Consider the following 54,019-nt stretch of genomic DNA (forward strand, 5'->3'; position numbering starts at 1 on the left):
GTCCATTTCTTCGACGTGGCTGAGATCGCGGCCTATCCCGCTTTCAACCGCCTGCCATCGCCTGAGCAGGTGATGGAGACAGTCCGGAATCTCGACCCGGTTCTTACCATGTCACGCGATGCAAACGAGATGGCGCTCTCAACGGAAGGTTCCCGGATCGAGTGAAGTCGCGGGCCATTGCGAACCTGCTCGCCGTCACGACAGGGGCTGGGCGACGAGCTTCTGGTAGGCGGGGCGGGTGAGGAGCTGGTCGTACCAGCGGGCGAGGTTCGGCAGATCCGGCCGCTCGATGGGCAGGGTGAACCAGGCGTGGATGAGAACGCCAAGGGGAATGTCTCCCATGCCGAGCGATGCGCCAGAGAGATAGGGCTGGCGGGCCAGCTGATCGTCCGCGATCGTGAGAAGGCGGGCGGCGCGGGCAACGGCGGCGTCAATGGCCTCCATGTCCCGCTGGGCGGGCGGCGTGCGGACGAGGCCCTGAAAGATGGTGATGAACGGCGGCAGGAAGGTCAGGCTCGCCCAGTCCATCCAGAGGTCCGCCAGTGCGCGGCGGGAGGGATCGTCAGCATAGAGCATGCCGGGCGCATAGCGGCTGGCAATGTAGCGGACAATCGCATTGCTCTCCCACAACACGAGATCGCTGTCTTCCACCACCGGAATGGTCTGGTTCGGGTTCAGGGCCGCGAACTCGGGCCGGTCCAGCCCGCCATAGGCACCGCCGACATCGATGCGCTCGTAGGCGATGCCAGCCTCAGCCGCGCACCAGAGCACCTTCTTCACGTTGTTGGAGTTGGAACGACCCCAGATCTTCAGCATGGCGTGTACCTCTTTATCGATAGTGCCGCAGAGAGCGGAAACGCCCCGCTGGTGTCAAGGGACGTGCTCCGGGGACGGAGAACGCCAGAGGAGGGGTACCACTGGAGGTTGTATTGGCCGTGGACGATGATGATCGTTGCCTGTAGCCTTGCCGGTGGGGCAGGCGAAGGGAAAAGGCAATGTCGGTGAAACTGTGGGCTGCGCTTGGCGTCGCCTGTGTTGGGGCAACCATCGCCATTTTTTGGTTTGTGGCCAGGTTATGGCCCGTTCCTGGCTGGACACATGATCCGAGCGGACTGGTTTTTCCAAACCGGGTGGCAGGGATGAAACTGAACAGCATGGGCTTCTGGCCTAGGGATGAGTCTTGGGGGCACATAGGGTACGAAACCGTTGATGGTGATGGCCGGGGCGCAACGGTCACAGTTTACATTTATCGGTCCGCGCTTCCCAAGGCCTCGATCTGGCCCGAGGATTTTCGGAAGGTGGAGATGGAGACGAGAGAATATGGGGTAGCGGGAAAAGTGATGCCGGTACAGTTCCCAGGAGAGAGCAGATATGTTGGCCTGCTGTCAGTTGGGGATGATGAAATCTGGTCTCACGAGGAAGGGGTTCGGCGGGGCAGTTTGACTGCGATGATACCAGCGGGTGAGTGGCGGCTGTTTTTCCTCATGTCAAACTATACGGAAGGTGAGGAGCCCACAAACGTTCGGGAGCCCTTCAACGCACTTATTCAGAAAATTGGCGGATTGGCGCAAAAATCCTCGGCTTTCGTGGATGAAGCGGTGCCGCTTTGCCGTGAACCCTTGGGCTTTAGGGGGTCTAAGCCGGTTGATCTTAGGATAGATAGTCATGCGTTGTTGCGTGATGTTGCTCCGAAACTCCTGACTCGAGAGAGGCCGCAGTGCCGTCAGGAAATTAAGCATCTGGAGTCCGAGGAAGGCAAATATTCAATTTATTATTGGAACGATGAGATGGGCGGGTATTCTCAACTATTTCAGTACGAGAATTATGCCGTTCATTTTGTGAAGGTTGAGCGCCGTAGGGTAGATGGTCCCTACGCAGAGATCCTTGTGACGCCAAAAGCGGTTTATTTGGTAAAGTTTCACGATCTATTGCCTAGTCGCGACGAAGTTAATTTATCTAAACTTGTGGATCGTTTGCGTTACGGCACTCAACAAAACCCGCTTGCAACCTACTTGCGACAATGAGCTATGATACTTATCGCCGACCGAGCGCGGTGATCATAAGCGGACAGAGAAAAAAGGGCGCGGGTTCGGATGAACCCACGCCCCTTGTTTGCTGTGGCTGACGCCGGAGCCGATTAACGGCTGGCGATGTCCACGTAGTCGCGCTGGCCAGCGCCGACGTACAGCTGACGCGGACGGCCGATCTTCTGCGAGGGGTCGCCGATCATCTCGTTCCACTGGGCGATCCAGCCGACGGTGCGGGCCAGAGCGAACAGCACGGTGAACATGGTGGTCGGGAAGCCGATCGCGTTCAGGATGATGCCCGAGTAGAAGTCTACGTTCGGGTAAAGCTTCTTCTCGATGAAGTAATCATCGTTCAGAGCGATGTGCTCGAGCTCGCGTGCCACGTCGAAGATCGGGTCCTGAACGTTCAGGCGGTCCAGAACTTCGTTGGCGGTCTTCTGCATCACCTTGGCGCGCGGATCGTAGTTCTTGTACACGCGGTGACCGAAGCCCATCAGACGGAACGGATCGTTCTTGTCCTTGGCGCGGGCAACGTATTCCTTGATGTTCTTGGTGGAGCCGATCTGGCGCAGCATGTTCAGCGCGGCCTCGTTCGCACCGCCGTGCGCCGGACCCCACAGGCAGGCGATGCCGGCAGCGATACAGGCGAACGGATTGGCGCCCGACGAACCGGCCAGACGGACGGTCGAGGTGGACGCGTTCTGCTCGTGATCGGCGTGCAGGATGAAGATCTTGTCCATCGCTGCTTCGATGACCGGATCAACCACATATTCCTCGGCCGGCACACCGAAGGTCATCTTCAGGAAGTTTCCGGTGTAGGACAGGTTGTTGTCCGGGTACATGAACGGCTGGCCGACCGAATACTTGTAGGCCATGGCAGCGATCGTCGGGATCTTGGCGATCATCCGGTTGCTGGCGATGCGGCGCTGTTCCGGATCGTTGATGTCGGTCGAGTCGTGGTAGAAGGCGGACAGGGCACCAACCACACCGCACATCACGGCCATCGGGTGCGCGTCGCGGCGGAAACCACGGTAGAAGTGGACCAGCTGCTCGTGCACCATCGTGTGACGGCTGATGGTGTTGACGAAGGTGTTGTACTCGTCCTTGCTCGGCAGCTCGCCGTTCAGCAGCAGGTAAGCCACTTCCATGAAGTTGGACTTCTCGGCCAGCTGCTCGATGGGGTAGCCGCGGTGCAGGAGAACACCCTGATCACCGTCGATGTAGGTGATCTTCGACTCGCAGCTCGCCGTGGAGGTGAAGCCCGGGTCATAGGTGAACATGCCGGTGGAGCCGTAAAGCTTACGGACGTCGATCACATCCGGGCCAACCGTGCCGCTCAGAATGGGAAGGTCCATGCCGCCGTTCCCGGTGTTCAACGATGCCGACTTGTTCGTCATATCCTGTCCTTACCTATCCCCGTTACGCAGTTATTGTCTGTTGTCGCTTCACTGGCCAGACGTGGCCGACGTCATCACATCCTCGATACGACCAAGGCTTTCTTCCCGACCCAGCCCGACAAGAACATCAAAGATGCCAGGCGAGGTGTTTGAACCGGTCAAAGCCGCGCGCAGGGGTTGCGCGACCTTCCCAAGCCCGAGTCCCAGACGTTCCGCCAGCGCGCGAACCGCTGCATCCAGCGCTTCGGACTTCCACTCAGGTGCGTCCGCCAGCGCCGCGTAAGCTTCCCGTAGGATATCGGGCGCTGGAGGTTGTAGCAGCTTCATTGCGCCTGCGTCGAGCGGAATTGGGCGACTGCGAAAGAAGAAAAGCGCACTTTGGGCAAGTTCAACCAAGGTTTTGGCACGAACCTTAAGCTCCTTCATGCTGCTCTGCAGCATAGCGCGTTCCGCTTCCGTCAATGCCCGCTCAAGCTGGGCTTCGATACGCGGTTTCACGAGATCGGTCAGGCGGGCATCGTCCGCCTCACGCATATAATGACCGTTGAGGTGTTCGAGTTTCTTCAAATCGAAGCGGGAAGGCGAACGGCCCACCGCATCGATGGTGAACCACTCGACGGATTGCTGGCGGGAGATGATCTCCTCATCGCCATAACCCCAGCCCAGGCGCAGGAGATAGTTCTCCACCGCCTCCGGCAGGAAACCCATCTCGCGATAGTCGGTGACGCCCAGCGCGCCGTGGCGCTTGGAGAGCTTGGCACCGTCCGCGCCGTGGATGAGCGGGATGTGGGCGTAGATCGGCTCCGGCCAGCCCATGGCGCGGATGAGCGCCAGCTGGCGGAAGGCGTTGTTCAGGTGGTCATCGCCACGGATGACGTGGGTGACGCCCATGTCATGGTCATCGACTACAACTGCCAGCATGTAGGTGGGGGTGCCGTCCGCGCGGAGGAGGACCATGTCGTCCAGCTGCTCATGGGAGACGGTGACTTCCCCCTGCACCAGATCGTTGATGGTGGTCTCGCCCGTCTGGGGCGCCTTCAGGCGAATGACCGGCTTTGCGCCTGCAGGCGCTTCGGACGGATCGCGATCGCGCCAGCGGCCGTCGTACTTCATCGGGCGGCCTTCGGCACGGGCCTTGGCGCGCATTTCCTCAAGCTCTTCGGGCGTCGCGTAGCAGTAGTACGCCTTGCCCTCGGCCAGAAGCTGGCGGGCGACTTCGGCATGACGCTCGGCGCGGGCGAACTGGTAGGTGATCTCGCCATCCCACTCCAGATCCAGCCACTTCATGCCATCGATGATGGCGTCGATGGCTGCCTGGGTGGAACGCTCCCGGTCCGTGTCCTCGATCCGCAGCAGGAACTTGCCACCGAAGTGACGGGCAAAGAGATAGTTGAACAGAGCGGTGCGGGCACCGCCGATGTGCAGGAAACCTGTCGGCGACGGCGCGAAGCGCGTGACCACCGGGGTTGGACTTGAACCCATCGTACACCTGACCGAGAGTGGTGGTTAAAAAAGAATTGGCGCGGCTCTAGCACAGCAGGACAAGTGGTTCAAACATCGCATGCCACAAGCGGGGCGGTTTTCCGCCCGCAAACTCTTGGAACACAAGGACTCGCCCGGTTCATGCGCCGGGCCGAGGCTGCGGTGCTGAGCGAGCGGGAGCAATGGCCGCTGTGGGCCCCGGTGGCGCTGGGCAGTGGAATTGCGATGTGGTTTGCCCTGCCAGCTGCGCAGTTCTGGGGTGCAGCCCTCGCCGTGGCACTGGGATCGGCACTTCTGTGCTGGCGGCTGGGGGCGCTGGGCCGCCTGATCGGCTGGGGCGGTCTGCTGGTTGCATTGGGCGTTGCACTGGCTTGGGCCCGGGCGGAGGCGGTGCGGGCCCCGGTCTTTCCACTGGATGGCGCGGCGCGGGTGGTGACGGGGATAGTCGACTCGCATGAGACTCTGGGGGACGGGCGCGAGCGAGTCATTCTGAGAATCGAGGACATTGAGCGGCTTACGCCGGGTGAGACGCCTGAGCGGGTGCGGCTGACCAGCCGGGGGGCGCTTGAGGTGCCCCTGAAGCGGGGAGCAAAGGTGCGGGTGAAGGCATGGCTGCAACCGCCGCCCGGGCCTTCCGTGCCGGGCGGTTACGATTTTGCGCGACGGGCGTGGTTCGAGGGCATAGGGGCTGTCGGCGTGCCACTGGGAGACGTCACGGTTGTGATGCCGCCGCCGCCCGCGCGCGGCATAATGGAAAGGTTGGAGACGGCGCGGGAGACGCTGAGCGCGCGGTTGCGGGAGCGGATCGGCGGGGAGGCGGGCGGCATGGCCGCCGCGCTGGTGACGGGAGATCGCTCCGGTATCAGCGACGAGGTGACCGAGGCGATGCGAAACAGCGGCCTTGCCCACCTTGTTTCCATCTCCGGTCTGCACATCGGCATGGTGACGGGGCTGGTGTTCTTGCTGACGCGGCGGGTGCTGGCGCTCTCGCCGTGGTTGGCGCTGCGCCTGCCGCTGAAGACCTATGCCGCCCTGGCGGCGGCCATTGCCGCCGTTGCCTATACGCTGATCGCGGGAAGCAGCCTTCCAACGGTACGCAGCTGCATTGCCACGCTCATTGTGCTGGCGGGCCTGCTGCTGGGCCGGGAGGCGATTAGCCTGCGGCTGGTGGCGGCGGGGGCAGGGCTCATCCTGCTGTTCCGGCCAGAGGCGGTGCTCAGCCCCAGCTTCCAGCTGTCCTTCGCGGCGGTGACCGGACTGGTGGCGCTCTATCAGTCCCGCTTTGCCGAGCGATGGCTGCGGCGGCGGGAAACGGATGGGCGGGGCCGCAGCGCGCTTCGATGGGCGGCCGGGCTGATCGTGAGCAGCCTTGTGGCCGAGGCCATGCTGTCACCCATCGCCATTGCCCACTTCAATCAGACCGGCGTGTACGGGGTGATTGCCAACTTCGTTGCGATTCCGCTGACCAGCATCCTGATCATGCCGGGGCTGATGCTGGCGGTGGCGGCCGAAAGCATCGGCGGGGTGCCATGGGTGACGGAGGTGCTGCGCTGGGCCTTAGACCTGCTCATCGGCATCGCCCGGTCGGTGGCGGCCTGGGACGGCGCGGTGATGCGCTGGCGGGCGCTGGGCGGCGGGCCCTTCAGCCTGATGATGCTGGGGCTGATCTGGCTGTGCCTGTGGCGCACGCGGCTGAGATTGCTGGGGCTCGGCCTGACAGCGGCAGGACTGGTTCTTGCCGCCATGACACCGACGCCGGATCTGTACGTGAGTGCCGATGGCGGGCTGATGGCGGTGCGGCTGGAGGACGGGCGCATGGCGTTCTCAAGCTTGCGGCGGGGCAGCTTCACGCGCGCGATGTGGCTGGAGGACAGCGGGCTGGATGCCAGAGCAGTTGCGCGGCTGGACGAGGCGGCAGGGCCAGCGCTGGTTCAGGAGTGCGACGAAGGGCTGTGCCGTGTTTCGCTGAACCGGCACGGAGACTGGCGGCGCATCGTCTGGCTGAAGGACTGGCTAGATAACCCCGTGCTGGCGCGGGTTTGCGTGGAGAGCGACGTGATCATTGCGCCGCGTGGACTGCCGAGATGGTGCCAGCCGAAGCTGCTGAAGCTGGACGAGGCGGGCCGTAAGCGGCTTGGAGCCGTGACCGTGCGGTTCGGACCCAGCGGTACGCCGGATGTGCAGGCGGCCCAAACGCAACGCGGCCGCCACCCATGGGTGACGGCCGCGCGCTGAACTTGAGCAAAAAACTATTTAGTACCGGCGCATCAGCCCGATGAGCTTGCCCTGAATGCGAACCCGCTTCGGTTCGTAAATCTGGGTCTTGTAGGTGGCGTTGGCCGGCTCGAGCCGAACCTTGCCTTCCTTGCGGCGCAGGCGCTTCAGCGTGGCTTCGCCGTCATCGACGAGAGCAACGATGATGTCTCCATCCAGCGCATGCTCGGCCTTGCGGATAATGGCGTAGTCACCGTCCAGAATGCCGGCCTCGACCATGGAGTCACCGGAGACTTCCAGCGCGAAGTGATCGCCAGGACCAAGCAGGGCGGGCGGAACAGCGAGCTGACGATCGCTTTCCATTGCCTCGATGGGAACACCGGCAGCAACGCGGCCATGCAGCGGTATCTCGACGAACGTCGCGGCAACCGGCTGAGCCTTGGGCTTGCCGAAGGGACCACGCACAACGTTGTCCGAAGCGGCGATGGCGGCATCCCGGTCGCTTGCAAGCTGCGGCTTGACAGGGCGGGTGGGGGCTGCCGCATCCGGCAGGCGCAGCACTTCCAGCGCGCGGGCCCGGTTGGGCAGGCGGCGGATGAAATTGCGCTCCACCAGAGCATTGATAAGGCGGTGAACGCCGGACTTCGATTTAAGCCCGAGCGCTTCCTTCATTTCCTCGAACGACGGCGAGATGCCGGACGTTTCGAGACGCTGATGGATGAACATCAGCAAATCGTGCTGTTTGCGAGTGAGCATTGCCCAAGTCCTTCGTGGAACAGACAATGAACGTTCTATGAAAGTTCCACGAAAAGGTCAATCGGCGTTGAGTAGTAGAAAGGCGATATTCGACCCTTTTTCTGCGGCCGGCGCATTGATGGGACGAATGGCGAGGGCGTTCGCGGCCTCAAGACGGGAGAGCATGGCGCTGTCCTGCACAGGAAAGGGTGTGACCTCCCAGCCGTCCGCACTCGCGGTGACCATGGCGCGCATGTAATCGACCCGACCGCCATTGGGACGTACGTCGACCGTAAGGCGACCCTGCAGCGGGCGCGGCAGCGGGTCAGCCGCGCCCATAAGATGACGAACCAGCGGCAAGAGATACAGCTGGGCGCAGACGTAAGCAGAAACCGGGTTGCCCGGCAGACCGATGGTGACGGACTCGCCAAGGGTGCCGAGCATCATGGGCTTTCCCGGGCGCATGGCGATCTTCCAGAAATCGATGCGGGCACCGGCATCAACGAGCGCCGCCTGCACATAGTCATGATCGCCAACGGACGCGCCGCCGACCGTGACCAGAATGTCCGCATCCGCCGCGGCCCGGGCGATGGCGTCACGGATCACGTCATGCCGGTCGGGCAGGATGCCGAGGTCCTGGACCTGCGCGCCGCAGCAGCGCAGGAGGGAGGCCAGCATGACGCCGTTGGAGTTGACGATCTGGCTGGGGCCGGGGGCCTGACCCGGCGGGACGAGTTCATCTCCGGTCGACAGAATGACGACGCGGGGACGGGCGAACACCTCGGCGGTGCCGTGGCCACTGGCAGCCATGAGGGCGATGCCGCGGACATTGATGCGCGTGCCGACCTGTAGCAGCAGGCTGCCCTCGGCAAAGTCCTGCCCCGCCTTGCGGACATGGCGGCCCGCGTGGGGCGGGCAGTCTCCGATCAGGCGGATTGCGCCGTCCTCGTAGGCGACGTCCTCCTGGAGAATGACGGTATCGGTGCCGTCCGGCATGGGTGCGCCGGTCAGCACGCGCACGGCCACGCCTTCCTCGAAGAAGCCGTCGAACGCCTTGCCCGCAATGGCCTCTCCGATCACAGGGAAGGTAATTCCGGGGGCGATGTCCTCGAAGCGGACGGCATAGCCATCCATGGCGGAGGCGTTGAACGGGGGCTGGGTAAGCCGCGCGATGACATCTTCGGCCAGATAGCGGCCGTGGGCTTCGCTCAGCGGCACCGTCTCACGGCGACGGTTGCCGCCCGCTGCCAGCACATGGGCTTGCGCTTCCGCCACGCTCAACATCTCACGCCTCCGTCATCATGGCGCTGAATAGGGTCCGGATTTGCCGCCCGTCTTTTCCAGAAGACGGACGCCCTCGATGCGCATGGCCTTGTCCAGCGCCTTGGCCATGTCATAGACGGTCAGAAGGGCAACGCTTGCCGCCGTCAATGCTTCCATCTCAACGCCTGTCTGGCCGGCGGTTTTCACCATGGCCGTGACGGTGATGGCACAGTCTGCTTCCTCCAGCGAGAAATCGACCGCAACCTTCTGGATAGGCAGGGGGTGGCACAGCGGAATGAGGTCGGAAGTGCGCTTGGCCGCCATGATGCCCGCAACGCGCGCAACGGAGAGCACATCGCCCTTGGCCACCGCATTGTCGCGAACCGCGGCGAACGCCTCGGCGGACATGAAGATACGGCCCGTCGCCACAGCGCGGCGCTCGGTGGCCGCCTTGGCCGAGATATCGACCATGTGGGCCTCGCCAGACTCGCCGATATGGGACAGGCCGTTCGCCACAGGCGCTTACTCCGCAGCCAGGCCGAGCAGGGCTCGGGTCGCGGCCCGCACGTCCTGCTGGGACATGAGGGACTCGCCAACGAGGAAGGTGGTGACGCCGCGCGCGGCCAGCAGATCAAGGTCCGCCTTGGTGCGCAGGCCGCTTTCGCCGACGATCAGGTACCCCTGCGGCAGGAGGCCCGCCAGCTCGACGGTGGTGTTGATGTCCACCTGCATCGTCTTGAGATTGCGGTTGTTGATACCCATCATGCGGGAGTTGAGACGGGTGGCCCGCTCCAGCTCCTCGGCATTGTGCACCTCGATCAGAACGTCCATGCCGAGCGCTTCGGCAGCGGCTTCCAGCTCGGCCGCCTGACCGTCTTCAAGACCGGCCATGATGAGCAGAATGCAGTCCGCTCCCATAGCGCGGGCTTCGACCACCTGATAGGTGTCGACCATGAAATCCTTGCGCAGCACGGGCAGCGGTACGGCGCGGCGGGCGGCCTTCAGGTAGGCGGGGCTGCCCTGGAAGAACGGCTCGTCCGTCAGGATGGAGAGACAAGTCGCGCCGCCGGCGAGATAATCCTGCGCGTGGGTGGCCGGATCAAAGTCGGCACGGATCAGGCCCTTGGAGGGGCTGGCCTTCTTGATCTCGGCGATAAGGCCGTAGCGGCCCTCCCGGCGGGCGCGCTCCAGCGCATTCAGGAAGCCGCGCGGACGCTCCTGCGCCCGGGCATCGGCCTCGACCACCGACAGGGGACGGGCCAGCTTGCAGCGGGCCACGTGCTGGCGGGTGGTGTCCATGATCTTCTGAAGCGTGTCACTCATCAGTCTTTACTCGTCATCTCGATCCAGCGATCCAGCAGGGCATTCGCCTTGCCGGTGTCGATGGCTGCCGTGGCCAGTGCCACACCTTCGCCCAAGGAGGCGGCCTGACCGCCGACAACCAACGCGGCCGCCGCGTTCAGCACTACCGTGTCGCGGTATGCGCATTTCTCGCCGCCCAGCATGCGGCGCAGGGCCGCCGCGTTATGATCGGAATCGCCGCCCTTGATGGCCTCGACCGGCGCGCGCTGAAGGCCCAGCTCTTCCGGCGTGACCTCGAAGCGGGTCACGGTGCCGTTGTGATACTCGGCAATGTGGGACGGGCCGACGAGGGACATCTCATCCATGCCGCCTGCGCCGTAGATGACCCAAGCGCGCTCCGCGCCCAGACGGCCGAGAGCCTCGGCCATTGGTTCGAGCCAGCGTTCGGAATAGACGCCGACCACCTGACGCTTCACGCCCGCCGGATTGGTGAGCGGGCCGACCAGATTGAAGATGGTGGGGATCTTGAGCGTGCGGCGCACGTCCGCCACCGCCTTCATGGCCGGGTGGTGGGCGTTGGCCAGAATGAAGGTGATGCCAAGCTCGCGCAGGCACCGTTCCACATGCTCCGGCTCGCGACCGATGACGACGCCCAGCGACTCCAGCACACCCGCCGAGGACGAGCGCGACGTGGCGGAGCGGTTGCCGTGCTTGGCGACCTTGGCGCCGCAGGCCGCCGCAACGATGGCGGCAGCGGTGGAGACGTTGAGGGTGGATAGGCCATCGCCGCCGGTGCCGCAGGTGTCGATGGAGTCAAGGGGAGCGCTGACCGGAATGGCGCGGCGACGCATGGCGCTGGCGGCGGCCACCAGGTCAGACGCGGTTTCACCCTGCATCTTCAGGCCCATGAAGAAGGCCGCGATGACGGCCTCGGGCACCTGTCCGCTCATGATGGCGTCGAACGCGGCGGCGGACTGGGCATCCGTCAGCCGCTGGCCAGCGGCGATGCTGTTGAGGAACGCGGGGAAGTCAGCCAGGGGTGCGCTCATGCCGCCACCTTCCGGGCCGGGATGCCGCACAGGCCGAGGAAATTGCCGAGCAGGTCATGACCGGCTTCGGTGGCAATGCTCTCCGGATGGAACTGAACGCCGTGGATGGCGAGGTCCCTGTGCTGAAGTCCCATGATGATACCGTCTTCCGTTTCCGCGGTGATTTCCAGACACGCCGGCAGGGTCTCCCGCTCGACGATCAGCGAGTGATAGCGCGTGGCCTGAAATGGGTTGGGCAGCCCGGCGAACACGCCCTTGTCAGCGTGGCGGACGGGCGAACGCTTGCCGTGCATGACCTGCGGGGCACGCACGACGCGGCCACCAAAGGCCTGCCCGATGGACTGATGGCCAAGGCAGACGCCCAGAAGCGGGACCTTGCCCGCTGCCTTCTCGATCATTTCAAGACAGATGCCGGCCTCGTTCGGTGTACATGGGCCGGGCGAGAGCAGAATGCCGGAGGGCTTCAGGGCAAGAACATCATCCGCCGAGATCTGGTCGTTACGCCACACAGAGGTTTCAGCGCCCAACTCGCCCAGGTAATGGACAAGATTGTAGGTGAAACTATCATAGTTATCGATAACGACGATCATGGCGCCTCAACCGCACTGCTGGCGTAAACATTGAACAGGCACGGACAAACCGTGTATGGCCCCAAGGGCCGTGGAAGCCTTATCGAAGATTTCCCGCCGGTTTGCCATAATTTTCGTGCCCGAAACCCTAGGGGTTAGGTTACAAAACATCATGAACGACCGCACAGACAAGGAAGCGGGCAAGGCCGGGCAGAGCCATGAGACCCGCGATCCTGCCGGTGTGGGGCCTGCCGGTGCAGGGGCAGCCGGACATGATCGAACCGGGGGCGACCCCGAAGCCGCGCCAAAAGCACTGAACAACTCAGAGGCAGGCAACGACAGAGACGCCGACGGCAATCGGGGAACAGGACCTGCAGAGGACCACCCCGACACAGAGGATGTACCCGATCCGGCGTCCGACGTCGAGGCGGCGGGCAGTCTGATGCGTCAGCCCTGGTCCCGCCGCGCCGTGTCGGGTGGCTTGGTTCTCGCTGTCGGCGGCGCGTTGTTCGGCCTGAGCCGGACCGCACCCCGGCCTGTGCGGAGCGATGGCGGCATGGTGCCGTTGCGCCAGCCTGTAGCCAGCGCGCCGCTGCCGCCCGAAGGCATTCAGCCGGAGGCAGGAGAGGGCGCTGAAACACCGCTGGAAGATACGGCGGCGGTGGCCGAACCGGCCAAGGTGCCTGCCTCGGTTCAGCGCCCGGCCGGACCGGCGCAGATCGCCATCGTACTCGATGACCTTGGTCTGAAACAGGACGAGACCCGCTGGGCAACCAACCTGCCGGGGCCGCTGACACTGGCGTTCCTGCCTTATGGCCAGTCGCTCGCCAGCCATGCGAACCGGGCGAAGGCGAACGGGCACGAAGTCATCCTCCACCTGCCGATGGACCCGGGCGGTCGGGCCGACCCCGGACCGCAGGCGCTGAGGGTGGGGCAGGACAGTGCCGAACTGGAGCGCAGGCTCGGCTGGAATCTCGCGCAGGTGCCGGGCATTGCGGGCGTGAACAACCACATGGGCAGCGCGCTGACTGAGAACGTCGCTGCCATGGAAGCCGTGCTGACCCGGCTGAAAGCGGACGGACGCTATTTCCTCGATTCCCGCACGACCGCCCGATCCGCCGCGCGTGCCATCTCCGACAGACTGGGCGTTCCCTACGCCGAGCGGGACGTGTTCCTTGATAACGATACCAGCCCGCAGGCCATCGTCCGCCAGCTTGCGGAGACGGAAGACCTCGCCCGCCGCTACGGCACGGCCATCGCTATCGGCCACCCGCACCGGCAAACCCTCAAGGCGCTGGAAACATGGGTCGGCGAAGCGCGGGAGCGGGGCTTCGACATCGTGCCGGTGAGTACGGTTATCGCAACGCGCGGTTCGGCCCTGTGGCGACTGGCGCGGGATCGGGCGGGGAGCTAGGGTTCTTCTGGGGGTTTTGTTTGCAGGTGGGTCTTAACCCTCCTGCACCTCCCGTTCATTTCAGGGCCGTGTTTCAGCCGCGTGCTGGAACGGGGTTCTAATGAGACGCGCAAAGACCTGCTGAAGCGCTGGCTGGATCAGCGCACATGCTCATTAAAATCATTCAAAGTTCGTTAAGGGCCGGTATTGGGTGCAAGGAGCTGGTTGCGAGGGAGTTCATGGGCGCGGCCCAGTCATTCCAAGTCAGCCGCCTAGGCCAAGGTCAATTCTCAAGCGGTGTATCCAGACCGCACGAAGCGCCCTCTAAAGACACGGCCCACAAACGAAATGGGGGTGCAGGGGGATCAAGATCCCCCTGCGAACAAATATTTACAATCAGAGCCTTATGGCTGGTTGCTGCTGGCTTCCCGGGCGAGGCGCACGGCCTCGCGGGCGGCAGCGAACAGGGCGCCGGCCTTGGCTTCGCATTCGCGCTGTTCGTAGGCGGGGTCGCTATCGGCGACGATGCCTGCGCCGGACTGGACGTGCATGGTGCCGTCCTTGACGATGGCGGTGCGCAGCACGATGCAGCTGTCCATGGAGCCGTCTGCGGAGAAGTAGCCGACGCCGCCGGCGTAGGCGCCGCGGGCTTCGGGTTCCAGCTCGTTGATAATCTCCATGGCGCGGATCTTGGGCGCGCCGCTGACGGTGCCCGCCGGGAAGCCGGCCATGAGGGCATCGACGGCGTCATGCCGGGCGTCGAGGCGGCCGCGCACGTTCGAGACGATGTGCATGACGTGGCTGTACATCTCGACGAAGAAGCGATCGGTTACCTTCACCGTGCCGGGGGTGGCGACGCGACCCACATCGTTGCGGCCGAGGTCCAGCAGCATCAGATGCTCGGAGAGCTCCTTCGGATCGGCCAGCAGGCTTTCGCGGTTCGCCTCGTCTTCTTCCGACGTCTTGCCGCGCGGTCGGGTGCCGGCGATGGGGCGGATCGTCACTTCGCCATCGCGCACGCGCACGAGGATTTCGGGGCTGGAGCCGATGACGGAGAAGCCCGGCAGATTAAGGAAATAGAGGAACGGCGAGGGGTTGATGCGCCGCAGCGCCCGGTACAGCTCGAACGGGGGCAGCTCAAAGGGCGAGGTGAAGCGCTGAGCCAACACCACCTGGAAGATGTCACCTGCCGCGATGTAGTCCTTCGCCTTCAGGACCATGTCCTGATACGCGCCGGGCGCAAGCTGGGGCGTAATCTCGATGTCGGCGATGTCGGTGTCCGGGCGGACGGTCGGCGGGAGCGGCTGGGCCAGCTGGGCCATGACGCCGTGCAGCCGCTCGATCGCCTGATCATAGGCGGTGCGGGCGTCGAGCTTGCCGGGATAGACGGGGGCGATGAAGAACAGGTCGTCCTTCAGGCGATCGAACACCAGCAAGACAGTCGGCCGCAGGAAGAACAGATCCGGCACGCCGAGGGCGCTTGCCTTCGGCTCCGGCAGACGCTCGACCAGCGTCGTCGTCTCGTAGCTCATGTACCCGACGAGAACCGAGAGGGCCTTGGGCAGGGCCTCCGGCACATCCATGCGGCAGGAATCGATCAGCCGGCGCAGCTCGGTGAGGGCATTGCCCGCGCAGGGCTCGAAGGAATCGGGCGCGTTCAGCGCATCCCACGCGATTTCGGATCGATTTCCCCGAGCCCGCCACAGCACGTCCGGGTGCAGGCCGATCATGGAGTAGCGACCGCGAACCGAGCCGCCTTCGACGGATTCCAGCAGGAACGACGCGCGATCGTCCAGCCCGACCTTGAGCATGGCGGAGACCGGTGTCTCCGTGTCCGCGACCCGGCGCACCCAAACGCACTGTGGGCGGCCGGCTTCGTAATTGGCGGCAAAGTCGGTAAACTCGGGGGAGAGGTCCACTTGCGCTTACTCCGCGCTACCGGAAACCAGACGGGCGCGCGCCTGCGCCAGTGCTGCTTCGTTGATCTTGACGCCGACCGAGTGACGGACGGACTGGGCAAAGGCGCTGGCCAGTTCCTCCTGGGCGGAGGTCTGGATTTCCTGCTTGGTTGCGGTCTTCAGCATTTCCGCATCCGGCCCGGGCTTGGATTCAACATTCTCGACCTTGAGGATGTAGTAGCCCTGACCGCCTTCGGCCGGGACGACCTGCACCTGGCCCTGCGCGGTGGTGAACATGGCGCGCACCGGAGCCGGAAGCTGCGCACCCTGCTGCATGGCATCGACGCGACGGACGGTGACCGGCGGGGCCAGTTCGGCACCCTGCTTGCGGGCGGCATCGGCAAAGGAAGCGCCACCCTTGACCGCGGCGGCAACGGCGTCAGCAGCGGCGCGGGCCTTCTTCAGCATCTGGTCAAAACGCCAGTTGCCGGTGACGGCGTCCTTGATCTCGGCGAGCGGGCGCGGGGCGGCCGGGGTGATGTCGGTCACCTGCGAGACGTAGTAGGTATCCTTGCCAAGTTCGGTCATGGCCAGATCTTCGTCCTGGCGCTGCTCGAACACATGGCCCAGCATCTCGCGGGCCTGCGGGGTCATGTCGACCGGGCGGCCCTCGCGGTTGAGGCCGGAGCGGGTGGTGGCGGCAACGGTGACGACCGGCAGGTTGAACTGCTTGCCGACGGCTTCCAGATCCTCACCGGAGGCCAGCGTGTCTTCCATTTCGCGGCTCAGTTCATAGATGCGGTCAAGCGCGCGCTCACGGCGCACCTCCTGCTCGATCTCGCCCTTTACCGTCGCGAACGGACGGTCTTCCGAGCGGCTGATTTTGGTGGTGCGGAACAGGTGCCAGCCGAGCTCGGACTGCACCGGGCTGGTGACGGTGCCTGCGGGCACGCCGAACGCGGCGGATGCGGCTGCCTCCGAAGTGTCTTCGGCCAGCTGCTTGCGGGTGACTTCGCCCAGGCTCAGGTCACCTTCCTCGAAACCGCCGAGCTCGGCGGCGACGGCGACGAAGTCCTGACCCTTGCTCACGCGGTCATAGGCGTCGCGGGCAGTGGCTTCATCGGCCAGCAGCAGCTGCTGGACCTCGCGCTTCTCGATGCCGGCGTAGCGGTCGAGGTGGGCGTCGTAATACTCTTTCAGGTTGGCTTCCGTGACCTGGATGTTGGCCTGAACGATCTCAGGGCTCAGCAGGATGTAACGAAAGCTGCGCATCTCGGGGACCGTGTAGGTCTCGATGTTGGCCTTGTAGAACTCCTCGAGCGCCTTTGCGTCCGGCGCGCCGACGCTGGAGGCAAACTTGCCGGCCGGAATGGCCGCAACGGACGCGGTGCGGGTTTCCTGCAGCAGGCGAACATAGGACGCCGTCAGGCGCTCCGGCACGAACGGGGAGAGCGAGGCCACCTGGACGAACTGGTCGCGGGTCAGGTCGCTGGCCATGAGCTGCTGGAAGTCTTTCCGGCTCATGTTGTTCTGGGCCAGCACCTCTTCATAGACGGTGGTGTCGAACTGACCGGCAATCTGGAAGGCAGGAGTATTGCGAATGGAATTGCTCAGGTTCCGGGCACCGGCGGCAACGCCCTGGCTTTCAGCGAAATCCTGAAAGGCGGCGGAAGTTACCAGCAGATTCAGGACCTGCTGGTCAGCCCCGGCCCGCAGCACGTCTTCGCGCGTCAGCTCGGGGCGCTGGCGCTGTTCCTGCCGGAAGATCCGGTCGAATTGCTGGACGAAATCATTCGTCGAGACCGTCTGGTCGCCAACCTTGGCAAGCCGCGCGCCGCCGCCGAGCGAGAAGGGATCCTGCACGCTGGTGAGGACGAAGGCCGCCACAAGCAGCGACAGGAGGCCGACGACGACCCAGGAGGAAAGGGCTTTGCGAATGGATGCGAGCATGAAGCGCCTGCCAAACAATGTGGTTCCGGAACGGGCGCGGAGCATAGGTGGGCGGCGGCCGGACGGCAAGCTTCCTTGAGGAGAAGGCACTGTCAGCAACGGTGCTCAAGGCTCTGCCGGAGCGAAAGAACCCGTTTGCACGATGAGCTTTGCCATTTCGGGCGCGCATCTGCTATCCAGCCGCCAATTCTGGAAACACAGGCAATGCGTTGCTGACGCATTTGCCGGATAGATGAGTGGAGACTGGATGTGGTGACGCGGCGACCGCTGATTGCAGGCAACTGGAAAATGAACGGGCTGAAGGCCTCGATTGCCGAGCTGGAGGCCATGATTGCCGGTGTTGCCGGCGCTGCGGAGCGAATCGACGCCGCCATCTGTCCGCCGTTCACGCTGGTGGCCAGCTTCGCCGATAAGGCCGAGGGCAGCCGCGTTGCCATTGGCGGCCAGGATTGCCATGCCAAGACCAGCGGCGCGCACACGGGCGACACCTCGGCCGAAATGCTGGCCGATGCGGGCGCGAAGCTTGTGATCGTCGGCCACTCCGAGCGCCGCGCCGATCACGGCGAGAGCAACGAGACCGTCAATGCCAAGGCTCAGGCAGGCTGGCGCGCCGGGCTCATTGCCATCGTGTGCGTGGGCGAGACGGAAGTAGAGCGCGACGCAGGCAAGACGCTCGACGTGGTGGGCGGGCAGATTGCCGGCTCGGTGCCGGGCGGCGCAACCGCGGCCAACACGGTAATCGCCTACGAGCCGGTGTGGGCGATTGGCACTGGCCGCACGCCGACCACGGAAGAAGTGGCCGAAGTTCATGCCGCAATCCGCCGTCAGCTGGTCGAGCGCTTCGGTGCCGAGGGCGAGGGCATGCGTATTCTCTATGGCGGCTCGGTAAAGCCGTCCAACGCCGCCGAGCTGCTGGCCGTGCCGGATGTGGACGGCGCGCTGGTGGGCGGCGCGAGCCTGAAGGCGCAGGATTTCCTCGGCATCATTGCCGGTCTGGAAGCCTGAGAACAATGACGCGGTGACGCGCCGGGTTGCAAATCCGGCGCGTACCGGCTAACAGCCGTCCAGCACGGTGGAGGCGCGATTCCTGCGCCCGGTGGAGTCTTTCCCGATGATGACCTTTTTGCTCGTCGTCCATAGTTTGATTGCGGTTGCTCTGGTGGCCGTCATTCTGCTTCAGCGTTCCGAGGGCGGTGCCCTGGGGATCGGTGGCGGCGGTGGAGGCGGTTTGGTGTCCGCACGCGGCGCCGCAAACCTGCTGACCCGGTCCACGGCGATTCTGGCGGGCCTGTTCATCCTGACCTCGATCGGCCTGGCGTTCCTTGCGCGGATCGAGAAGGGTTCCCCATCCGAAATCGACCGCCTCCTGCAGGAAAGCGCCCCGGTGACCGGCCCGGCCGTTCCCGGTGAAGCGGCACCGGCCGCTCCCGCAGTTCCGGGTGAAGCTGTTCCGGCCGATACCCTGCCGGCGCTGCCGTCCGTTCCGGTCGGCGACTAACGCTTATCCACAGGATTCGAGCGCGCCACCTGAAAGATTTGGTGGCGCGAATGGTTTTAATTTGTCTATAGTGTAGGCCCATGGCGCGGTTTATTTTCATCACCGGCGGCGTGGTATCGTCCCTTGGTAAAGGCCTGATGGCCGCATCGCTTGCAGCTCTGCTTCAGGCGCGCGGCTTTAAAGTGCGTTTGCGCAAGTTCGATCCATACCTCAACGTTGATCCGGGGACGATGAGTCCCTATCAGCACGGCGAGGTCTACGTGACCGACGACGGCGCAGAGACCGACCTCGACCTCGGCCACTACGAGCGTTTCTCCGGCGTTCCCTCGCGCCGGTCGGACAACATCACCTCGGGCCGGATCTACTCGGACATCATCGCCAAGGAGCGCCGCGGCGGCTTTCTGGGCGGTACGGTGCAGGTCATTCCGCACGTGACGGACGCGATCAAGGAATTCGCGCTGAACGACGTGGAGGACCTGGACTTCGTGCTGTGCGAGATCGGCGGAACGGTCGGCGACATCGAGAGCTTGCCGTTCATGGAGGCTATCCGCCAGCTCGGCAATGAGCTGGGTCGTGGCAACGCCATTTTTGTGCATCTGACCCTGGTGCCGTACATTGCGGCGGCAGGCGAGCTGAAGACCAAGCCGACCCAGCATTCCGTGAAGGAACTGCGCGGCATCGGCATTCAGCCGGATGTGTTGGTTTGCCGTTCCGAGCAGCCGCTTCCCGAGAGCGAACGCGCCAAAATCGCGCTGTTCTGCAACGTGCGCCCCTCTGCCGTCATTCCGGCGCTGGACGCGTCGAGCATCTATGAAGTGCCGCTTCAGTACCACGCGGCCGGGCTCGATACGGAAGTTCTGGCCGCGTTCGGCATCACCGACGCGAAGATGCCGGAGCTGACCAAGTGGCAGAACATCGTCGAGCGCATTCACTACCCCGAGGGTGAGGTCACCATCGGCATCGTCGGCAAGTACACGGGCTTCAAGGACGCCTACAAGTCGCTGTCTGAAGCGCTGGTGCATGGCGGTATTGCCAACCGGGTGAAGGTCAACATCGAGTGGATCGACGCCGAGCAGTTCGAGCAGGGCGAGGATGCCATTCTGGCGCTTGAGCCATTGCACGGCATTCTGGTTCCGGGCGGCTTCGGTCAGCGCGGTTCAGAAGGCAAGATCGCTGCAGCCAAGTTCGCACGCGAACGCAAGGTGCCGTACTTCGGCATCTGCTTCGGCATGCAGATGGCGGTGATCGAAGGCGCGCGGAACCTGGCGGGCATTTCCGGGGCGTCGTCCACGGAATTTGGTCCGTGCGAGGATCCGATTGTCGGCCTGATGACCGAATGGGTGCGTGACGGCAAGGTTGAGATCCGTGCCGAGAACGGCGACCTGGGCGGCACCATGCGTCTTGGCGCTTACCCGGCCAAGCTGGCGGAAGGCTCGAAGATTGCGGAGTGCTACGGCGCGACCGAGATCGAAGAGCGCCATCGCCACCGGTATGAGGTGAACGCCGGCTATCGCGAGCGTCTGGAGGCTGCGGGCTTGCGCTTTGCCGGCATGTCGCCGGATGGTGAGTTACCCGAGACGGTCGAATACGCGGACCATCCGTGGTTTATCGGCGTGCAGTATCACCCGGAATACAAGTCCAAGCCGTTCGATCCGCATCCGCTGTTTTCCAGCTTCATTGCGGCGGCTCTGCGTCAGAGCCGTCTGGTCTGAGACCGGACAGCAAGCCCCGTGGGGCTCGGGTCTTTGACAAGGCTTGAATAACAAAGGGGCGCCCAGTGGGCGCCCCTTCGCTTTTGGATGGCTGTGAGCCGTCTCGCTTACTTGCGGCGACGGCGCAGACCCATGCCAGCGGCCAGCAGACCGCCGCCCAGCAGTGCAATGCTGGCCGGCTCCGGAACCGGAGCCACTTCGCGAGCCGTGACGGTCACGAGGGTGCCAATGCTGCTGAGGACGCCTTCGCCGGTCCAGATGGTAGCGATGTTGTCGTTGACGTCGACCCCGACGATGTTGTTCAGGGTGGACAGGTCAAACGCGACGGTGAAGTCGTAGATGTAACCGTCGATTTCCGTGCTGAAATCCAGCGAGCGGATGTCCAGCGAGAAACGATCCGGGCACGAGGCAATATTGCCCGAGCCGCCCCAGATGTCGTAGCCGTCGCACTGCTCGATCGGCACGTCGATGCCGTTGCGATCGTTGGTGGTTTCGACGAAACCGATCTCAAAGGTGCGCGACAGCACAGCGCTGAGGCCTTCCGGCGAAACCGAGGAGATCTCGATTTCGGTGAACAGGCTGGCGCTGTTCAGCTTGGCTTCGTACTGCGAGCCACCCCACACGGTATAGTTGCCGTGATAGAAGGTCGAACCAGCCACGCCAGCGCCGTTGGTCATCAGGCCGGTCTGGGTGAAGTTGGTATCGGCAGCCAGGAAGCTGCGGTCATTGGTCGGGTTCGCAGGGGTGCCCCAGCGCACGTACGAGTAGTTGCCGGCCGGGTCCTGACCGTCGGGCAGTGCATCGACGTTGTTGCCGAATGCGTCAACCGGGGTCGTGCCAGTGGACGTCCAGGTGGTGCTGTTCGGATCAAAGCTCTGATTTACGGTAAAGGCCCACTCAGAGATCGGGGCCGCCACAGCGCCGCTGGACAGAGCGACAGTTGCGGCAAGTGCAATCGAGGAAGCAAGGGACTTCATTTTAATCATTTTACCACCCTTATTGTTTTTCCAGGCTTACGGGTGGAAGCGACAGCTTTCCAATCCGGGCCTTTCCGACAGGCATAGCTATGCAGATGGCGTGCCAACTTGATGAAAATATTTAAATTCAGCTACTTAATAGGAGGAGAGGAAATCTTTATAATAATACTTGTAAAGAATATCGACATAATGATTGCAATTAATAAGTATTTCGTTACGTAATGAGTTCTTTTGCAGAGTAAATAGTAACTCTAAAATAATTCATGGAACTTTTTTTGATTTCGTTAGTTTATATCTTCTTTTGTCTTTCTTGTTGTTACGGGATGGCTTTTGGCTTTTGCCATTCTCTGGCGGTGCCTGGGGAGTGATAGCATCTCGCTTCGGCATGGTCCTTTGGCGCCCGGTCCTGTAAAAAAGAAAAGGGAGCGGCAGGCCGCTCCCTGTCGAGTAAACTGAAAGCCGGTATTAGGCGGACTTGCGGCGCCGGATCGCTAGGCCACCCGCCAGTAGGCCCGTGCCCAGCAGGGCCAGCGGTGCCGGCTCGGGAACACGAGCCGATACCGTCACCCGGGTGCCGAGGCGGCTCAGGACTTCTTCGTTAGTCCAGATGGTTATGGTGCCGTCCGGGTTGGTGGTTATGCCGGCAACATTCTCGAAGCTGCTCGGATCGAACTCGACGGTGAACTCATAGATGTACCCGTCAATGACGCCGGTCGTGAAGGTGAGGTCAGAAACGTCAATCGTGAATTGGTCCGGGCAGGTGGGCATGCCCGGCGCGGGTCCGGCTGGCGGCCACGGATAACCGGGGCAACTCTCCAGCGGAACTTCGTTCACCGTTTCGGTGAAGGAGATGGTGTAGGAGCGCGTGATCCCGATGTTGCGACCAGCCGGGTCAACCGACTGAATGCTGATTTCCGAAACCAGCTCGGTGCCGGTCAGCCACTTCTCGCGCGTGTTGGACGGCGAGTACTGAATGTAATTGCCGTGGTAATAGTAGGAACCTGCGACGCCGGCGGCGTCGTTGGTGTACAACCCTGAGACCGTCAGATTGGTGTCTGCGCCGAGGAAGCTCTTGCTTCCGCCCGGCGTGGCCGGCGATCCCCACCTCAGATAAGTGTAATCGCCAGCCGGATCGCTGCCGTCCGGAAGGGTCGAGCCCGAGCCGAAGGGGGAAGAGGGCGCCACGCCCGCGGATGTCCAGGTTGTTGCTGCCGGATTCCACGCATTGGCGACTGTAAATGACCATTCGTTGATCAGGCTTGCGCTGGCAGCGCCGGCAGACAAGGCAATGGAAGCCATCAACGCAACCGAGGGTACGACGGATTTCAATTTCATCATAACACCACCTCTAATATGTCTCGACCGGGGTGCCTGGAAATCAATCAGGGTGGATTGAGGCAGCACGGAAACATGCTCGATCAAGCAGGTTCCATGCCAAGGTGATTTCCGGTTGTGTTTCAAACTGTTAGGTGGTGAGATACTGATATTTTAAATATAATTGTAACTGCTACCGACAATCTTTCACTTATTGTTTGAGAGACGGTTTCGTTTCGCGGATCTGCGCCCAAGGTGGGGGCAAAAAAGAAGGGCACCGGTGAGGGTACCCTTCAAGGCATTCCGTGATCAGAGCTTGGGAGACGGCCCGCCAGTTTTCTGGATCTAGCAAGCCATGCCGTGATCCGGAATCAGGTATGTCTGCGTCGCCACAGCCGGGCCAGACCCAGGAGCCCGAATCCTGCCGCGGCTAATGCAATGGAATTCGGTTCAGGGACCGGAGAGGGGCCAATCAGCGGTTGGTTGGTGATGGCCAGCCGTGTCGACAGGCGGCTGCGCGCGCCTTCGGCAGTCCAGAGGGTGGCTGTGTCATCCCCCAGGTCGGCTCGCAGAACATTCTGCGAGTTTTCCGGATCAAACAGGAACGTCAGGAAATACCGAAAGTCGTCCAGAACGAACGAGAAGCTGGCGGCTTCGGTCGTCGTGGTCAGGCTGTCCGGGCAGGCAGCGGTCTCGGCCGGCCAGCTGCCACCGGCACAGTTCGCCAGATTCGCCGTATTCCGGGTTTCCATGAAATCGATCGGAATTGAGTGATCGAAGACCTGGCTGCGGGCATCATCCCCTTCAGGGCTCAGGGTGATACGCAGATTCAGAGTTGCGCTGTCCAGCCAGCGTTCTGCCGGATTCTCTCCGGTACTGCTCGCCTGACGATAGTTGCCATGGTAAAATGATGTTCCAACGACGCCCGCTGTGTCGTTGGTTCTCAGGCCGGCAATCGATACAGTTTCATCGACACCCAGAAAGCTGCGCCCGGCATCTGTGCGGGGTGTACCCCAGCTGATGACATCGTAGCTCAGATTTCGCGGGTCAGAGCCGTCTGGCAGGGTGTCAAACACGCCAAAAGGATCTTCCGGAACGAACGAGCCAAGGCCGCTGGACGTGAATTCGGTATCCGACCAGCTGTTGGCGATTGAGACAATCCAGTTTTCAACAAGTGCAGCATTTGCAGGCGCGGCGCCGCCAATGGCTGCAAGGCTGATTGCAGTGCCCATAAGGGCAGAGCGTATCGGTTTCATTTGGCACCTCCCACACACCCTAAGGTCCGTGCCCCTCGGCTGACTAACTGCCGAGGGGCGTGGGGGCTCCAAATTAAGTTAATAAAATTAGCTTAAAAACGACGTAACAGTCAGGAGGAGCAGAAACGAGTCTGCCCCTCCGATTTTTTTTGTCCGGATCTGGGAGTTTCTTCCCGGAATGATCCCGGAGCTAGGCCGTTTGCTTTTTGCGACGACGGGCGAGACCCGCCACGGCGAGGCCTGCGCCGAGCAGAGCCAGCGGAGCCGGTTCGGAAACCTGTTCCGCAGTCACGACGATTCTCGTCACGAGCGTGCTGCGGACGCCTTCCTCGGTCCAAACCGTTGCCTGTCCGTCTTCGAAGGTAAGGCGGGCAATATTCTGGGATCCGGCCTCGTCCAGCAGGAGAAGGCTAAAGGTGTAGATATAGTCGTCAATAGTGATGGAGAATGCTGCTTCGGAAAGATCGACGGTGAACGAATCGGGGCAGGCAGTTGTGCCCGTTGGCCAGGGAGCGCCCGGGCATGATCCGACGTCCGGTGTGTCGATGGTCTCGGTAAAGTTGATGAAGAATTGCCGTTCGATCGGGTCGAGCGGCTCACCCTCCGGTGTGACAGGCGTGAGGGTGATGGTCGTCGCGGCCGTCGTTGTATCCAGCCACTGCTGACCGGACGCCAGTTGCCGGTAATTTCCGTGATAGACGGTGGTTCCGGCAACGCCATTGGGATCGTTGGTGAAAAGTCCAGCCGAGCCGTGAACATCATCGAGCGCCAGGAAACTGCGGGACGGACTGCCGCTGGCAGGGGTGCCCCAGCGGATGATGTCGAAATTGTTGCCGGCGCCATTGGGGTCGCTGCCGTCCGGCAACGTGTCGGAGACGAGGAAGTTGTTGGTCGGAGCCTGGGGACCGGGGCTGTTGAAGGTAGTGTTGACCCAGTCGTTCGTGGCATCAAAACGCCACTCAGTGATAAGGGCGGCACTGGCAGCGGTGGAGAGGCCAATGCACACTGCGGCGAGCGCCAAGCCGGAGGCCAGGGTGCGGAAGGTCTTCATGATTTCACCTTTGCGTTGGGGCTTGTAAATCCCCGGCTTTATTGAACTCTTCAGCCGGGTTTCTGGACGGGGACGCAACTTCTCGCCTCCTTACCAGCAGAAATCGTGCCAACCGGTCGCCCCTTGGCAAATCAAAGCCATACCTTGGCTTTGTTCTTTTTAATTTTATTGTTTTGTAAGAAAAGTCGACATTAAGTCTTTGTTATTAAATAATTATTATTCGTGAACTCCTCTTTGCCGGCTCGGCGACTCCAGTTCGTGTAACAACGCACGCCATGACTGGTGGTTGATAAAGGCGGCCTTGCTCTTGCTTTCCGGTTGTGCCTCGGTTATCCGGACCACGTCACTGGGGAGTAGCCGCCGTCTGACTGGACGGGCCGACGCGTCAACATGCTTGGTCGAGAGATCATGGCGCGCCGGGAGGGGGGAACCGCTCAGGCGAGACCAATGGCACCATGCTTCCGTTCATGCCGGGCGGGAGGCGAGGTGCTGTTGGCTTCAAGTCGCCCGGCTGCGGATATATCATGGAATCACTTGTAACCTCTACCGCCGTTGTGGCGCTCGCCGAGATCGGCGATAAAACCCAGCTTCTCGCAATTGTTCTGGCGACACGCTTCAAGCGCCCCTGGCCCGTGGTGGCAGGTATTCTGGTCGCCACGCTCGCCAATCATTTTCTGGCAGCGCTGGTTGGCTCGGAAGCGGCCTTTCTGCTGGACAGCGTGTGGTTCCGATATCTGATCGCGCTGTCATTCATCGGTATGGCCATCTGGACCTTGGTGCCGGACAAGCTGGATGACGTTGGCAACACCTCTGCTCGCTACGGTGCATTTCTGACAACGTTGGTCGCGTTCTTTCTCGTTGAAATGGGTGACAAGACGCAGATTGCCACCGTGGCGCTTGGCGCGCAGTTCCACGACGCTGTGATGGTTACCATCGGGACAACCGCAGGTATGATGATCGCCAACGTGCCCGCAGTGTTTCTGGGGAATGGGTTGGTGCAACGTGTTCCTGTTGATATCGTGCGCAAGATCGCAGCCCTGCTGTTCTTTATCATAGGGTTGTGGCTGCTGCTGCAGACGGCGGGTGTTGCTGGCTGATTTTTGGTCAACCCGCCGAGGCAATTTCTCCTGACGATTGTTTCACGTCAGGGTGGGGCTCAAAGCGGGGGCTTTGGCGGGTTGACCACCATTGTTGTGTTGTGAACGGGGAGTGCTGCGTGGCCAAGGATGCTGTCTGGGGAGAAGTCCCGGATGGGGCAGTTGCGACATTATCTGCAAGAGGTTGGCGCAAGCGAATCCCATACATTCTCTCTCGTGGCCGCCCGAAGGTGGTGTGGACCGGCAGTGCCGTTCTTCTCAGCGCCTTCATTGTTCTTGCCACGCTGATCAATGCCACGCTTAGCTCCGCAGAGCAGCGCAAACGCGCCGAGGCCTGGCATCTTCACAGCTTCAACGTTCTCCTGATCGTGGGCGACCTGAACGCCCACCTGAACGCAGCCCTGCGAGGAGAAAGAGGCTATCTGATCACCCAGGACGAATCGTTCTTGGAACCATATGAGCTTGCAAAGGTCGCAGTTCCAAAGGCGATGGCGCGGCTGCTTGCTCTGACGAGTGACAATCCCCGTCAGCTCGCTTTGTCTGTGCAGCTTGAAGAGCGAACAGTCGAGTTTTTCCGTCTCATGGAACTGGCGGTTGACAAGGTACGTGGCGGCGAGACCGAGGAGGCCTTCCAGCTTGTTCGCAGCGGCGTGGGCAAGGATCGGGCAGTGCTCGTCTTTGACATTCTCCGACAAATTGAAAGCGAAGAAGAAAGGCTGCTGGAAGAGCGTATGGTTCGTGAAGAGCGTGCCGTTATGCGCAGCAATATCATCCGTTTTTCCATGATCGGCTTTGGTGTTGTGCTGGTACTTCTGGCCACAGGTGTAAGTCTGATGGCGCTCGATGGGCATGTGCGCGCTCTGGATGCAAACATTGCTCTGGCTCGAATCGCGACCATTGATGCGTTGACCTCTCTGCCTAATCGCCGGAACTTCCTTGAGGAACTTGAAAAGGTGGCCGCACGATCAGGTCGCAGCGGTGCGCCCTACAGTGTCGCGATGTTCGATATCGACTGCTTTAAAAAGGTCAACGATACCCACGGGCATCCTGCCGGTGATGAAGTGCTGCGTGATGTCGCGCGGATCATGCGCGGCTCGATCCGGGAAGGGGATGTGGCAGCCCGCCTGGGCGGTGAGGAGTTTGCACTGCTGATGCCGGATACGGCGCTGGCCGATGCGGGCATCGTATGCGAACGGGTTCGCAAGGCGGTGGAGGCACATGGCTTCGTGCTGCCCTCAGGCCTGACGATTTCTGCAACGATAAGTGCCGGTGTTGCGCAGGCGGAGAGCGCGGAAGCTCCCTCGATTCTGATTTTACGAGCAGATACGGCGCTTTACGCGGCCAAACATGAGGGCCGTAACCGCGTGAACTTCGCAGGCCATGGGCAGGCGATGCTCAATCCGACTGTTTAAATATGTCGAACAATCGTTTGTAATATCTGGGGAAATGGTCGGGGAGACAGGATTCGAACCTGCGACCCTCTGCTCCCAAAGCAGATGCGCTACCAGGCTGCGCTACTCCCCGACGACCCGTGTTGTGCTGGGAACTGAGCGGCCAGTCAAGCGGAGATGAACATCTGCCGCAAGCAGGCCCAGCAAGACCTATGCCTCCAGGTCGCTCGCTTGTTGTTGAGGGCTGTTAGACAGGCTGAACTCGTCCAGCGAATTGCAGGCGGCCAGTTCGTTCAGCAGCCCGATGATGCCGGAAAGGCTGGGGCCGCCGCGTGCGCCGAGCGCCACCCGAAGGAAACAGGGAGAATCGGGAAGGTCCGGGATGATCGCTTCAAAGCGGTGTCCGCGAAAGCCAAAGCTGCCACCAACGCTGAAGGCAAGCTGTCTGGCAGCCGCCTCATGTTCCAGTATGGCTTGGAGCCGGCGGTAGTTCTCTTCCGTAGGGTTGTTCAGCGTAAGGATGCAGAACGGTGCTTCGGACCACGGGCTGGTGTCGTTGCTCAGCGCAGGATGGGAAAGGTCCGCGAACAGCCCCCCGGACGGCTGGAAGGAGAGGGCGAGCCGCCGGTTGTGGGCAAAGACAGCCTCGCAGTACTGGCTGGCATAAAGCCGGTCGAGAAACCACGGCGCTTCAAGCGATGCCATATCCTGCAGGCCGATGCTCGTGCCGGTGAGCTTGCGAATCTTGCGTAGCGTCTCCGGCAGGTCTGCCAGCGGCTGTGCAGCGTTTGCAGGCACTAGCACGGTGCAGATGCCCGCATTGGCAAGCTCCAGCCCGGCCTGGTCCAGCTTGAGGGCCGAGCGCATGCAGACGACGACTGGCGCGGCAGGGCCGCTCATCATGCCCAGCAATGTCTCCAGAGGGAATCGCGTGCCTGACAGAGTAGTGTCAAACACCACAAGCCGGGGCTTGGCGGGACTCTGGCGCCAGGCCCGCGACAGTGCGCCAATGTCCAGCAAGCGCAGCGCGCCGTCGCAGTAGGCGACCTCGGCCAGCAGAACATCGGTTTCCTTCAGCGTAGCAGGAAGTTCGTCCAGATCGCAGGCTCCGATGCGGCTGTGGGTCAGGCTGCGAGCTTCGAACAGGTCAAGAAGTTCCTGGGTTTCGAAGTATCCCCCGAGATGAAGCAGGCGCACGGCCTCGTCGCCCTCAGTCATATGCATCTGCAGGCTGGCCTGGAGAATCGCAGAGAGGGTGGCCTGGCCGCTGGAGAAGATGAGGTGGCTGGCAGTCCAGCCCGGCGGCACCTCCATGAAGTCGGCACAGCGGGACTCGAGTACTTCCGGCTCAAGCTCCCGTTCGTAGCCGAAGCTGAGGGCGGTGCCGAGGCCGGTTACAGCCGGTTGCTGATCGGCAGGAGGGCTGCGAAGGCAGCTATCGGTTGCCGCCTGCGCATAGCGAAGCCAGAGGGTGCGCAGTTCACGAGACAAGCGCTCCAGCGCCTGTTCGCTGCCGAGCGCGCCGAAGGTTGGCTGTGTGATGAGTTCCGACAGTTCGGCCTTCCAGGCGTCCAGACCGGCTACGGGGCGAATGGCGCCAGATTCGATTCTCTCGGCAAGAAAGAGAAGATCGTTGGCTTCTGACAGCAGGGCCTCTGTTTCCAGATTGGCGCGCCTTGGTGACCTGGGGGTGGAGGAAGTCCGGCGCGGCTGGATTTTGGGAGTCATTGACTGCATGGCCTCACTTACGGCGTAGGAACTCTGATCGCCATTGAACAGACGCGGGGCAAGCCCGTCCGGTTCCGTATACGGCCGGAGCTTTGCGGCTGTATGTAAGGTCGGGCGGGCGAGTTGTTCAGCAGGCAGAGATGTGCAGGCTTCTTTTAAAAGATTGCGGAGACTGCTTGACAGCCGAGAGCGAAACCCTTAGGAACCCGCTCACACCACGCGGGTGTAGCTCAGTTGGTTAGAGTGCCGGCCTGTCACGCCGGAGGTCGCGGGTTCGAGCCCCGTCACTCGCGCCACTTTCCCTCGGGGAAAGTGAATATGAAAAAGCCGCCTTCGGGCGGCTTTTTTCGTATGTGCTCATTGTGTGTTTGTTCCTGTATTTGCTTATATTCTGAGGGCGGTCTCGCCGCTTGGCTCAGTCCGCCTCTCCGGTTTTCCCGCCTACTCCATGGTCTCAGCAAAATTTGTTCGGGAAATGTAATTTCTTGCATCGAGACTGCTTGACAGGAGAGGGCGAACCCCGTAGTTACCCGCCCACACCACGCGGGTGTAGCTCAGTTGGTTAGAGTGCCGGCCTGTCACGCCGGAGGTCGCGGGTTCGAGCCCCGTCACTCGCGCCACTTTCCCTCGGGAAGGTGAACATGAAAAAGCCGCCTTTCAGGCGGCTTTTTTCATTTGAGGCCAAGCGTTTGTTCGCGATCGCTCAGCTAAAGGCTGAGCCGCGCTCAGCGCGGCTCCGATCCCCGAATCTCATCGAAACGAACGAACTCGTGGGCGATGCTGTATTCGATCAGCTGTTCGTACAGCTGTTCGACTAGATCGGTAGGCATACCAATGCGTTCGGCCTCGGCCTTGGCCTTGGCAATCACGTCCGCCTTGCGCGCTTCGTCCCGAACGGCGCTGCGGTCTGGCTTGATGCGGGCAGCGGCTTCGATGAAGTCCAGCCGCTGACGGAGTAGGCGAACAATGGTCCGATCAAGCGCGTCGATATTGGCGCGCACTTCAAGCATGGTTGTAACGGACTTTGGATCAGCGATGTTTTCAGCGGTCACGACGCACCCACCAGGAACCGGTTTCCATCCACACAAGCACGGAACGCATCGGGAAGATCCACACGATGCCGAAGAAGGTGTAGAGGACAACCTCAAGGATGATATTGAGGCGGGGCAGAACTGAGAGCAGCCCCGCGACGATGAGGCAATAAAGGGTCAGCCCGCCCACAACAAGGAAGACGCCCATCAATTTACGTTGGCTTTGGGTCATGCCTCTCTCGTACCAGCGGCGCGGGAGAATGCCAGTGCGATGATTTCGCGCGTCTTCTCCCACATGGGAAGCTGTGCGGTTTCAGCAAGGGTGAACCAGCGTGCATCCCGCGCATCGTCCCCGGCCACGGGCTCACCTTCGGCTGCCGTGCCCCAAAAATCGATGAGCGTGTAATGGCGGCGGGTATGCCCCTCATCATCGGTCTCGATGAGGTCGATGACGTCCAGGAGGCCCCTGACCTCGACGACAAGGCCGGTTTCTTCCAGAGCCTCGCGCTTGGTGGCAGCGTGCAGGGTCTCGCCCAGATGCTGCATTCCGCCGGGAATGCTCCACTGGCCTTCGCGGGGCGGCTTGCCCCGCTGAATCAGCAGTACCCTGTCCTGTCGCAACACCACGATGCCCACGCCCACGAGCGGGTTTTTGGTATAGGTGCGGGTATCGGCAGGATTTGACATGAATTATCCTTGTTATTCAGCGATATGCGGTTGAATCTTGTGCTGAATGTTCAGATGCGGCGGATTGTTCAGCCATCTGCCGCCAGCCACTGTGTCGGCGTGGCGATTGCATCGAGCCGCTGGTCGTGGGGCTCGGCGTCAATATAATCGACAAGCTGAACATCGAAGGCCAGGCCAATGGCCCTAATCGTCTTGTCACGGCGCAGGGCTTCCAGTGTCCTGTCATAATGGCCGCCGCCCTGTCCAAGGCGGATGCCGCGCCGGTCAACCGCCACCAATGGCACCAGAATCACATCCGGCACGACGATCGGAGCATCGGCAGGCGGTTCATGGATGCCGTGCAGGCCGGGCTCGATGACCGTATGGCGGTCGATGGCATGGAAGGTGAGCGGGGCGTTCGGGCGAGTGCGGGGCAGGGCGACCGTGATGCCTGCGGCCAGCAGGTGCGCCTCAATTGCGCTGGGGTCGATCTCCCAGGGCGTGGGTCGGTAACCGGCAACGACGCAGCCACCCTGAAGGTGTGGCCCAAGATGCTGAAACACCTGCGCGGCGAGGGCTTCGGCCAATCGGCGCTCGGCCGCTTCGCCTTGCGCACGCACGGACTGAACAAAGTTGCGACGCTCCTGCCGGATGGCGGCGCGCAGCTCGGCTTTGGACACTGCGGGTGCTGATCGGGGAGGGTGTGTCATGAGAGGAGGGTGGCGGGACCGCTGGGGCCGTTGGCTGGATGATCCTCTGACGCCAGTAACGTCAGGTGGGAGCCATGTAATGCAGACCAGGATCTGCTTAGGGACAGCTCCCTAGGATGTTTTTATCGCCTCAGGGATTATCTCTACGCTCGTACCTTGCAGTACCCGCCGTCAACCAATTTAGGAGGAGTGCGGCTGCGGCTCAAGGCTGAACGCCAAAGATTCTAAACGTTCTGCCAGACGGAAGAGCTTTTGCTCGGTGTCGCCCGTATCCGCTATCTGGCCGCCGCCTTCGCTGATGCGGGTTTTCAGGTCCATTAGCTCGTCGGCAATGAGCAGCGAGGCCATCAGAAGCATGCGACTTTCGCTTATCCGGCCAAGCGTTGCCGAGAGGGCTTCAACCTTCTCGTCAACATAGCTGGCCAGACGCTCGAGCTGGGGTTCCTCCCCGTCGCCGCAGACGAGGGAATATTGGCGTCCGCCAACGGCAATCGTGACCTGACCCACAGCTAACTCCTTTATAGTTTCTTACGCGTTACGCTTCTGCGGCCTCGACGGGCTCGGCATCCAGCTGGGATATGAGGCGATCGACCCGCGCCAGTGCCTCATTGGCCGCTTGTTCCAATTCGGTGTGGCGCTGCTCGAGCGCTGCATGCTGCCGCTCCAGCTCGTTATACTTCTGAAGCAGGGCGTCATGCGCCTTGGCCATCTCTTCAACTTCAAGCTGAAGCAGGGCGTTGGCCTCCTCCAGATCCGGCCTGACGGCGTTCATCGCTTCAAGCAGCTGGCCCTGAAGCGTATCACGCTCCAGCCGCAGGGCGGCGGCCTCGCTGCGAAGCGCGCGAACGCGGTTCTCGAGTCTGTCTTCAAGCAACTGTACGGCGGCGTCGAGCCGCTCGGTGGCACTCTGCAAGGTCATTCTGATCCTGATCCGCTGGAAAAATTCACCAGAAAGCATAGGGCCGTGTTGCCAAATGCGTCAACTCGCCGTGCGTCTTATGCGTAGCCGTGGTTGACCTTCGCGCGTCCATCCCTATTGTGCGCGCGATTTCCCAGCGTTCAAATCGCAGCGAGTGCCATGACTGTTTCTCACAAAGATATGGCGAATGCCATCCGTGCCCTGAGCATGGATGCGGTCGAAAAAGCCAAATCGGGTCACCCGGGCATGCCGATGGGCATGGCGGATGTCGCCACCGTCCTCTTCACCAAGGTGATGAAGTACGATCCCAGCGATTCCCACTGGGCGGACCGCGACCGCTTTATTCTCTCGGCCGGCCACGGCTCGATGCTGATCTACTCGCTGCTGTACCTGACCGGTTACGAGCGGCCAACCCTGGACGACATCAAGAACTTCCGCCAGCTGCACAGCCCGTGCGCCGGTCACCCGGAATACGGCGAACTGCCGGGTGTCGAGATGACCACCGGTCCGCTGGGCCAGGGTCTGGCGACCTCTGTCGGCTTCGCGCTGGCCGAGCGTCACCTGAATGCCCAGTATGGCGACGATCTGGTCAGCCACTACACCTACGTGATTGCCGGCGACGGCTGCCTCATGGAAGGCGTGTCTCAGGAAGCGATCTCGCTGGCCGGCCACCTCGGCCTTGGCCGCCTGATCGTCCTGTGGGATGACAACGAGATTTCCATCGACGGCCCGATCAGCCTGTCGTCGTCGGAAGACATGAACAAGCGTTTCGACGCTGCTGGCTGGCACGTTCAGTCGGTTGACGGTCATGACCCCGAAGCGGTCGAGGCTGCGATTCGCGCGGCCCAGAACGATCCGCGCCCGTCGCTGATCGGCTGCAAGACCGTGATCGGCTATGGCGCTCCGACCAAGCAGGGCACCGCTTCGACCCACGGCTCGCCGCTCGGTGCTGCCGAGATCGAGGGCACCCGCGAGGCTCTGGGCTGGCCGCACGCCGCGTTTGAAATTCCGACCGAGGTTCTGGATGCGTGGCGCGCAGCGGGCAAGCGCGGCGCTGCCGACCGCGCTGCGTGGCTGGACCGCTTCAAGGCAGCCCCGGCCGAGGTGCAGACGGAGTTCGAGCGCCGGATGCGCGGGGAACTGCCGGGCAACTTCGGCGAGGCGGTGAAGTCCTACATCGATAGCCTGATCGCCAACCCGCAGAAGGTGGCGACCCGCAAGGCTTCGGAAATGGCGCTGGAAGCCATCAACGCCGTGCTTACGGAAACCGTGGGCGGCTCGGCGGACCTGACCGGCTCCAACAACACCAAGACCAAGGGCCAGGCGATCCTGAACAAGGACAACTACGGCGGCCGTTACATCCACTACGGCATCCGTGAGTTCGGCATGGCGGCGGCCATGAACGGCCTTGCCCTGCACGGCGGCGTGATCCCCTACGGCGGTACGTTCCTGGTGTTCACCGACTACTGCCGCCCGGCAATCCGCCTGTCGGCCATCCAGCATCAGCGCGTGGTCTATGTGATGACCCACGACTCGATTGGTCTGGGTGAAGACGGCCCGACTCACCAGCCGATCGAGCATCTGGCATCGTTCCGCGCCATGCCGAACGTGAAGGTGTTCCGCCCGGCCGATGTGGTGGAAACCGCAGAATGCTGGCAGCTGGCTCTGGAGAACGCCCACGGCCCGTCGATCCTGGCGCTGACCCGTCAGAACCTGCCGCAGCTGCGCACCGATGCCGCCGAGAACCGCTCGGCTCGCGGCGCCTACCGTCTGCGGGACGCGGCAAATGCGCGCGTCACCCTGATCGCGACGGGGTCCGAGGTCCATATCGCTCTTGAGGCGGCCGATCTGCTGGCAGCCAAGGGTGTTGAGGCCGAGGTTGTCTCCATGCCGTCCTGGGAACTGTTTGACGCACAGCCGGAGGATTACCGCCGCGATGTGCTGAAGCCAAGCACGCTGAAGGTTGCCATCGAGGCGGCATCGCCGTTCGGCTGGCAGAAGTATGTGGGCGAGAAGGGGCTGGTGCTCGGCATTGACCGCTTCGGTGCAAGCGCCCCGGCCGAGGATCTCTATGATTTCTTCGGTCTGACCCCCAACAAGATTGCAGAAGCGGTAAACGCTGCGCTATAGGCGCGCCGTATTCGTGGTGCACGAAGATATTGAGGAGAAAACGGAAATGACCGTGCGGGTGGCAATTAATGGCTTCGGGCGTATTGGCCGCAATGTTCTGCGTGCGATTTTTGAATCGGGACGCACGGACGTTCAGGTCGTCGCCATTAACGATCTGGCTTCGACTGAGGACAACGCTCACCTGCTGAAGTACGACTCCGTACACGGCATCTTCCCCGGCACTGTCGAGGTGAAGGGCGACAAGATCGTCGTCAACGGTCAGGAAATCGTCGTCACCGCCGAGCGTGATCCGGCCAAGCTGCCGCACAAGGATCTGGGCGTCGACATCGCTTTCGAGTGCACCGGCTTCTTCACCAGCGCCGACAAGGCTTCGGCCCACATCACCGCTGGCGCCAAGAAGGTGCTCATCTCGGCTCCGGCCAAGGGTGAGGACATCACCGTCGTGTATGGTGTGAACCACCAGAACCTGACGGCCGAGCACAAGATCGTCTCCAATGCATCGTGCACCACCAACTGCCTTGCACCGGTTGCCAAGGTGCTGAACGACACCGTGGGCATCGAGCGTGGTTTCATGACCACCATCCACGCCTACACCAACGATCAGCGCATTCTGGACCAGGTGCACGCTGATCGCCGCCGTGCTCGCGCTGCCGCCTTGTCGATGATCCCGACCTCCACCGGTGCCGCCAAGGCTCTGGGTCTGGTTCTGCCGGAACTGAAGGGCAAGCTGGACGGCACCTCGATCCGCGTTCCGACCCCGAACGTGTCGGTCGTGGACCTGACCTTTGACGCCGGCCGTGACGTGACCGCCGAGGAGATCAACGAGGCCGTTCGCGCTGCTGCTGCTGAAGGTCCGCTGAAGGGCGTTCTGGGCTACGTGACCGAAGATCTGGTATCGATCGACTTCAACCACAGCCCGTTCTCGTCGAACTTCGACGCCACTCAGACCCAGGTCATCGACAAGCGCTTCGTGCGCATCCTGACCTGGTACGACAACGAGTGGGGCTTCTCCAACCGCATGAGCGACACCGCAGTCGCCATGGCCAAGGTCGGCTAAGCGAACCATATAAGTGCAGAAAAGACTGGACCCCCGCCTCGGCGGGGGTCCTTGCTGTTCGCAAGGGGCAATCTAATGGCAAGCTTTCGCACTATCGATGATCTGGGCGACCTGACGGGCAAGAAGGTCCTGCTGCGATCTGACCTGAACGTACCGGTGCAGGATGGCCGCGTGTCCGACAAGACCCGCCTGACCGCCACCGCACCCACCATCAAGGATCTGCTGGCCAAGGGTGCCACGGTTCTGGTTCTCAGCCACTTCGACCGCCCGAAGGGCAAGCGCGTCCCCGAGATGTCGCTGAAGCCGATCGCACCGGCGCTGGGCGAGGTGCTGGGCATGGACGTGGCATTCGTTGACGATTGCGTCGGCGCTGAGGCTGAAGCGGCCGTGGCTGCGCTGCCGGCCGGTTCTGTGGCGGTGCTGGAGAACACGCGGTTCCACGCCGGCGAAGAAAAGAACGACGCGGAACTGGCCCAGGGTATGGCCAGGCTCGGCGACATTTTCGTGAATGACGCCTTTTCGGCGGCGCACCGCGCCCATGCCTCGACCGAGGCGCTGGCTCGCGTGCTTCCGGCCTACGCCGGCCGCTCGATGGAGAAGGAACTGACCGCGCTTGAGAACGGCCTCGGCAATCCGGAACGCCCGGTGGCCGCGGTGGTAGGCGGCGCTAAGGTTTCCTCAAAGCTGGACGTGCTGACCAATCTGGTCGGTAAGGTCGATCACCTGATCATCGGCGGCGGCATGGCCAACACGTTCCTGGCCGCACGCGGCGTGAGCGTTGGCAAGAGCCTCTGCGAGCATGACCTGGCCGAGACGGCACTGTCGATCCTCGCCAAGGCGGACGAGGCGGGCTGCACGGTCCACCTGCCGTATGACGTGGTGGTGGCGAAGGAGTTCAAGGCAAACGCCGAGAACCGCGTCGTCAACGTACACGAAGTGGGCGAGGACGAGATGATCCTCGACGTTGGTCCGGCCGCTGTCGAAGCGCTGGGCGACGTGCTGAAGGTGTGCAAGACCGTGGTGTGGAACGGTCCGCTCGGCGCATTCGAAATCGCGCCGTTCGACCGGGCGACCGTGGCGCTGGCAAAGACCGCTGCTGCCCTGACGCAGGGCGGCTCGCTGACCTCCGTGGCCGGCGGCGGTGACACGGTTGCCGCGCTGAACCATGCCGGTGTTTCACAAGACTTTACCTTCATTTCGACGGCGGGCGGTGCCTTCCTCGAATGGATGGAAGGCAAGGCGCTTCCGGGCGTCGAAGCTCTCAAGAACTGAACTCCAGGCAGAAGACCGCCGCGCCGCGAAACAGGGCGAGGTGGTCCTTCGGCTTTTTGAGTTGCCAAGCCAGACCGGGGCTGACATTGAGGCCCCAAAACGACCATCAATCTTCTCGATGAGGGGTTACTTTCATGAAAGTGACGAAGCGCGTTAAGGACATCCTGTCCTGGTACGAGACCGACAATGCGGGCACCAAGGCGAACCTGGCCCGCATTCTGAGCACCGGTAAGCTGGGCGGCACGGGCAAGATGGTCATCCTGCCGGTTGACCAGGGTTTCGAGCACGGTCCGGCTCGTTCGTTCGCGCCGAACCCGGCTGCCTATGATCCGTTCTACCACCCGCAACTCGCCATCGACGCTGGCCTCAATGCCTATGCCACGCCGCTGGGCATGATGGAGGCTGTGGCTGATCGCGTTGCCGGTCAGGTGCCGCTCATCCTGAAGATGAACTCGGCCAACTCGCTCGTGGGTCTGAAGGATCAGGCCGTCACCGGCACAATCAACGACGCGCTGAAGCTGGGCTGCTCGGCCATCGGTTTCACCATCTATCCGGGCTCGGACGACTGCTACAACATGATGGAAGAGTTCCGCGAACTCTCCGAGGAAGCCAAGTCGGTGGGTCTGGCTGTCGTGCTGTGGTCCTACCCGCGCGGTGGTGAGTTGACCAAGGAAGGCGAGACCGCCATGGACGTATGCGCCTACGCCGCTCATATGGCCGCTCTGATGGGCGCTCATATCATCAAGGTGAAGCTGCCGTCCGACCACCTGGAGCAGGCCGAAGCCAAGAAGGTGTACGAGAAGTACAACATCGACCTGTCGTCGCAGGCGAAGCGCGTCGAGCACGTCATGCAGTCGGCCTTCAACGGCCGCCGTCTGGTGGTGTTCTCGGGCGGCGCGGCCAAGGGCGCTGACGCGGTTTATGACGATGCCCGCGCGATCCGCGACGGTGGCGGCAACGGCTCGATCATCGGCCGCAACGTGTTCCAGCGCCCGCGCGACGAAGCGATCGCCATGCTGAACAAGATCACCAACATCTACCTGGGTCGCGAGTAGTTCCAGGCGGAAGGTTGGCGCATGCGCTGACCCTCTAGTGCCCACAGAGACAGGTTCTCAGAGGGCATGGTGTTCAAGGGTAGGGGCCGTGCCGGCGGAACTGGGTTCCCCGGTGCGGCCTTTCCCGTTCAATCTGGTATAGAGACTGGCCGGTTAACGGCTTTGTGGAGGCAGGTATGACGGACATGGACGAAGAAGAAGGCATCGACATCACCGAGATCGGTCGGAATGATCCGCGCCCGCCGTGCCAGCTCTACCTGATCACGCCGCCGAAGATCGTGGTGCCGGACTTTCTTTCCGCTTTCCATCAGGCACTTGAAGGCGGGACCATCGCCGCGCTCCAGCTGCGCCTGAAGGACGTGGCCGACGACGAGATACTGAAGGCTGCCGAAGCTCTTCTGCCGGTGTGCGAAGATGCGGACGTTGCGCTGATCATCAACGACCGGGCGGATCTGGCCAAGAAGTCTGGCGCGGAAGGTGTGCATCTGGGGCAGACCGATGGTTCGGTGGCCGAAGCGCGCAAACTTCTGGGAGCTGACCGAACGATTGGCGTAACCTGCAACGACAGCCGCCATCTGGCGATGGAAGCGGGCGAGGCGGGGGCTGACTATGTGGCCTTCGGCGCCTTCTATCCTACCACCACCAAGGAGGCTACGGCGCTGGCCGATCCGGAAATCCTGTCGTGGTGGACGGCGCTCTCCGAGCTGCCATGCGTCGCCATCGGCGGCATCACGCCAGAAAACGCAGCGCCGCTTGTCGAGGCAGGCGCAGACTTCCTCGCGGTTTCTGCAGGCGTCTGGGGCCATCCGCAGGGGCCGGCCGCCGCCGTGAAGGCGTTCAACCAGCTGTTTGGGACAGACTGAGCGGGTAAGAGACCTTCCTCAAGTCAAGGGGGTATGGCGCTGGTTCGATTGCGCTTGCGCCATCTACCTGCTAGAAGCCCCGCCAGCTTCCCACAGCTCAGCAATGCAGGGTTAAATCCATGAAGATCAGCGGCGTTGACATTCGCCCCGGCAACATCATCGAGTTTGAAGGTTCGCACTGGCGCGCCGTCAAGATTCAGCACACCCAGCCCGGCAAGGGCGGCGCCTACATGCAGGTGGAGCTGAAGAACGTCTATGACGGGCGCAAGAGCAACAACCGCTTCCGGTCTTCGGAAACGGTGGAGCGCGTCCGCCTCGACCCGAAGGACTACCAGTTCCTGTTCCGTGACGGCGACCAGCTGACCTTCATGGACACCGAGACCTTCGACCAGGTAGTCATTCCGGCTGCGATTCTGGACGAGGAAATCGATTTCCTCGCCGACGGTATGCAGGTGGTGATCGAGTCCATCGAAGAGCGTCCGGTTTCCATCAAGCTGCCGGAGCAGGTGACCCTGACCGTGGCCGAGGCCGATCCGGTGGTGAAGGGCCAGACCGCTGCCTCTTCCTACAAGCCGGCCAAGCTGGAAAACGGTGCGCGCGTGATGGTGCCGCCGTTCATCGAGACGGGCGAGAAGATCGTCGTCAACGTTTACGAGCGTGAATACGTCCGCCGCGCGGACTAATTCGAGCATAAACGGTATTGTGTACCGGCCCTCTCCCTTGAGCCACGCTGAAACCGCTTTAGGTTCGGCAGGGAGCGAGGGGAGAGGGCTTTTGATTTGAGAGACTGTGCATGCCGATACGATCTGCCCTGATGACGGTCATGGAGCGCGCTGTCCGGAAGGCCGGTAGCGGTCTGCGGCGCGACTTCGGTGAAGTTGAACAGCTTCAGGTCAGCCGGAAGGGTCCGGCCGATTTCGTGAGCGCCGCCGACGAGAAGGCCGAGCGGATCCTGAAGGAAGAGCTGAAGCGGGCGCGCCCGGATTTCGGATTCCTGATGGAGGAGTCAGGCGAAGAGGCGGGCAGCACGCCGGAAATGCCGCGCTGGATCGTGGATCCACTGGACGGCACCACCAACTTTCTGCACGGCATTCCGCACTACGGTATTTCCGTTGCGCTCGAGGAACACGGCGAGATCATCGCGGGAATTGTCTACAACCCGCTGACCGATGAAAGCTTCTGGGCCGAGAAGGGCAAGGGCGCATGGCTTGGCGAGCGCCGCCTGCGCGTCTCCGGCCGCCAGGACCTGCGTCAGGCCGTCGTTGCCACCGGCATTCCCTACCATGGCCATGGCGATCATGGACGCTTCAGCGCCATCCTGTCTTCCGTGATGCAGGAAGTGGCCGGCGTTCGCCGCTTCGGTGCGGCCAGCCTGGATCTGGCCTACGTGGCTGCCGGTCGCTTTGATGCCTTCTGGGAAGACAATCTTCAGCCGTGGGACATGGCGGCGGGCATCCTGCTGATCCGTGAGGCAGGCGGTTTTGTCTCCGATTTCCGCGGCGGCGAGCAGATGCTCAAGACCGGTGATATCGTTGCCGGTAACGCGACCCTGCAGTCCCGCCTGCACAAGCTGGTGGGTCAGGCGATCAAGAACCATCGGGGGTAATCCGCCCGATTGTTCCTGAACACGCGGCAGATTTGCAAGGGGTCGGGTTTCCGGCCCCTTGTGCTTTTCGGGCTGTTTATTCTCGTGCGGCACAGGTCCGTTTCCGTGCGGGAAATAGAAAATTGAACCGGCGATATCGGAGCCTTTTCTGCCGCATCTGGCGTTGGTTCCACCAGATGGACCAGCGAGGGTGTCAGACGTGGTAAACTTGCGGCGAATAACCGGCTCGTTTTCCGGACTGGCCTTGTATGGCGGGGGCGTAAACCCGATCTTACAAGAACCGGAAACAGCCACTAAACCTCGGGCTGCGAACGAATTTTCCGCTACTGATAATTACTCGCAACCTTTTTGGCGCCCGAAACAGGTCCGGATCGAACCTTTTTGGCCACAGCCCCTTGCGCGAAAACCAGTGGGTGCTAAACGGTGCCCCAAGAGCGGAGGTAACGAGTCTCATGCCTGACGTCGCGCTGTCATACTTGCCGATTCTGATCTTTCTCGGGATCGCCATTGTCTTTTCCGGTATCTTCGTCGCCCTGCCGATGGTGGTGGGCTCACTGGGCGGTATCGCCAAGCCGGATCCGGAAAAGCTCGCCGCCTACGAGTGCGGTTTCGAAGCCTTTGAGGATGCTCGTCGCAAGTTTGACGTGCGCTTCTACCTGGTGTCGATCCTGTTCATCATCTTCGATCTGGAGGTGGCGTTCCTGTTCCCGTGGGCAGTCAGCCTGGGAACGATCGGGATCTTCGGTTTCTGGTCGATGATCTGCTTCCTGGGGGTCCTGACCATCGGCTTCATCTATGAGTGGAAGAAGGGGGCGTTGGAATGGGAGTAAATCAACCCATGGCAAGCGCAACCGCGATGCCGTCTTCGGGCATGGCTCTGACGCCGCACCCGAATGACCAGTACTTTAACGATCTGAACAAGGAACTGACCGACAAGGGGTTCCTGGTGACGAAGGCCGAGGATCTCATCGCCTGGGCACGTACCGGATCGATGTGGTGGATGACCTTCGGCCTCGCTTGCTGCGCGGTCGAGATGATGCACACTAACATGCCGCGCTACGATCTGGAGCGGTTTGGTGTGGCTCCGCGCGCTTCGCCGCGTCACTCCGACGTGATGATCGTGGCCGGTACGCTGACGAACAAGATGGCTCCGGCCATGCGTCGCGTTTACGACCAGATGTCCGAGCCGCGCTACGTGATCTCGATGGGTTCGTGCGCGAACGGCGGTGGCTATTACCACTACAGCTATTCTGTGGTGCGTGGCTGCGATCGCATCGTGCCTGTGGATATCTACGTTCCCGGCTGTCCGCCGACGGCAGAGGCGCTGCTCTACGGCGTTCTGCTGCTCCAGAAGAAAATCCGGCGGGAAGGGACGATTGAACGATGACCGCTCTGACTTCCTGGACCCCGGCCGAGAGCCGTCTGGCCGAAGTCTCGCAGATTGCTGTCGAGAAGCTGGGCACGGCGCTGCTGGAAACCGTCATTGCAAGCGGCGAGCTGACCCTGCTGGTGAAGCGCGAGGCGATCCTCGACGTTCTCAAGATCCTGCGTGACGATCCTGCGTTCCTGTTCAAGTCGCTCATGGAAGTCTGCGGCGCAGACTACCCGGATCGCCCGGAACGTTTCGATGTTGTGTACCACCTGCTGTCGTACAAGCATAACCTGCGTATCCGGGTGAAGCTGACCACGGATGAAGCCGCTCCGGTGGCCTCCGCCACGGGCCTGTTCCCGTCGGCCAACTGGTTCGAGCGCGAAGTATGGGACATGTTCGGCGTGCTGTTCGAAGGGCACCCGGACCTGCGCCGTATCCTGACCGACTACGGCTTCCAGGGCTTCCCGCTGCGCAAGGACTTCCCGCTGACCGGCTATGTGGAAGTGCGGTATTCGGAAGAGCACAAGCGCGTGATCTACGAACCGGTCGATCTGCGTCAGGACTTCCGGAACTTCGACTTCCTGAGCCCCTGGGAAGGCGCACAGTACATTCTGCCCGGCGACGAAAAGGCCGCCGAAAAGAAGCAGGGCTAGTCCATGTCCGACATCGACATTCAGAATTACACCATCAACTTCGGTCCGCAGCACCCGGCGGCCCACGGCGTGCTTCGCCTGGTCATCGAGTTGAACGGCGAGGTGATCGAGCGCGTTGACCCGCACGTCGGCCTGCTGCATCGCGGCACGGAGAAGCTGGCGGAGTACAAGACCTACCTGCAGGCCTTGCCGTACATGGACCGGCTCGACTACGTGTCGCCCATGTGCCAGGAGCACGCCTACGTGCTCGGTATCGAGCGCCTGCTGGGTCTGGAAGTGCCGCTGCGCGGCCAGTACCTGCGCGTGCTGTGGTCGGAAATTACCCGCATCAAGAACCACCTGATGAACGTCTGCACCCACGCCATGGACGTGGGCGCGCTGACGCCGATCCTGTGGGGCTTCGAGGAGCGCGAGAAGCTCATGGTGTTCTATGAGCGCGTCTCTGGCGCTCGTATGCACGCGGCCTATTTCCGCCCGGGCGGCGTCCATCAGGACATGACCCCGGAGCTGGCCAAGGACATCTGGGACTGGACCGAGTCCTTCCCGAAGGTTCTGGCCGATCTTGAGACGCTTCTTCTCGACAACCGTATCTTCAAGCAGCGCAACGTCGATATCGGCGTAATCACTGCGGAAGACGCGATGGCGTGGGGCTTCTCGGGTCCGATGCTGCGCGGTTCGGGCATCCCGTGGGATCTGCGCAAGGCGCAGCCGTACGACGTCTATGACCGCATGGACTTCGACGTGGTGGTGGGTCACAACGGTGACTGCTACGACCGTTACGTTCTGCGCTTCGAGGAAATGAAGCAGAGCCTCCGGATCATCCGGCAGTGCCTCAACGAGATGCCGGCCGGTCCGGTACTCTCGGTCGACCGGAAGGTCGCTCCGCCGCGTCGTGGTGAAATGAAGCGTTCGATGGAAGCGCTCATTCACCACTTCAAGCTGTACACCGAAGGCTTCCACGTTCCGGCGGGCGAAGTGTATCAGGCGGTTGAAGCTCCGAAGGGTGAGTTCGGCGTATATCTGGTGTCGGACGGTACCAACAAGCCGTACCGCTGCCACATCCGTGCATCGGGCTTTGCGCACCTGTCCGCCATGGACTTCCTGTGCAAGGGCCACATGCTGGCGGATGCTCCGGCCGTGCTCGGCTCTCTCGATATCGTGTTTGGTGAGGTGGACCGCTAATGGCCGACGCAGCACCCGTTAAGGTCGATCCCAACTTCGGCCGTGATTTCAAGTGGACCCCGGAGAACGAGGCGTTCGCGAAGGTCGTGATCGCCCGGTATCCGGAAGGTCGCCAGCAGTCGGCCGTCATGCGTCTGCTCGATCTGGCCCAGCGCCAGGTTGCCCAGCAGTATGGCGGCGGTGCCTGGCTGCCGGTTCCGGTCATCGAGTACGTGGCCGACTACCTCGGTATGCCGTACATCCGCGTGTACGAGGTGGCCTCGTTCTACACGATGTACAACCTGAACCCGGTGGGTCGTCACCACGTACAGGTCTGTGGGACCACGCCGTGCTGGCTGCGGGGATCTGACGACGTGTTCCGCGCCTGCAAGGATATGGGCCTGGAGAAGGGCAAGGTCACCAACGATGGCCTGTTCACCCTGACCGAGGTCGAGTGCCTGGGTGCGTGCGTGAATGCGCCGATGATGCAGATCAACGACGAGTATTACGAAGATCTGTCGTACGACACCACCAAGGCCATTCTGGAAGCTCTGGCGCGCGGCGAAACGCCGAAGCCGGGCCCGCAGGTGGATCGCCAGTTCTCGGCACCCATTGGCGGCCCGACCACGTTGAAGGACAAGGTGGCGTGAGCGTGGGGGCGGCCCGGAAGATGATCGGGACGCCCGACATGTCGGCTTCGGATGCAGGCTTCCTGGCGGTCGGCCGGTTCCCTCAAGAGAGGGAACTGGCAGGTCGCCAGTTGAGGAATCAAAGGTAAGTGGCGGAACATGCTGCAGGATAAAGACCGCATCTTCACCAACCTCTACGGCTATGAGGGCTGGGATATCGACTCCGCGATGAAGCGCGGCGACTGGGACAACACCAAGGCTATCCTTGAGCGTGGCCAGGACGCGATCATCCAGGAGATCAAGGATTCCGCCCTGCGCGGCCGTGGCGGCGCGGGCTTCCCGACCGGCCTGAAGTGGTCGTTCATGCCGAAGGAGAGCAAGGACGGCCGTCCGAGCTACCTCGTCATCAACGCGGACGAGTCCGAGCCGGGCACATGTAAGGACCGCGAGATCATCCGCCACGATCCGCAGAAGCTGATTGAGGGCGCGCTGATCGCTGGCTTCGCCATGCGGGCGCGTGCTGCCTACATCTACATCCGGGGCGAGTTCATCCAAGAAGCCAACCGCCTGGATGCAGCCATCCAGCAGGCTTATGACAAGGGCTTCATCGGCAATAACGCCTGCGGTTCGGGCTACGACTTCGACGTGTATCTGCACCGGGGCGCGGGCGCCTACATCTGCGGTGAAGAAACGGCGCTGATCGAGTCCATCGAAGGCAAGAAGGGCCAGCCGCGCCTGAAGCCGCCGTTCCCGGCGAACGTCGGCCTGTTTGGCTGCCCGACGACCGTGAACAACGTTGAATCGATTGCTGTCACCCCGACGATTCTGCGTCGTGGCGCGACCTGGTTCACCTCGTTCGGTCGCCCGAACAACCACGGCACCAAGCTGTTCTGCATCTCCGGCCACGTGAACAACCCGTGCACGGTGGAAGAGAGCATGTCGATCACGTTCCGCGAACTGATCGAGAAGCACTGCGGCGGCATCCGCGGGGGCTGGGACAACCTGCTGGCGGTCATTCCGGGCGGTTCCTCGGTTCCGGCGCTGCCGGCCTCGCAGATCATCGACACGCCGATGGATTTCGACTCCCTGCGCGAGCTGCGCTCGGGTCTCGGTACCGCGGCCATCATCGTGATGGACAAGTCGACCGACCTGATCAAGGCGATCAGCCGCATCAGCTACTTCTACAAGCACGAGAGCTGCGGCCAGTGCACGCCGTGCCGTGAAGGCACCGGCTGGATGTGGCGGGTGATGGAGCGCCTGGTGAAGGGCGACGCCGATCCTGCCGAGATCGACATGCTGTATGAAGTTTCGACCCAGGTCGAAGGCCACACCATCTGCGCCCTCGGCGACGCGGCGGCCTGGCCGGTTCAGGGTCTCATTCGCAACTTCCGACCCATTATCGAGGAGCGCATCGCCAGCCGGCGCGCCGCTCTGCAGGCGGCGGAGTAACGGAGTAAGCCATGCCCAAACTGACTGTTGACGGCATCGAAGTCGAAGTCCCCGCTGGCGCGACGGTGCTTCAGGCTTGCGAGACTGCGGGCAAGGAAATCCCGCGGTTCTGCTATCATGAGCGCCTGTCCATCGCGGGCAGCTGCCGCATGTGCCTGGTGGAGCAGGAAAAGGCTCCCAAGCCGATCGCGTCCTGCGCGATGCCGGCTGCCGACGGCATGGTGATCCACACCAACACGCCGAAGGTGAAGAAGGCGCGGGAAGGGGTGATGGAGTTCCTCCTCATCAACCACCCGCTGGACTGCCCGATTTGCGATCAGGGCGGCGAGTGCGATCTGCAGGACGAAGCCATGGCCTACGGCCGTGGCCACAGCCGTTTTGCCGAGAACAAGCGCGCCGTGACTGAGAAGTACATGGGCCCGCTGATCAAGACGCAGATGACCCGGTGCATTCACTGCACCCGCTGCGTGCGCTTTGCCGAGGAAGTTGCAGGCGTGGAAGAGATCGGCGCGATCTACCGTGGCGAGAGCATGCAGATCACGACCTTCCTCGAAAAGGCCGTGACCTCCGAGCTGTCGGCCAACGTGATCGACCTCTGCCCGGTCGGTGCACTGACCTCCAAGCCCTATGCGTTCTCGGCCCGTCCGTGGGAGCTGTCCAAGACCGAATCCATCGACGTGATGGACGCCATCGGCTCCAGCATCCGCGTTGACGCCCGCGCCAACGAGGTGATGCGCGTTCTGCCGCGCCTCAACGAGGACGTGAACGAGGAGTGGATCTCCGACAAGACCCGTTACGCGGTCGATGGCCTGATCCGCCGTCGTCTGGACCGCCCGTGGGTGCGCGTGAATGGCAAGCTGGTAGAAGCCAGCTGGCAGGATGCGTTCCTGGCGATCAAGAACGGCCTGACGGGTCTGGCGGGCGATGAAATTGCCGGTCTTGCCGGTGATCTCGTCGAGGTTGAATCGCTCGTTGCCCTGAAGGATCTGCTGAACAAGCTGGGTTCGACCAACGTCGAGTGCCGCCTTGATGGCGCAGCGCTCGATCCGAAGGTTCGCTCGTCCTACCTGTTCAACAGCCTGATTTCCGGTGCGGAGACCGCTGACTTCATTCTGATGATCGGCACCAATCCGCGCACGGAAGCCCCGCTGATCAACACCCGCATCCGCAAGGCGGTGCGCAAGTTCCGCGCCCGGGCCTATAACCTCGGTCCGGCGGCCGAGCTGGGCTATCCGGTGGAACAGCTGGGCGACGACCTCTCGATCCTGAAGGGCATCGCCTCGGGTGCACATCCGCTGACCGACGTGCTGAAGAAGGCCCAGCGCCCGATGATCGTCATCGGCATGGGAGCGCTGACCCGTGGCGACAGCGCCGCCGTGCTCAGCGCCGCCCGCTCGATCGCCGACAAGTTCGGTTTCGTGAAGGACGGCTGGAACGGCTTCAACGTGCTGCACACGGCAGCCGGCCGCGTCGGTGCGCTCGACATCGGTTTCACGACCGAGGGCGGCATCGAGGGCATCCGCGAGAAGGTTGCCTCGAAGGCGATCAAGGCAATGTTCCTGGCGGGCGTCGACGAGATCGACACCAGCTTCCTGAAGGACACCTTCACCGTTTACATCGGCACGCATGGCGACGAGGGCGTCCGCAATGCGGACGTGATCCTGCCGGGCGCAGCCTATACCGAGAAGTCCGGTACCTGGGTGAACACCGAGGGTCGGGTACAGCGTGGCAGCCGCGCCGTGTTCCCGCCGGGCGATGCCCGCGAGGACTGGACGATCCTGCGCGCTCTGTCCGACGTGCTGGACCAGCGCCTGCCGTACGACTCTCTGGCGCAGCTGCGCGACCGGATGGTCGAAGTGGCTCCGCATCTGGGCGAACTGGGCATTGCACCGGCCGCCTGGGGTGAATTCGGCGTCGCCGGAGGCATTTCCTCCGCACCGGTTGCGCTGCCGGTCACCAACTTCTATCAAACCAACCCGATCGCCCGCGCAAGCCAGACCATGGCTCAGTGCGTAAGCGAGATCCTGGGCGAACAAACGCAGGCAACAGGCACCCATGGTTGAGTGGTTTCAGGGATATCTGGGGACGGCGGGCGGCTATCTGATCGCTCACGTGCTGCTGATTCTGGCGATCGTTCTGCCGCTTCTGCTGGCAGTGGCGATGTCGGTTTATGTTGACCGCAAGGTCTGGGCGGCGATGCAGCTGCGTCGCGGCCCGAACGTCGTGGGTCCTTTTGGTGTGCTGCAATCCTTCGCGGACGGCCTCAAGCTGTTCCTGAAGGAGACCATCGTTCCGTCGGGCGCGAACAAGGCAATCTTCATCATTGCCCCGATGATCACCTTCACCCTGGCGCTGATCGCCTGGGCGGTGATCCCGTTCTCGCCGGAAATGGTGCTGGCCGATATCAACGTCGGCGTGCTGTACCTGTTCGCGATCTCATCGCTGGGCGTTTACGGAATCATCATGTCGGGCTGGGCATCCAACTCGAAGTATCCGTTCCTTGGCGGTCTGCGGTCTGCCGCACAGATGGTGTCTTACGAGGTCTCGATCGGTCTGGTCATCGTCTGCGTGCTGCTGATGGCGGGCTCGCTGAACCTGAACGACATCGTGAAGTCGCAGCAGGGCGCGGTGCTTGGCTTCGTCAATATGTACGTGCTGCATCCGCTGCTGTTTCCGATGGCCGTGATCTTCTTCATCTCGGCTCTGGCGGAAACCAACCGCCCGCCGTTCGACCTTCCGGAGGCGTAAGCGGAACTGGTGGCCGGTTATCAGGTCGAATACTCATCCATGGCCATGGCGCTGTTCTTCCTGGGTGAGTACGCAAACATCCTGCTGATGTGCGCCATGACCTCGATCATGTTCTTCGGTGGCTGGCTGCCTCCGTTCGAGGTTTCGTTCCTGTACTGGGTGCCGGGTTGGCTGTGGCTGATCCTGAAGATCTGTTTCTTCTTCTTCGTCTATGCGTGGGTAAAGGCGACCGTGCCGAGGTATCGCTACGACCAGCTGATGCGTCTGGGCTGGAAGGTGTTCCTGCCGCTCAGCCTGTTCTGGGTCGTGATTGTCAGCGGTACGCTGGTCTTTACCGACAGCCTGCCGAAGTGACGGGAGTATAACGATGTCACTCGCTTTTGCTGCCAAGCAGCTGCTCCTCGTGGAGTTCGTTAAGGGCATGGCCTTGACCTTCAAGTACATGTTCAAGGAAAAGGCGACGCTCAACTACCCCCACGAGAAGGGGCCGCTGAGCCCGCGTTTCCGTGGCGAGCATGCGCTGCGTCGGTATCCGAACGGCGAGGAGCGGTGCATTGCCTGTAAGCTGTGCGAGGCCGTGTGCCCCGCCCAGGCGATCACCATCGAATCCGAACCGCGTGAGGACGGCTCGCGCCGCACCACCCGGTACGACATCGACATGACCAAGTGCATCTACTGCGGCTTCTGTCAGGAAGCCTGTCCGGTGGATGCCATCGTCGAGGGCCCGAACTTCGAGTTCTCCACGGAAACCCGCGAGGAACTGTTCTATACCAAGGAACGTCTCCTCGCGAACGGTGACCGCTGGGAACGCGAGATCGCCCAAAACCTTGCTCAGGACGCGCCCTACCGTTAACAGGGCGTCACGTAATCGTCGGTCCGCCCTCGGAGCCTGTCGCGGGGCGGACGATACCGGAAACAGAGTTCGTGGTTCGGCAGGCTCACCACGAACCGTAGTAGAGGGGGCCTCAGGCTCGTGGCTCACGCGCTGGCCTTTTATCTGTTCTCTGCCATCGTGGTCGTATCCGGCCTGATGGTGGTCACGGCCAAGAACCCGGTGCACTCGGTGCTCTGGCTGATCTTGGCATTCTTCAACGCGGCAGGGCTGTTCGTCCTTCTGGGCGCCGAGTTCCTGGCGATGATCCTCGTGGTCGTTTACGTCGGCGCGGTGGCGGTGCTGTTCCTCTTCGTCGTCATGATGCTCGACATCGACTTCGAGGAGTTGCGCAAGGGCTTTGCGGCCTATCTGCCGATCGGTCTGCTGGTCGCGGGCATCCTGCTCATCGAGCTGGTGCTTGTCGGCGGTGCCTGGACCATGGCGGACACTGCCGAGGGCGCACGTCGCGCTCTGGCACCGGAAGGGGTTAGCAATACCCAGGCGCTCGGCGCGCTGATCTATACGGATTACGTGTACGTCTTCCAGGCGGCCGGCGTGATCCTGCTGGTCGCGATGATCGGTGCGATCCTGCTGACCCACCGCCAGCGTGCGGGCGTTCGCAAGCAGGACATCACCCGGCAGAACATGCGCCGTCCGCAGGATGCTGTCGCGCTGGTGAAGCGCCAGCCTGGCCAGGGCATCGAGTAGGCGAGGGACCCATGATCATAGGACTAGGCCATTATCTGGTCGTCGCGGCGATCCTGTTCGTCATCGGCGTCCTGGGCATCTTCGTGAACCGCAAGAACGTCATCATCATCCTGATGTCGGTCGAGCTCATTCTCTTGTCGGTGAACATCAATCTGGTCGCCTTCTCGAGCTTCCTCGGCGATCTGGTGGGGCAGATCTTCACCATGTTCGTTCTGACGGTGGCAGCTGCCGAGGCGGCCATTGGTCTTGCCATTCTCGTCGCATATTTCCGCAACCGCGGCACGATCGCGGTTGAAGATATCAATATGATGAAGGGCTGAGCCGGGGTTCGTCGATGTATCAGGCAATTGTCTTCCTGCCGCTGCTGGCGGCTATCATTGCCGGACTGTTCGGCCGTGTGATCGGTCTGCGCCCGTCGCAGATCGTCACCACCGGCGCAGTCGCGGTCTCCTGTGCTCTGTCCTGGGTCGCCTTCTTTGACGTGGCTCTGGGCGGCAACGCCACGACGATCACTGTCCTCGAATGGGTCCGCTCCGGTGCGCTTCAGTTTGACTGGGCGCTGCGGATCGACACCCTGACGGCGGTCATGCTCGTGGTTGTCACCAGCGTTTCGGCTCTGGTTCACCTCTATTCGTGGGGCTACATGGCGGAAGATCCGCATCAGCCCCGCTTCTTCGCATACCTGTCGCTGTTCACCTTCGCGATGCTCATGCTCGTGACGGCGGACAACCTGGTGCAGATGTTCTTCGGCTGGGAAGGCGTGGGCCTTGCCTCGTACCTGCTGATCGGTTTCTGGTACAAGAAGCCGTCCGCCAACGCTGCGGCCATGAAGGCGTTCGTCGTCAACCGCGTGGGTGACTTCGGCTTCATGCTCGGCATGTTCGCCATCTTCATGGTGTTCGGCGCGATCGACTTCAACACGATCTTCGGTGCAGCTCCGGAGCAGGCCGGCAAGACGTTCGAGTTCCTCGGTTTCAACGTCGACGTCATGACCACGATCTGCCTCCTGTTGTTCGTCGGCGCGATGGGCAAGTCGGCCCAGCTGGGTCTCCACACCTGGCTGCCGGACGCGATGGAAGGCCCGACCCCGGTGTCGGCGCTCATTCACGCGGCAACCATGGTGACCGCGGGCGTGTTCATGGTGGCGCGCTGCTCGCCGCTGTTTGAGCAGGCTCCGCTTGCCATGAACGTGGTGACGATCATCGGCGCGGCAACCGCGCTGTTCGCCGCCACCATCGGCACCACCCAGAATGACATCAAGCGCGTGATCGCCTACTCGACCTGCTCGCAGCTGGGCTACATGTTCTTCGCGCTCGGTCTTGGCGCCTACGGTGCGGCCATGTTCCACCTGTTCACGCACGCCTTTTTCAAGGCGCTGCTGTTCCTGGGTGCGGGCTCGGTCATCCACTCGATGCACCACGAGCAGGACATGCGCTACTACGGCGGTCTGTATAAGGCCATTCCGTTCACCTGGGCGATGATGCTCATCGGCACCCTGGCGCTGACGGGCTTCCCGTACCTGGCGGGCTACTTCTCGAAGGACGCCATTCTGGAGGCGGCCTATGCCTCCGGCACATCCTTCGGCATGTTCGCCTTCGTTTGCGGTCTGCTGGCTGCAACGCTCACCAGCTTCTATTCCTGGCGCCTGGCGTTCCTGACCTTCCACGGCAAGCCGCGGTGGGCTGGTTCGGAGCACATCCAGCATGCGGTTCATGGCGATCACGGCCATGGCCATGACGACCACGGTCATGCCGCCGAGACCGACCACCCGGTTGAGTCAGAGCGCGACATCGGCCATGGCGATGCAGGCCACGTGGTGACCGGCACCGCCGGTTACAAGCCGCACGAGAGCCCGCTTGTCATGCTGGTTCCGCTGGCTGTCCTGGCGGTCGGAGCCGTAGCTTCGGGTTTCCTGTTCAAGGAATACTTCATCGGCCACGAGTACGACACGTTCTGGAACGGCGCGATTACGCTGGTTGGCGACAACATCCTGCATCACATGCATGAGCCGGGTGTCATGCCGGCCTGGGTTCCCTGGGCTCCGTTCGTCGCCATGGTCATCGGCTTCCTGCTGGCTCTGAACAGCTATATCATCAACACCCACATCCCGGCGGCGTTCACCAAGACGTTCAAGGGCCTGTACACCTTCCTGTACCGGAAGTGGTTCTTCGATGAGCTGTACGACCTCGTCATCGTACGTCCGTCGCTGTGGTTTGGCCGCGTGTTCTGGAAGCGGGGCGATGCCCAGATCATCGACGGCCTGGGTCCGGACGGCATTTCGGCGGCTATTGCAACCGTTGCGGTCAAGTCCCGGCGTCTCCAGACCGGTTATGTGTTCACCTATGCATTCGCCATGCTCATTGGCGTGGCCGCGGCAGTTTCTTGGTTCCTGCCCAAACTGTTTTCGGAGTGAGGGGGCATGGTCGGCTTTCCAATCCTATCGGCTATGATGCTGGTGCCGCTCGTCGGCGCCGCATGGATCCTGCTCGCTCCGGGCGGGGATGAAGCGGCACGGGCCCGCAACGCCCGCATGACTGCCCTCATCACCACGCTGGTGGCCTTTGCGCTGTCGGTGGTGATGTGGCTGAACTTCGACACCAGCTCGGCTGACTTCCAGTTCGTCGAGAACGTGCCGCTGTTCGGTGACTACTTCGCTTATCATTTCGGCGTGGACGGCATTTCCATGCTGCTGGTCGTCCTCACCGCTTTCCTGATGCCGCTGTGCATCCTGGCGAGCTGGCAGGCGATCGAGAAGCGCGTGGCCGAGTACATGGTCGCGTTCCTCGTCATGGAAACGCTGATGTTCGGCGTGTTCATGGCGCTGGACATGTTCATGTTCTACATCTTCTTCGAAGGCGGCCTGATCCCGATGTACCTCATCATCGGTATCTGGGGCGGTAAGCGTCGCATCTACGCCAGCTTCAAGTTCTTCCTGTACACCCTGCTGGGTTCGCTGTTCATGCTGCTGGCCATGCTCTACATGGCAGGGCAGGCGGGCACGACCGCGATCCCCGAGCTGATGGAATACGGCTTCGATCCGTCCATCCAGACCTGGCTGTGGCTGGCCTTCTTCGCCTCGTTCGCGGTGAAGATGCCGATGTGGCCGGTGCACACCTGGTTGCCGGATGCGCACGTGGAAGCGCCGACCGCCGGTTCGGTCATTCTGGCCGGTGTTCTCCTGAAGATGGGCGGCTACGGCTTCCTGCGCTTCTCGCTGCCGATGTTTCCGGAAGCGAGCAACGAACTGGCCTGGCTGGTGTTCGCGCTCAGCGTCATCGCGATCGTCTACACCTCGCTCGTCGCCATCGTTCAGGAAGACATGAAGAAGCTGATCGCCTACTCGTCCGTTGCCCACATGGGCTTCGTGACGGTCGGCCTGTTCGCCTTCAACCAGCAGGGTCTGGAAGGCTCGATCTTCCAGATGCTCTCGCACGGTATCGTGTCGGGCGCGCTCTTCCTCTGCGTCGGCGTGGTCTATGACCGCATGCACACCCGCGAGATCTCCGCTTACGGTGGCCTCGTGAGCCGCATGCCGAAGTATGCTCTGGTGTTCCTCGTGTTCGTCATGGCCTCCATCGGCCTTCCGGGCACGAGCGGATTCGTCGGCGAATTCCTGATCATGACGGGCGCTTACCAGGCCAGCACGCTGGTTGCGTTCATCACGGCCACCGGCGTGATCCTGGGCGCTGCCTACATGCTGCTGCTGTACCGCCGCGTGGTGTTCGGTGAACTAGTGAAGGACAGCCTGAAGAACATCCTCGACCTCAGCCCGCGCGAGATCGCAATCTTCGCTCCGCTGCTGGCCCTGGTGTT

At 62.2% G+C, this 54,019-nt stretch carries 49 protein-coding genes, 3 tRNA genes, 1 pseudogene and 1 riboswitch; of the genes and pseudogenes, 30 read left to right on the plus strand and 23 right to left on the minus strand.

Annotated elements, in window-relative coordinates; translation table 11 throughout:
- Positions 1-195 precede the first annotated feature (195 nt).
- Entirely contained in the window at positions 196-816 is a 621-nt protein-coding gene (locus tag VIG90_RS18215; RefSeq protein WP_331594947.1) for a glutathione S-transferase, read from the minus strand.
- Positions 817-995: 179 nt separating this feature from the next.
- On the opposite strand from VIG90_RS18215, the gene VIG90_RS18220 reads away from it, so the two are divergent.
- The gene (locus VIG90_RS18220; RefSeq protein WP_331594948.1) at positions 996-2,024 is read left to right on the plus strand and encodes a hypothetical protein; all 1,029 of its coding nucleotides are present in this window, start codon (positions 996-998) and stop codon (positions 2,022-2,024) included.
- A 113-nt stretch (positions 2,025-2,137) separates the two neighbouring features.
- Here the strand turns inward: VIG90_RS18220 and VIG90_RS18225 are convergent, their stop codons facing one another.
- Both VIG90_RS18225 and gltX read right to left on the minus strand, forming a co-directional pair.
- The gene (locus VIG90_RS18225; RefSeq protein ID WP_331594949.1) at positions 2,138-3,424 is read right to left on the minus strand and encodes a citrate synthase; all 1,287 of its coding nucleotides are present in this window, start codon (positions 3,422-3,424) and stop codon (positions 2,138-2,140) included.
- Between the two features lie 48 nt (positions 3,425-3,472).
- Complete coding sequence (gene gltX, locus VIG90_RS18230; protein ID WP_331594950.1) at positions 3,473-4,906, minus strand: glutamate--tRNA ligase; 1,434 nt, start codon at positions 4,904-4,906, stop codon at positions 3,473-3,475.
- A 141-nt stretch (positions 4,907-5,047) separates the two neighbouring features.
- Here gltX and VIG90_RS18235 point away from each other — a divergent pair, with 141 nt between their 5' ends.
- Complete coding sequence (locus VIG90_RS18235) at positions 5,048-7,141, plus strand: ComEC/Rec2 family competence protein (RefSeq protein ID WP_331594951.1); 2,094 nt, start codon at positions 5,048-5,050, stop codon at positions 7,139-7,141.
- A gap of 18 nt (positions 7,142-7,159) precedes the next feature.
- Here VIG90_RS18235 and lexA read toward each other — a convergent pair whose 3' ends face one another.
- Genes lexA through VIG90_RS18265 form a run of 6 tightly spaced genes read right to left on the minus strand, consistent with a single transcriptional unit; the run spans position 7,160 to position 12,059 of the window.
- Complete coding sequence (lexA, locus tag VIG90_RS18240) at positions 7,160-7,876, minus strand: transcriptional repressor LexA (RefSeq protein ID WP_331594952.1); 717 nt, start codon at positions 7,874-7,876, stop codon at positions 7,160-7,162.
- 57 nt (positions 7,877-7,933) lie between these two features.
- The gene (gene glp, locus VIG90_RS18245) at positions 7,934-9,139 is read right to left on the minus strand and encodes a gephyrin-like molybdotransferase Glp (protein ID WP_331594953.1); all 1,206 of its coding nucleotides are present in this window, start codon (positions 9,137-9,139) and stop codon (positions 7,934-7,936) included.
- A gap of 15 nt (positions 9,140-9,154) precedes the next feature.
- On the minus strand, positions 9,155-9,634 hold the full coding sequence (moaC, locus tag VIG90_RS18250) for a cyclic pyranopterin monophosphate synthase MoaC (protein WP_331594954.1): 480 nt from the start codon (positions 9,632-9,634) through the stop codon (positions 9,155-9,157).
- Between the two features lie 6 nt (positions 9,635-9,640).
- Positions 9,641-10,441, minus strand: coding sequence for an indole-3-glycerol phosphate synthase TrpC (gene trpC, locus VIG90_RS18255; protein WP_331594955.1), 801 nt, complete (start codon positions 10,439-10,441; stop codon positions 9,641-9,643).
- Positions 10,441-11,469 carry an anthranilate phosphoribosyltransferase gene (gene trpD / locus VIG90_RS18260; protein ID WP_331594956.1) on the minus strand — a complete coding sequence of 343 codons (1,029 nt, stop codon included), beginning with the start codon at positions 11,467-11,469 and terminating at the stop codon, positions 10,441-10,443. The genes trpC and trpD overlap by 1 nt, the downstream gene beginning before the upstream one ends.
- Positions 11,466-12,059 (minus strand): aminodeoxychorismate/anthranilate synthase component II, encoded by a 594-nt coding sequence (locus tag VIG90_RS18265; RefSeq protein ID WP_331594957.1) that lies wholly within the window; start codon positions 12,057-12,059, stop codon positions 11,466-11,468. The genes trpD and VIG90_RS18265 overlap by 4 nt, the downstream gene beginning before the upstream one ends.
- A gap of 151 nt (positions 12,060-12,210) precedes the next feature.
- Between VIG90_RS18265 and VIG90_RS18270 the strand changes: the two genes are divergently transcribed.
- Positions 12,211-13,452, plus strand: coding sequence for a divergent polysaccharide deacetylase family protein (locus VIG90_RS18270; RefSeq protein ID WP_331594958.1), 1,242 nt, complete (start codon positions 12,211-12,213; stop codon positions 13,450-13,452).
- Positions 13,453-13,835: 383 nt separating this feature from the next.
- Here VIG90_RS18270 and trpE read toward each other — a convergent pair whose 3' ends face one another.
- Positions 13,836-15,350 (minus strand): anthranilate synthase component I, encoded by a 1,515-nt coding sequence (gene trpE, locus VIG90_RS18275; protein ID WP_331594959.1) that lies wholly within the window; start codon positions 15,348-15,350, stop codon positions 13,836-13,838.
- A gap of 6 nt (positions 15,351-15,356) precedes the next feature.
- The gene (locus tag VIG90_RS18280; RefSeq protein ID WP_331594960.1) at positions 15,357-17,279 is read right to left on the minus strand and encodes a peptidyl-prolyl cis-trans isomerase; all 1,923 of its coding nucleotides are present in this window, start codon (positions 17,277-17,279) and stop codon (positions 15,357-15,359) included.
- Positions 17,280-17,531: 252 nt separating this feature from the next.
- Between VIG90_RS18280 and tpiA the strand changes: the two genes are divergently transcribed.
- The 3 genes from tpiA (at position 17,532) to VIG90_RS18295 (ending at position 20,489) form a co-directional block, all read left to right on the plus strand.
- Positions 17,532-18,284 (plus strand): triose-phosphate isomerase, encoded by a 753-nt coding sequence (tpiA, locus tag VIG90_RS18285; protein ID WP_331594961.1) that lies wholly within the window; start codon positions 17,532-17,534, stop codon positions 18,282-18,284.
- 106 nt (positions 18,285-18,390) lie between these two features.
- Positions 18,391-18,777 (plus strand): preprotein translocase subunit SecG, encoded by a 387-nt coding sequence (secG, locus tag VIG90_RS18290; RefSeq protein ID WP_331594962.1) that lies wholly within the window; start codon positions 18,391-18,393, stop codon positions 18,775-18,777.
- 80 nt (positions 18,778-18,857) lie between these two features.
- Positions 18,858-20,489 (plus strand): CTP synthase, encoded by a 1,632-nt coding sequence (locus VIG90_RS18295; RefSeq protein ID WP_331594963.1) that lies wholly within the window; start codon positions 18,858-18,860, stop codon positions 20,487-20,489.
- Between the two features lie 107 nt (positions 20,490-20,596).
- On the opposite strand, the gene VIG90_RS18300 is transcribed toward VIG90_RS18295, so the two are convergent.
- The 4 genes from VIG90_RS18300 to VIG90_RS18315 form a co-directional block, all read right to left on the minus strand.
- Positions 20,597-21,466, minus strand: a complete 870-nt coding sequence (locus VIG90_RS18300; RefSeq protein WP_331594964.1) for a THxN family PEP-CTERM protein — start codon at positions 21,464-21,466, stop codon at positions 20,597-20,599.
- 465 nt (positions 21,467-21,931) lie between these two features.
- The gene (locus VIG90_RS18305; protein ID WP_331594965.1) at positions 21,932-22,801 is read right to left on the minus strand and encodes a THxN family PEP-CTERM protein; all 870 of its coding nucleotides are present in this window, start codon (positions 22,799-22,801) and stop codon (positions 21,932-21,934) included.
- A gap of 350 nt (positions 22,802-23,151) precedes the next feature.
- Positions 23,152-24,036, minus strand: a complete 885-nt coding sequence (locus VIG90_RS18310) for a THxN family PEP-CTERM protein (protein WP_331594966.1) — start codon at positions 24,034-24,036, stop codon at positions 23,152-23,154.
- A gap of 190 nt (positions 24,037-24,226) precedes the next feature.
- Positions 24,227-25,087, minus strand: a complete 861-nt coding sequence (locus tag VIG90_RS18315) for a THxN family PEP-CTERM protein (RefSeq protein WP_331594967.1) — start codon at positions 25,085-25,087, stop codon at positions 24,227-24,229.
- 333 nt (positions 25,088-25,420) lie between these two features.
- Positions 25,421-25,596, plus strand: a riboswitch (yybP-ykoY riboswitch).
- Between the two features lie 15 nt (positions 25,597-25,611).
- On the opposite strand from VIG90_RS18315, the gene VIG90_RS18320 reads away from it, so the two are divergent.
- The gene (locus VIG90_RS18320) at positions 25,612-26,184 is read left to right on the plus strand and encodes a TMEM165/GDT1 family protein (protein ID WP_331594968.1); all 573 of its coding nucleotides are present in this window, start codon (positions 25,612-25,614) and stop codon (positions 26,182-26,184) included.
- 119 nt (positions 26,185-26,303) lie between these two features.
- Positions 26,304-27,596 carry a diguanylate cyclase gene (locus tag VIG90_RS18325; protein ID WP_331594969.1) on the plus strand — a complete coding sequence of 431 codons (1,293 nt, stop codon included), beginning with the start codon at positions 26,304-26,306 and terminating at the stop codon, positions 27,594-27,596.
- 35 nt (positions 27,597-27,631) lie between these two features.
- Here VIG90_RS18325 and VIG90_RS18330 read toward each other — a convergent pair.
- Both VIG90_RS18330 and VIG90_RS18335 read right to left on the minus strand, forming a co-directional pair.
- A tRNA-Pro gene (locus VIG90_RS18330) sits at positions 27,632-27,708 on the minus strand.
- Positions 27,709-27,785: 77 nt separating this feature from the next.
- Positions 27,786-29,312 carry a hypothetical protein gene (locus VIG90_RS18335; protein ID WP_331594970.1) on the minus strand — a complete coding sequence of 509 codons (1,527 nt, stop codon included), beginning with the start codon at positions 29,310-29,312 and terminating at the stop codon, positions 27,786-27,788.
- A 210-nt stretch (positions 29,313-29,522) separates the two neighbouring features.
- On the opposite strand from VIG90_RS18335, the gene VIG90_RS18340 reads away from it, so the two are divergent.
- Positions 29,523-29,599, plus strand: a tRNA-Asp gene (locus tag VIG90_RS18340).
- Positions 29,600-29,846: 247 nt separating this feature from the next.
- Positions 29,847-29,923: transfer RNA gene (locus tag VIG90_RS18345), tRNA-Asp, on the plus strand.
- A 105-nt stretch (positions 29,924-30,028) separates the two neighbouring features.
- Here the strand turns inward: VIG90_RS18345 and VIG90_RS18350 are convergent.
- The 6 genes from VIG90_RS18350 to VIG90_RS18375 form a co-directional block, all read right to left on the minus strand.
- Entirely contained in the window at positions 30,029-30,313 is a 285-nt protein-coding gene (locus VIG90_RS18350; protein WP_331594993.1) for a chorismate mutase, read from the minus strand.
- 31 nt (positions 30,314-30,344) lie between these two features.
- Positions 30,345-30,566 carry a DUF2842 domain-containing protein gene (locus VIG90_RS18355; protein ID WP_331594971.1) on the minus strand — a complete coding sequence of 74 codons (222 nt, stop codon included), beginning with the start codon at positions 30,564-30,566 and terminating at the stop codon, positions 30,345-30,347.
- Entirely contained in the window at positions 30,563-31,021 is a 459-nt protein-coding gene (locus VIG90_RS18360) for an NUDIX hydrolase (protein WP_331594972.1), read from the minus strand. Before VIG90_RS18360 ends, VIG90_RS18355 begins: the two co-directional genes overlap by 4 nt.
- Positions 31,022-31,089: 68 nt before the next feature.
- A complete protein-coding gene (locus VIG90_RS18365) occupies positions 31,090-31,680 on the minus strand; it encodes a 5-formyltetrahydrofolate cyclo-ligase (RefSeq protein ID WP_331594973.1) in 591 nt (196 codons plus the stop codon).
- Between the two features lie 210 nt (positions 31,681-31,890).
- Entirely contained in the window at positions 31,891-32,217 is a 327-nt protein-coding gene (locus VIG90_RS18370) for a cell division protein ZapA (RefSeq protein ID WP_331594974.1), read from the minus strand.
- A 28-nt stretch (positions 32,218-32,245) separates the two neighbouring features.
- Positions 32,246-32,629: a hypothetical protein gene (locus VIG90_RS18375; protein WP_331594975.1), complete on the minus strand. Its 384-nt coding sequence runs from the start codon at positions 32,627-32,629 to the stop codon at positions 32,246-32,248.
- Between the two features lie 159 nt (positions 32,630-32,788).
- Between VIG90_RS18375 and tkt the strand changes: the two genes are divergently transcribed.
- The 20 genes and pseudogenes from tkt to VIG90_RS18475 all read left to right on the plus strand — a co-directional run.
- Positions 32,789-34,759 (plus strand): transketolase, encoded by a 1,971-nt coding sequence (gene tkt, locus VIG90_RS18380; protein ID WP_331594976.1) that lies wholly within the window; start codon positions 32,789-32,791, stop codon positions 34,757-34,759.
- Between the two features lie 46 nt (positions 34,760-34,805).
- Positions 34,806-35,816, plus strand: a complete 1,011-nt coding sequence (gene gap / locus VIG90_RS18385; RefSeq protein WP_331594977.1) for a type I glyceraldehyde-3-phosphate dehydrogenase — start codon at positions 34,806-34,808, stop codon at positions 35,814-35,816.
- Between the two features lie 75 nt (positions 35,817-35,891).
- On the plus strand, positions 35,892-37,088 hold the full coding sequence (locus VIG90_RS18390) for a phosphoglycerate kinase (protein WP_331594978.1): 1,197 nt from the start codon (positions 35,892-35,894) through the stop codon (positions 37,086-37,088).
- A 134-nt stretch (positions 37,089-37,222) separates the two neighbouring features.
- Positions 37,223-38,143 (plus strand): class I fructose-bisphosphate aldolase, encoded by a 921-nt coding sequence (locus tag VIG90_RS18395; protein WP_331594979.1) that lies wholly within the window; start codon positions 37,223-37,225, stop codon positions 38,141-38,143.
- A gap of 176 nt (positions 38,144-38,319) precedes the next feature.
- Positions 38,320-39,006, plus strand: a complete 687-nt coding sequence (gene thiE, locus VIG90_RS18400) for a thiamine phosphate synthase (protein WP_331594980.1) — start codon at positions 38,320-38,322, stop codon at positions 39,004-39,006.
- A gap of 119 nt (positions 39,007-39,125) precedes the next feature.
- On the plus strand, positions 39,126-39,689 hold the full coding sequence (gene efp / locus VIG90_RS18405; protein ID WP_331594981.1) for an elongation factor P: 564 nt from the start codon (positions 39,126-39,128) through the stop codon (positions 39,687-39,689).
- A 110-nt stretch (positions 39,690-39,799) separates the two neighbouring features.
- The gene (locus VIG90_RS18410) at positions 39,800-40,612 is read left to right on the plus strand and encodes an inositol monophosphatase family protein (RefSeq protein ID WP_331594982.1); all 813 of its coding nucleotides are present in this window, start codon (positions 39,800-39,802) and stop codon (positions 40,610-40,612) included.
- A gap of 452 nt (positions 40,613-41,064) precedes the next feature.
- On the plus strand, positions 41,065-41,442 hold the full coding sequence (locus VIG90_RS18415) for an NADH-quinone oxidoreductase subunit A (RefSeq protein ID WP_331594983.1): 378 nt from the start codon (positions 41,065-41,067) through the stop codon (positions 41,440-41,442).
- 41 nt (positions 41,443-41,483) lie between these two features.
- Positions 41,484-41,999, plus strand: coding sequence for a NuoB/complex I 20 kDa subunit family protein (locus VIG90_RS18420; protein WP_414695526.1), 516 nt, complete (start codon positions 41,484-41,486; stop codon positions 41,997-41,999).
- A complete protein-coding gene (locus VIG90_RS18425) occupies positions 41,996-42,637 on the plus strand; it encodes an NADH-quinone oxidoreductase subunit C (RefSeq protein ID WP_414695525.1) in 642 nt (213 codons plus the stop codon). Before VIG90_RS18420 ends, VIG90_RS18425 begins: the two co-directional genes overlap by 4 nt.
- A gap of 3 nt (positions 42,638-42,640) precedes the next feature.
- On the plus strand, positions 42,641-43,819 hold the full coding sequence (locus VIG90_RS18430) for an NADH-quinone oxidoreductase subunit D (RefSeq protein ID WP_331594985.1): 1,179 nt from the start codon (positions 42,641-42,643) through the stop codon (positions 43,817-43,819).
- On the plus strand, positions 43,819-44,448 hold the full coding sequence (nuoE, locus tag VIG90_RS18435) for an NADH-quinone oxidoreductase subunit NuoE (protein WP_331594986.1): 630 nt from the start codon (positions 43,819-43,821) through the stop codon (positions 44,446-44,448). The genes VIG90_RS18430 and nuoE overlap by 1 nt, the downstream gene beginning before the upstream one ends.
- Before the next feature lie 138 nt (positions 44,449-44,586).
- Positions 44,587-45,876 carry an NADH-quinone oxidoreductase subunit NuoF gene (nuoF, locus tag VIG90_RS18440; protein WP_331594987.1) on the plus strand — a complete coding sequence of 430 codons (1,290 nt, stop codon included), beginning with the start codon at positions 44,587-44,589 and terminating at the stop codon, positions 45,874-45,876.
- A gap of 11 nt (positions 45,877-45,887) precedes the next feature.
- Positions 45,888-47,939, plus strand: a complete 2,052-nt coding sequence (nuoG, locus tag VIG90_RS18445; RefSeq protein ID WP_331594988.1) for an NADH-quinone oxidoreductase subunit NuoG — start codon at positions 45,888-45,890, stop codon at positions 47,937-47,939.
- Positions 47,932-48,978, plus strand: a pseudogene (gene nuoH, locus VIG90_RS18450) (NADH-quinone oxidoreductase subunit NuoH). The gene nuoG and the pseudogene nuoH overlap by 8 nt, the downstream one beginning before the upstream one ends.
- A 13-nt stretch (positions 48,979-48,991) precedes the next feature.
- Positions 48,992-49,477 (plus strand): NADH-quinone oxidoreductase subunit NuoI, encoded by a 486-nt coding sequence (gene nuoI / locus VIG90_RS18455; RefSeq protein ID WP_331594989.1) that lies wholly within the window; start codon positions 48,992-48,994, stop codon positions 49,475-49,477.
- Positions 49,478-49,597: 120 nt separating this feature from the next.
- Positions 49,598-50,206: an NADH-quinone oxidoreductase subunit J gene (locus VIG90_RS18460; RefSeq protein ID WP_331594990.1), complete on the plus strand. Its 609-nt coding sequence runs from the start codon at positions 49,598-49,600 to the stop codon at positions 50,204-50,206.
- A 14-nt stretch (positions 50,207-50,220) separates the two neighbouring features.
- A complete protein-coding gene (nuoK, locus tag VIG90_RS18465) occupies positions 50,221-50,526 on the plus strand; it encodes an NADH-quinone oxidoreductase subunit NuoK (RefSeq protein ID WP_331594994.1) in 306 nt (101 codons plus the stop codon).
- A gap of 14 nt (positions 50,527-50,540) precedes the next feature.
- On the plus strand, positions 50,541-52,619 hold the full coding sequence (nuoL, locus tag VIG90_RS18470) for an NADH-quinone oxidoreductase subunit L (protein ID WP_331594991.1): 2,079 nt from the start codon (positions 50,541-50,543) through the stop codon (positions 52,617-52,619).
- A 6-nt stretch (positions 52,620-52,625) separates the two neighbouring features.
- Positions 52,626-54,019 (plus strand): NADH-quinone oxidoreductase subunit M (locus tag VIG90_RS18475; RefSeq protein WP_331594992.1); only part of this gene is annotated, 1,394 nt, incomplete at its 3' end.

Source organism: Pedomonas sp., from assembly GCF_036515995.1.
Lineage (GTDB): Bacteria > Pseudomonadota > Alphaproteobacteria > Sphingomonadales > Sphingomonadaceae > Pedomonas.

Bases quoted from the DNA above. Each gene is read 5' to 3' on its own strand.
- VIG90_RS18215 (WP_331594947.1), bottom strand. From the start codon at position 816: ATGCTGAAGATCTGGGGTCGTTCCAACTCCAACAACGTGAAGAAGGTG.
- VIG90_RS18220 (WP_331594948.1), top strand. From the start codon at position 996: ATGTCGGTGAAACTGTGGGCTGCGCTTGGCGTCGCCTGTGTTGGGGCA.
- VIG90_RS18225 (WP_331594949.1), bottom strand. From the start codon at position 3,424: ATGACGAACAAGTCGGCATCGTTGAACACCGGGAACGGCGGCATGGAC.
- gltX (WP_331594950.1), bottom strand. From the start codon at position 4,906: ATGGGTTCAAGTCCAACCCCGGTGGTCACGCGCTTCGCGCCGTCGCCG.
- VIG90_RS18235 (WP_331594951.1), top strand. From the start codon at position 5,048: ATGCGCCGGGCCGAGGCTGCGGTGCTGAGCGAGCGGGAGCAATGGCCG.
- lexA (WP_331594952.1), bottom strand. From the start codon at position 7,876: ATGCTCACTCGCAAACAGCACGATTTGCTGATGTTCATCCATCAGCGT.
- glp (WP_331594953.1), bottom strand. From the start codon at position 9,139: ATGTTGAGCGTGGCGGAAGCGCAAGCCCATGTGCTGGCAGCGGGCGGC.
- trpC (WP_331594955.1), bottom strand. From the start codon at position 10,441: ATGAGTGACACGCTTCAGAAGATCATGGACACCACCCGCCAGCACGTG.
- trpD (WP_331594956.1), bottom strand. From the start codon at position 11,469: ATGAGCGCACCCCTGGCTGACTTCCCCGCGTTCCTCAACAGCATCGCC.
- VIG90_RS18265 (WP_331594957.1), bottom strand. From the start codon at position 12,059: ATGATCGTCGTTATCGATAACTATGATAGTTTCACCTACAATCTTGTC.
- VIG90_RS18270 (WP_331594958.1), top strand. From the start codon at position 12,211: ATGAACGACCGCACAGACAAGGAAGCGGGCAAGGCCGGGCAGAGCCAT.
- VIG90_RS18280 (WP_331594960.1), bottom strand. From the start codon at position 17,279: ATGCTCGCATCCATTCGCAAAGCCCTTTCCTCCTGGGTCGTCGTCGGC.
- secG (WP_331594962.1), top strand. From the start codon at position 18,391: ATGATGACCTTTTTGCTCGTCGTCCATAGTTTGATTGCGGTTGCTCTG.
- VIG90_RS18295 (WP_331594963.1), top strand. From the start codon at position 18,858: ATGGCGCGGTTTATTTTCATCACCGGCGGCGTGGTATCGTCCCTTGGT.
- VIG90_RS18300 (WP_331594964.1), bottom strand. From the start codon at position 21,466: ATGAAGTCCCTTGCTTCCTCGATTGCACTTGCCGCAACTGTCGCTCTG.
- VIG90_RS18305 (WP_331594965.1), bottom strand. From the start codon at position 22,801: ATGAAATTGAAATCCGTCGTACCCTCGGTTGCGTTGATGGCTTCCATT.
- VIG90_RS18310 (WP_331594966.1), bottom strand. From the start codon at position 24,036: ATGAAACCGATACGCTCTGCCCTTATGGGCACTGCAATCAGCCTTGCA.
- VIG90_RS18315 (WP_331594967.1), bottom strand. From the start codon at position 25,087: ATGAAGACCTTCCGCACCCTGGCCTCCGGCTTGGCGCTCGCCGCAGTG.
- VIG90_RS18320 (WP_331594968.1), top strand. From the start codon at position 25,612: ATGGAATCACTTGTAACCTCTACCGCCGTTGTGGCGCTCGCCGAGATC.
- VIG90_RS18335 (WP_331594970.1), bottom strand. From the start codon at position 29,312: ATGCAGTCAATGACTCCCAAAATCCAGCCGCGCCGGACTTCCTCCACC.
- VIG90_RS18350 (WP_331594993.1), bottom strand. From the start codon at position 30,313: ATGCTTGAAGTGCGCGCCAATATCGACGCGCTTGATCGGACCATTGTT.
- VIG90_RS18355 (WP_331594971.1), bottom strand. From the start codon at position 30,566: ATGACCCAAAGCCAACGTAAATTGATGGGCGTCTTCCTTGTTGTGGGC.
- VIG90_RS18360 (WP_331594972.1), bottom strand. From the start codon at position 31,021: ATGTCAAATCCTGCCGATACCCGCACCTATACCAAAAACCCGCTCGTG.
- VIG90_RS18375 (WP_331594975.1), bottom strand. From the start codon at position 32,629: ATGACCTTGCAGAGTGCCACCGAGCGGCTCGACGCCGCCGTACAGTTG.
- tkt (WP_331594976.1), top strand. From the start codon at position 32,789: ATGACTGTTTCTCACAAAGATATGGCGAATGCCATCCGTGCCCTGAGC.
- gap (WP_331594977.1), top strand. From the start codon at position 34,806: ATGACCGTGCGGGTGGCAATTAATGGCTTCGGGCGTATTGGCCGCAAT.
- VIG90_RS18390 (WP_331594978.1), top strand. From the start codon at position 35,892: ATGGCAAGCTTTCGCACTATCGATGATCTGGGCGACCTGACGGGCAAG.
- VIG90_RS18395 (WP_331594979.1), top strand. From the start codon at position 37,223: ATGAAAGTGACGAAGCGCGTTAAGGACATCCTGTCCTGGTACGAGACC.
- thiE (WP_331594980.1), top strand. From the start codon at position 38,320: ATGACGGACATGGACGAAGAAGAAGGCATCGACATCACCGAGATCGGT.
- efp (WP_331594981.1), top strand. From the start codon at position 39,126: ATGAAGATCAGCGGCGTTGACATTCGCCCCGGCAACATCATCGAGTTT.
- VIG90_RS18410 (WP_331594982.1), top strand. From the start codon at position 39,800: ATGCCGATACGATCTGCCCTGATGACGGTCATGGAGCGCGCTGTCCGG.
- VIG90_RS18415 (WP_331594983.1), top strand. From the start codon at position 41,065: ATGCCTGACGTCGCGCTGTCATACTTGCCGATTCTGATCTTTCTCGGG.
- VIG90_RS18420 (WP_414695526.1), top strand. From the start codon at position 41,484: ATGGCTCTGACGCCGCACCCGAATGACCAGTACTTTAACGATCTGAAC.
- VIG90_RS18425 (WP_414695525.1), top strand. From the start codon at position 41,996: ATGACCGCTCTGACTTCCTGGACCCCGGCCGAGAGCCGTCTGGCCGAA.
- VIG90_RS18430 (WP_331594985.1), top strand. From the start codon at position 42,641: ATGTCCGACATCGACATTCAGAATTACACCATCAACTTCGGTCCGCAG.
- nuoE (WP_331594986.1), top strand. From the start codon at position 43,819: ATGGCCGACGCAGCACCCGTTAAGGTCGATCCCAACTTCGGCCGTGAT.
- nuoF (WP_331594987.1), top strand. From the start codon at position 44,587: ATGCTGCAGGATAAAGACCGCATCTTCACCAACCTCTACGGCTATGAG.
- nuoG (WP_331594988.1), top strand. From the start codon at position 45,888: ATGCCCAAACTGACTGTTGACGGCATCGAAGTCGAAGTCCCCGCTGGC.
- nuoI (WP_331594989.1), top strand. From the start codon at position 48,992: ATGTCACTCGCTTTTGCTGCCAAGCAGCTGCTCCTCGTGGAGTTCGTT.
- nuoL (WP_331594991.1), top strand. From the start codon at position 50,541: ATGTATCAGGCAATTGTCTTCCTGCCGCTGCTGGCGGCTATCATTGCC.